The organism is Ascidiaceihabitans sp. (genome assembly GCF_039986515.1).
In the GTDB taxonomy this organism is placed as follows: domain Bacteria; phylum Pseudomonadota; class Alphaproteobacteria; order Rhodobacterales; family Rhodobacteraceae; genus Ascidiaceihabitans.
Map to the genome: position 1 here is coordinate 112,816 of NZ_JBDWQO010000007.1, position 55,974 is coordinate 168,789.

The following is a 55,974-nucleotide window of genomic DNA, read 5'->3' on the forward strand; positions in this document are numbered from 1 at the left end:
GGTACAGGCGACGTGCAACTGACCTTATGTACCAAATCCGAGCTAACAGGTGCTATTGTGGTGTCCACGCCGCAAGACGTGGCGCTGATCGATGCGCGCAAAGCGCTGGATATGTTCGCGACGCTCAAGACCCCTGTCTTGGGACTGATCGAAAACATGTCGATGTTTGTCTGCCCCGATTGCGGGTCCGAACATCAGATCTTCGGGCAGGGCGGTGTTGCGGCCGAGGCCGACAAGATGGGCGTGCCGTTGCTGGGGGCGTTGCCGATTGATCTGGACACACGGCTTGCAGGCGACGGTGGGACACCGATTGCAGCGGGCGAGGGGCCGATGGCGCAGGCCTATGCAAAGATCGCTGAGGGGTTGATCAAAGGCGGGATGGCCTGAGCTACTTTCTGGGTGAAGGCTTTGATGTCTCCATAAGTGTTTCAGATGCAGTTTGTAGCAGGGCTAGAGTGAACAGGAAAACGCCCATTGCGCTCTGGGCGATAACCCATTCTGGCGCACCAAGCGCTGTTGCAATATTCAGTCCTAATATTAGGGCAAAAATGATTGCTGTCGCGAAGACCAAATCGGAGTCATTTGCGGATTTGGATTGCCATATTTGTATGATGTTCAACGGTGTGTGGGTAAACGCCGTTGGCAAACATACCGCACTGCGCACAATTGCAAATATAAGAAGAAAGCCAGCCCAGATTGCGATCAACAGCATAAGCATAGGCAATAATAAAATGAATATCAGCCTGCTGTCTAGGCCGCCGCTTGTAAGCCTCGCAAAAATGGCCAGTCCGCCCCATGCGAAAAATAATATCGCGGTCAGCACAGTGATAGCGCCAACAAAGATTATCCAAAACGTCAGTATGTAAACAATCAATGATCGCAACCCACCCGCCTTGTGGTAGTTGCTTTGTTTACTGAGATACCAAGAAACTGAGGCACAAAATATTATGATGCTCGTGAGAAGTGCAGCGGTTGCGCTGACAGTGCTTAACACGGTCAACGCGTCTTCAAATTTGAATGCCAGTACGCTTCGGGGCAGAAGATGTTTCAGGGTTCGTGCCATGATTGGGCCGCAAAAGTAGAAGATTATTGAAGAGCCCAAGAAGGCATGAATAGGAAGGCGGCTGAGGGCGATAATCGTCTGCATCAGTAATGGCATGCCCAGATCTCCTCATCGGTGTCGCCGCGTTGTGTGATAGATCGCCCAGACTAAGACAAGTGCGCCTGTGTTGGTTTGGCAGGAATATGGAATGGTCCGTTCATGGGAAATCATGGTCCGTAGCGGCAAGAAGGGCGAATCAAGTCGTGAAATTTGTATGATTTTGGTTGAATTTAGTGAGTGAAGGTTGGTTTTGCAGTTCTTGCTTGTGTGAACAAAAAAAGAACACACTGGTGGCGCAGAGGAAATCAGAATTTATTTGGGAATTTATGGGCCGCTTTGTCTTTGGGTGAGCTTACACCATATATAGTGGGCGTTTACCAATAAAAGGCTAATTGGGCCAAATTTCATAAACTTATCCACATGCTTCGGTCACTCGAATGCCCTTGAAGTCATGTGTGCGCTGGGTCATCTCCCAAATAATCCCTTGCCAGCCCATGCTTTCCCATGGCATCCCTAGTGCATCGGATGAGAACGAGACCACGGGGCACCAAACGACCCCACACAAAAACAAAACTCTAGCAGGTTTCATACAGGCACCTCGCTTTCATCAGACCAAGAGATCCGGCGCGCGAGCGAGCAGACATCCCCCCAGGTGGCGCGCGCAGCTGGACTTCCCGCCAAGCGGGACAATGGCGGCGGGTTGATCAGTGGCAGCAGATCAACCCGCCGTTTTTACATCCACCACGGGGACATGAATTCGGTGCGGACGCGCACGCAAACAAGGGACGGAAGCAGGCCAGTGGCACGCAGGTTCAGAGGCGAAAGCGACCATAAGGTCGACACGAAGGGGCGGGTATCCATACCAGCCTCTTTTCGCCGTGTGATCGAAGCCTGTGACCCCGATTGGACCGACGGCCTGCCGCCCCGCATCATCCTTGTTTACGGTGGTGCGACGCGCGACTACCTCGAAGGCTTCACGATAGAAGCCATGGACGAGGTCGACGACAAGATTGCAAAATTCCCCCGTGGGTCCGCCAAGCGAAAAGCGATGGAGCGTTTGTATTCCGCGCAATCCGTTGAGGTGATTGTGGATGATACAGGCCGCATCGTTTTGCCCGCGAAGCTCCGCGACAAAATCGGCCTGAATGGCTTGGCGCGCTTTGTGTCTTCTGGCGATACGTTCGAAATCTGGACCCCCGAAGCCTACGATGACAGCATCGCGGCATTGGATGATGATGGGTTTGATCCTGATCTTGATCCTTCCGTCTATCTGGACGGGGACATGGAATAATGTCGGACCGCGGTCAGGAAACTGGGCCACATATTCCGGTGCTGATCAACGCGATTGTCAAAGCCTGTGACCCTGTTCAGGGGCGTTGGCTGGATGGCACGTTCGGGGCAGGGGGCTATACCAAACATCTTTTAGATGCTGGCGCGGATCATGTCATGGGCGTGGATCGCGATCCTTTGGCGTTTGAAATGGCAGCCCCTTGGGTGGGGGACTACGGCGACCGTATTACACTGACGCAAGGTGTGTTTTCGAAGATGGACGACTATGCGCAGGATCTGGACGGCGTGGTTCTGGACCTTGGCGTCAGCTCTATGCAGCTTGATCTGGCCGAGCGCGGCTTTTCCTTTATGCGCGACGGGCCTTTGGACATGCGCATGTCACAAGATGGGCTGTCTGCCGCCGATATCGTCAATGAAGGCGCAGAAGAACACATCGCGGCCATTCTGTTTCATTACGGTGAAGAACGCGCGTCTCGCCGGATAGCAAAGGCTATTGTACGCGAACGGACGCTTGAACCTATCACGACCACATTGCGCCTTGCAGGCATCATAGAATCTTGTTTGCCGCGTCCCAAACCCAACCAATCCCACCCCGCCACACGCAGTTTTCAGGCGTTGCGCATCGCGGTGAACGACGAATATGGGGAATTGTTTCAGGGGCTTATGGCAGCAGAGCGGGCATTGAAACCGGGCGGAAAATTGGCGGTGGTCACATTCCATTCCGTCGAAGACCGGATGGTCAAACGCTTTTTGACCGCGCGGTCCGGCAATCAGGCCAACGCCAATCGCTTTGCACCCGAAACAGAAAAACTGCCTGCGCAATTTACAGTCAAATCGCGCAAGGCGATTGCCGCGGACGCAGATGAGGTCGAGATGAACCCGCGCGCACGCTCTGCCAAACTACGGGTGGCGACACGCACAGACGCGCCAAGCGGGTTGGTGGACGCAAAAGCGTTGGGCATGCCAACGGTCGAGGGCAAATAATGCGCACTGTATTGTATATATTGACAGTTTTAGGTGTCGTTGGTCTGGCGTTCTGGGCGTACCGTGAAAACTATGCCACGCAACAATCCTTGGCCGAAACCGATCAGCTGCGTAAAGAAATTCGTGCCAGCCATGCGCGGTTGGCCGTTTTGCGGGCGGAATGGGCCTACCTGAACCGCCCCGACCGGTTGCGCGAATTGGCCGACATCAATTTCGACAGCTTGGGGCTGCTGCCCATCACACCTGACCAGTTCGGCATGATCGATCAAGTGTCATATCCAGTGGTGGAAGACGACGAAACGCTGCCCATTACCAATCCCGTCGATGTGTCCAACACCGGAGACCAGCCATGATCCGTATCCCGTTACGCCCTCTGGCCCGTGTCCTTGAAGCACGTGAAAACGGTGTGAACCCGGACGCAATTGAACGCGAAAACAAACGCATTCGTCATGAAGATATGCAAGCGCGGGCACGGTCCCGCGCCGAAGGGCGTCTGCTGGTGCTTGGCATGTTTTTCTTTTGCGCTTTTGCCGTTGTGGGTGGGCGTATGGGGATGCTTGCAACCTCTGATCCGGTTGAACCACGTTCGGCCGCATTAGGGGCGAAAATCTCGGCGCAACGCGCGGATATTGTGGATCGCAATGGCAACTTGCTGGCCACCAACTTTGAAACGCATGCTCTTTACGCCCAACCGCACCAGTTGATTGACCCCGAAGGATCCGCCAAAGCACTGGTTGGTATTTTTCCCGATCTCGATCCTGCTCGGTTGCTAAAGGATTTCACAGGCGAACGTAAGTTTCTGTGGGTGAAGAAGAAAATCAGCCCCGAGCAAATGCAGGCCGTACATGATATTGGCGATCCGGGGCTGTTGTTTGGGCCGCGCGACATGCGCTTGTACCCGAACGGAACTTTGGCCGCACACGTCATGGGCGGCGCGTCTTTTGGCAAGGAAGGCGTGTCAGCCGCCGAAGTCATCGGCGTGGCCGGTGTCGAGAAATATTTTGACGAATATTTGCGTGATCCAGCCAATGGCAATACGCCGTTGGAGCTGTCATTGGATCTGACTGTGCAGGCCGCGGCTGAACGTGTTTTATATGGTGGTATGAAGCTGCTGAACGCCAAGGGTGCGACGTCGGTTTTGATGGATGTGCACACCGGCGAAGTCATTTCGGTTGTATCTTTGCCGGACTTTGATCCCAACAATCGACCACGCCCGATCACGCAAGGCGACAAGGGTGACGATCCGCTGTTCAACCGTTCTGTGCAGGGCGTTTATGAATTGGGGTCGGTGTTCAAGATTTTCACAGCAGCCCAAGCGGTTGACCTTGGGTTGGTCAACCCTTCGACCATGATCAAAACAGATGGTCCGATGCGCGTCGGTGGTTATCCGATTGGCGAATTCCGCAACAAGAACTACGGCACGCTTAGCGTTACCGACATCATCGTGAAATCATCGAACCGGGGTACGGGGCGGATGGTTTTGCAAATCGGATCAAAGCGTCAAAAAGAATTTCTGAAATCCATGGGGTTTTTTGAACCAACAGCTTTCGAAATTGTCGAAGCGTCGGGCGGCAAGCCTCTGTTGCCCAAAAGGTGGACGGATTTATCAGCCGTTACAATATCTTACGGTCATGGATTGTCGTCGTCGCCTATGCATTTGGCCGCCGGATATGCCGCCATTGCAAACGGCGGATTTGCGGTCACTCCGACCATTCTGAAACAAGATGGCACAAAACACGGCCCGCGCGTCATGAGCACCAATGCGGCCTCTGCTGCGCGCACAATGCTGCGCAAGGTTGTGTCCGAAGGCACAGCCAGCTTTGCAGAGGTCGAAGGCTACGCAGTGGGTGGCAAAACCGGCACAGCCGACAAACCGCGCCCGCGTGGCGGATATTACGACGACAAGGTGATTGCGACGTTCGCGTCCATTTTTCCCGCCCATGACCCCAGATACGTGCTGGTTGTGACGTTGGACGAACCGGTCGAGACATCAGGTGACAAACCACGTCGCACCGCGGGTTGGACCGCCGTGCCTGTTGCGGCCGAAATGATCCGCCGCGTGGCCCCGTTGTTGGGGATGCGTCCAACCGTTGAACCGGTGTCCTTGGCTGATATAACGCTGACCAGCAGCAACTGAGCCGAAAAGGCAGCGGGCATGGTCACTCCGATCTCTATCTCTTTGAAATCTTTGGGTCTGATGGCCGTGGGGGACGCGAATCCGGTATTGGGGTCGATGGCCGTGGACAGCCGCGAGGTCCGTCCGGGCTGCCTGTTTTGCGCTATGCCCGGCAGCAATATCCATGGGGCTACGTTTGTAAAAGCGGCGTTAGCCAAGGGGGCTGCGGCCATTTTGACCGACCCCGAAGGTGCTTTGATCGCAGCAGAGGCATTGCGCGACGGTGATGCGGCGTTGGTTGTGTCTGAAACACCGCGCGAAACCATGGCACGCACGGCTGCGTTGTTTTTCGGGGCACAGCCCAAAACGATGATTGCAGTCACCGGCACCAATGGCAAAACATCCGTGTCCACGTTTGTGCGCCAGATCTGGAATGAATTGGACCTTGAGGCCGTCAACCTTGGCACCACAGGGGTGGAAGGGTCGTGGACCGCCCCTTTGAACCACACAACGCCAGAACCGATCACATTGCACCGCACGTTGAAACAGGCCGCTTTTGAAGGCATCACCCATGCGGCGATGGAAGCGTCCTCGCACGGGTTGGACCAACGCCGTTTGGACGGGGTTGTTCTGAAGGCAGCAGGGTTCACCAATTTCACCCAAGACCATCTGGATTATCACAAGACCTTTGAGGCCTATTTCGACGCCAAAGCAGGATTGTTCGCACGGGTACTGCCCGAGGATGGCACCGCAGTCATCAACATGGATGATGCGCACGGCGTTGATATGGTGGCGATTGCAACAGTCCGGAGCCAAGGCCTGATCACTGTTGGACGGACAAGCGCGGACTTGCAATTGGTTGCACAACGGATGGATGCGACGGGGCAGGACCTGCGTTTTTCATATCTGGGAAAAACCTATCAGACGCGTTTGAACCTTTTGGGCGCATTTCAGGCTGACAATGTCATGCTGGCTGCGGCACTTGTGATCGCTTGTGGCGCAGAACCCGCCCATGTCTTTGATACGCTTGAACATCTCACCACTGTGCGAGGCCGGATGCAATTGGCGGCAACCCGCGCCAACGGGGCTGCGGTGTTTGTGGATTACGCCCACACACCCGATGCGGTGTCCACTGCGCTGTCGGCCATGCGTCCGCATGTGATGGGACGTTTGGTGGCGATTGTCGGTGCCGGCGGAGACCGGGATGCGGGCAAGCGGCCTTTGATGGGGCAGGCCGCGGCGGACAATGCGGATGTGGTGTTTGTGACCGATGACAACCCGCGCTCTGAGGATCCCGCCTTGATCCGCGCGGCGGTGATGAAAGGCTGCCCCCAGGCCACGGAAGTGGGCGACCGCGCCGAGGCGATTTTGCGGGCCGTTGACACCCTTGGTCCGGGCGACGCGCTGTTGATTGCGGGCAAAGGTCATGAAAGCGGGCAAATCGTCGGCGATGATGTGTTGCCCTTTGACGATGCAGAACAGGCAAGTGTTGCGGTTGCAGCCCTTGAAGGGAGATTGGCATGAGCCTTTGGACATCGGACGCGGCGGCGCAAGCCACGGGTGGCAAAGTCACTGTTGCGTGGAAGGCGACGGGCGTGTCCATCGATACCCGCACAATAGAACCGGGCGATTTGTTTGTCGCATTGGAAGCGGCCCGTGACGGGCATGACTTCGTCGCCCAAGCCTTAGAGAAAGGCGCCAGCGCCGCGCTGGTCTCGCGCATCCCTGACGGGATGGACGAAAGTGCACCGTTGCTGATTGTCGCAGATGTCTTGTCCGGTCTCGAGGCCTTGGGCGTTGCCGCACGGGCGCGCACGGATGCACGTGTGGTGGCGGTGACAGGGTCCGTTGGCAAAACATCGACCAAGGAAATGCTGCGCGACATGTTGGGCGATCAGGGGCGCACCCATGCCTCTGTCGCGTCTTACAACAACCATTGGGGGGTGCCGTTGACCTTGGCGCGGATGCCCGCGGACACCGAATACGCGGTGATCGAAATCGGCATGAACCACCCTGGCGAAATTGCGCCTTTGGCCAAGATGGCACGCCCGCATGTGGCGATGATCACCACGGTAGCGGCCGCGCATTTGGAAGCCTTTGACGACATTTCAGGGATCGCGGTCGAGAAGGCCAGCATCATGGAAGGGCTGGAATATGGTGGATCGGCCGTCATCAACAACGACATTGAAACGGCGGCAATCTTGCAATCCAAAGCGCATGACATGAAGCGCCGAGACATCGGGTTTGGCGAACACGGCTTTGATTACGTTTTGAAAAATGTGTCCATTCAAGGGGACACAACCGTTGTGCAAGCCGAAGCCTTTGAACAGCCGCTGCTGTTCAAGATCAACACAGCTGGCCGGCACTTTGCGATGAACGGGCTGGGGGCATTGGCCTGTTGCGAGGCATTGGGGGCCGATTTGGCGCTGGCGGCCGCGTCTTTGGGGCGTTGGTCGCCTTACAAAGGACGCGGTGCACGCGAAACGATTGTGCTGGATCCTGTCGAGACGCATCTGACGCTGGAATTGATCGACGACAGCTACAACGCAAACCCCACGTCCATGGCGGCGGCTTTGGAGGTCTTGGCCGCCGCAGAGCCAGTCGATGATGTCGGGCGCGTGGGCAAGGGACGCCGTGTCGCATTTGTCGGTGATATGAAAGAACTTGGGCCGGACGAGGCGCACCTGCATGCGGGTCTTGCGGACCTCGCGTTTGTTCAAGACCTGGACGTGATACACTGCATCGGTCCGTTGATGCGGCATTTCTACGATGCTTTACCCGATCAGAAGCGCGGGCAATGGGCGCAAACTTCGGATCAGATCGAAGTCCGCACAAGCTTGGATGCGGGTGATGTGGTGTTGGCGAAGGGGTCTTTGTCGATGAAACTGGGGCTTATCGTTGACGCCATCCGTAAAATGGGCCATCCCCGTTCCAACGCATAAAAACACTAAATCGTGAGTAGAGGGGGCGGTAATGCTCTATTGGTTGACAGCACTTTCCGATGGGGGGGACTTTTTCAACCTGTTCCGCTACATCACGTTCCGCGCAGGCGGGGCCTTTATGACAGCACTTTTGTTCGGGTTTCTGTTTGGGCAACCCCTGATCAACGTGCTGCGCCGCCGCCAAGGCAAAGGCCAACCCATTCGCGATGACGGCCCCGAAGGGCATTTTGCAAAGGCGGGTACACCGACCATGGGTGGACTGCTGATTGTGGGGGCTTTGACCACATCCACATTGCTGTGGGCGCGTTTGGACAACCCGTTTGTGTGGATCGTTTTGTTTGTGACACTCAGCTTTGCCGCCATCGGGTTCGCCGATGACTACGCGAAGGTGTCCAAGCAGACGACGGCAGGTGTTTCGGGCAAAGTCCGTTTGCTTTTGGGGTTCCTGATCGCAGGGATCGCGGCCTATGTCGCAGCCATCAACCACCCGGATGCTTTGCAAAACCAACTGGCTTTGCCTGTGTTCAAAGACACGCTGATCAACCTTGGCTACCTGTTTATACCGTTTTCGATCATCGTGATCGTTGGGGCTGCGAATGCGGTGAACCTGACGGATGGACTGGATGGTCTGGCGATTATGCCTGTGATGATTGCGGCAGGGACTTTGGGTGTGATTGCCTACGCGGTGGGGCGCGTGGATTTCACGGAATATCTGGATGTGCACTACGTTCCGGGCACAGGCGAAATCCTGATCTTTACAGCGGGTATATTTGGCGGCGGATTGGGGTTCTTGTGGTACAACGCGCCCCCCGCGGCGGTGTTTATGGGCGACACGGGGTCTTTGGCCTTGGGCGGTGCATTGGGCGCGATCGCGGTCAGCACGAAACACGAATTGGTGCTGGCGATTGTCGGCGGATTGTTCGTGGTCGAGGCGATGTCGGTGATCATCCAGGTCCTCTATTTCAAGCGCACAGGTAAACGGGTGTTCCTGATGGCGCCGATCCACCATCACTATGAAAAGAAGGGCTGGGCCGAACCGCAAATCGTGATCCGGTTCTGGATTATCTCGCTGATTTTGGCGATGATTGGACTGGCGACGTTGAAGGTGCGGTAGATAGAAACATACTTTTCACTTTTCATTCCCCTGTTATGTTACCTCAGATTGTAACGAAGGGTTTGGTGTGATGGTTTCTATTTTTGACTATTGGGGTGCGATTGTTGGGTTGATTTCGGTTGTCGGTGTTTTCATCGCTTGGCGGCAATGGCGTGCACCTTCCAACACAACGACAAACACTGCTGATAGCTCAACAAACGTTAAGCAAAAAGGTGGTGCTGGTACGACGCAGAACACAGCGAACAACAGCCGCGACGTGGATCAATCCGGCGCATGATTGGGCGGACTGATAATCAGGTAACTGACTCAACGGGCGTGCAACAGGCGGGGCGTGATATTCACGGTATTCCGCCCGATCAACACGAACGGATTTTGAACGAACGCCTTGCAGAACTGCGTAGTGATTTGCAGGATAAGTTTGACGCGATAAAACGGGCGGACAGCGCCGAGGCCCAAATTGAGATTATGACGCTTCAGCGCAAAGTCCAAGAATACGAACGCCGTGTCGCGAACCCTGAATTCGCATACAAAGAATACCAAGACCGGATCGCAGCCCTCGAAAAGCTGTTGGAAGATGCCACTGTCGATATCGGCGAAAATAGAATTCGTAATGCGCAGGTGGCCCTTGAAGGTGGGGACCATTCCAAAGCAGACGAAATCTTTGATGAGGTGATCGAGGTCGAAACCCGGGCAGCGCAACGCCTTGCGGATGCACATTTTGGCAAGGGTGTGATCGCCGAAGAGGCCGTACGCTGGGCCGACGCCGCCACACATTATGCGCGGGCAGCGAGGTTGGCCGACACTTTGGACACCCTTTATAAAGCAGCGCAATTTGCAAAACTGGCAGGGGACTACAAATCCTCCCTGCGGTTTGCAGAGGATATGGTGGCCAAGGCAAGGGCGGAGGATGACCGCCCGAACCTGTCACGTGGATTGGATCGTCTTGCAACTGCGTACCAAGAGACAGGCCAATATGAGCCGTCAGAGGCGCTTTTTCGTGAGGCATTGCAGATTGATGCGACCGACCAAGGAAAGACGTCGCGGACCTATGCCAGCGGCCTCAACAACCTTGCGGGTGTGGTAAAGGCACAGGGTCGCTATGCCGAAGCGGAGGAGCTGTACCGCGAGGCATTAGAGATTGATCGCGCGACGATTGGGGAGGGGCATCCAGAGTATGCCATTCCCCTCAACAACCTTGCGGGTGTGGTAGAGGCGCAGGGTCGCTATGCAGAAGCGGAGGGGCTGTACCGCGCGGCATTAGAGATTGATCGCGCGACGATTGGGGAGGGGCATCCGAGTTATGCTATTCGCCTCAACAACCTTGCGGGTGTGGTAAAGGCACAGGGTCGCTTTGCCGAAGCGGAGGGGTTGTACCGCGATGCGTTGGAAATTGATCGCGCGACGATTGGGGAGGGGCATCCGGACTATGCAATTGACCTCAACAACCTTGCGGGTGTGGTAGAGGCGCAGGGTCGCTTTGCCGAAGCGGAGGGGCTGTACCGCGCGGCATTGGAGATTACCCGTGCGACGATTGGGGAGGGGCATCCGAGTTATGCTATTCGCCTCGTTAATCTGGGATCCCTTCTGGGTCAGACGGGTAGGGCGACAGAAGGCCGTGAGATGTTGGAACAGGCCTTGGGGATATTTCGGGCCACTCTGCCTGAGGATCACCCAAACATTGCGACAACCCTGCGCCGTATCGCCGACCTGCCCGACACCCCCTAACCCCGCTAGACCCTTGCGCCAACCTGCGCTAGGCATGCCGCGACACATAAATGAGGCGCGCATGATTACGGTACTTGGTCTTTCTGGTAAAAACGTTGCGGTCCTTGGACTTGGGCGCTCCGGTCTGTCTGCGGCTTTGGCGCTGGTGGATGGCGGTGCCACGCCGGTGTGTTGGGATGATAATGAGGCCGCCCGTGTGGCCGCAGAAACGCATGGGTTGATGTGTCGTGACCTTAAAAAGCAAGGTGCGTTTGATGATATAGCGCGTTTGATCGTGTCGCCCGGCATCCCCCATCTGTACCCGGCACCAAACCCCGTTGTGACCAAGGCCTTGGCGGCTGGTGTGCCTGTCGACAATGATATCGGCCTATTTTTCCAAAGCTTTGCCACATCGGACTGGAACAATTTCGACATCACCCCGCAAGTGGTCGCTGTCACGGGATCGAATGGAAAATCGACGACCTCTGCATTGATCCATCACATCTTGGAACATGTGGGCCGCCCGTGTCAGTTGGCGGGCAACATCGGACGGGGCGTTCTGGATATTGATCCGCCCATTGACGGGGAAGTGGTGGTGCTGGAACTGTCGTCGTATCAGACTGAATTGGCGCGCAGCCTCACACCGGACATTGCCGTCTTTACCAACCTGTCCCCCGACCATCTGGACCGGCATCACGGGATGGGCGGGTACTTTGCGGCCAAGCGGCGGTTGTTTGCGGAAGGTGGTCCTGACCGTGCCATTATCGGTGTGGACGAAGACGAAGGGCGCTTTTTGGCAGGGCAACTGTCCGAAGGGCCAACAGATGACCGTGTCATGCGGATTTCGGTCGAGGAAAAGCTGACAGGGCCGGGGTGGCAGGTCTTTGCACGCAAAGGGTTCTTATCGGAGTACCGCAAGGGACGGCAAGCGGCGTCGATTGATTTGCGCGGCGTTGCGGGATTGCCCGGCGCGCACAACCACCAAAACGCCTGCGCGGCCTATGCGGCCTGTCGTGCTTTGGGCTTGGCCCCGAAGGTGATCGAAGCGGCGTTTCATACGTTCGGCGGTTTGCCGCACCGCTCACAAACCATCGCCGAGGCGCAGGGCGTGCGCTATGTCAACGACAGCAAAGCCACCAACGTGGACAGCGCAGCCAAGGCTTTGCAGGCGTTTAAGCGCATTCGCTGGATCTGCGGTGGGCTACAAAAAGAAGGTGGGCTTGAGGGGCTAAACGCAGTGTCTGGCGAGGTGCTGAAAGCCTATGTGATTGGACGCGAAGCTGCACAATTTGCCATGCAACTTGATACTGAGACCCAAGTGTGCACGACAATGGCTGAGGCCGTTGCGTCAGCAATGGCGGATGCTGAGGCAGGGGATGTTGTGTTGTTGGCACCGGCCGCCGCCAGCTTTGACCAATACGATAGCTTTGAGAAGCGCGGCGACGATTTTGCAGCTCAGGTTATGGCGCGGCTGTCCGACTAGGGATGCGTTTTGGTCTTGTCGTGCAGTGGTTCTGCTGTGGCCCGCGACCAACGCAGCATACGTTCCGTCGCATAGAGTGGGCCCAGCAAAATCAGCGCTGCAAACATAATAAACACGGCGAACGCGGCCGCGATGGAAAACACCCTAACAAAACACATCAGCCCGCGTTCTGTGCCATCAAACACCTCTAGCAGCGAACCGTGCACGCCGATGATGTAGACAAAGGCTGGCACGACAGTCAGAAAAATCAGCGTAATGCGTCCGCTGAATGGGTTGCTTGCATCACCGTTCACGGGTGTTTGCTGTCCACGTAACTTGGTCAATGCCACCAAAAGCAACACGATCGGCATAGCCGACGTCAGAAACAAAGGGTTGCCTTGCCCTTGGACAAATTGGTCTTTGATGGCGTGCCAGTAGGCCCAGACCGAAAGCTCCAGGTTGCTGACGGCCCAAACAAGCCAGGTCAATCTGTCGGCAATGATCTGGACAAATCCCGCAAAGATCAGTCCCAAATCAAAAGTTATGCCTTGAAAGATCAACGTCACAGATGCGTCTGCTGCAAGAATAGCCAGCGTTGTTACAAACAAAATGATGGCATCTGCATTTGCCAGCGTGGCGAAAATACCTTTGTCGCGAAAGAAGGACGTGCAAAACAACAACAGGCACATGTCCATAAAGAAAACCACCAGATCACGGCCAGCCACCTGCCACAAACCTGCAAAGTCGTAGACACGCAGCAAGTCCCCCCACAATGTCCCATCCGCCGGTTCCCCGGTTGTTAAAAAGCTGACACCTGTGGGCATGAACAAATTGCATGAAATCACCAGAATAAAGGCCCAGTAGGTTATCATCAGGGCCCATGCGATGGCCTCGCGAAGGCAGGGCCAAAACCGTTGGGTCTTGATCAGGGTCGTGTTGGTTTTAAGGGTGGCAAACAAGGCAATAAAGATCAGCGGTGCCAAGGTGGCCTGCAACATAAAATAGGTGATCACCGCGTCGCCCACAAGCACAGCAAAAATCCCCCAAAGTATTGCGAACCACTTGGTGTAGGTCCACAGGCGGCTTGGCGGCAAGGCCATGTATCCGATGATGTTATCGCTCATAGGCTGCGCGCACAGGCCATGCCCGAGGCCCATGCCCATTGAAAGTTGTACCCCCCAAGCCAGCCTGTCACATCCACCGCTTCGCCGATGAAATACAAGCCCGGCACGGTCTTGCATTCCATGGTTTTCGACGACAGCGTGTTGGTGTCGATCCCGCCCAGCGTCACCTCGGCGGTGCGATACCCTTCGGTGCCGTTGGGGGTCAGCTGCCAGTTCTGCAACGCCTCGCAGATTTGCCGAAGCCGTGCGTCGGATTGATCGGCAAGGTTTCCGTTTAGGGCCAGCTCGTCCGTTAGAAATTCAACCAGCCGCCCCGGCAGTAATGTGGCCAGTTCCGTCGTCAGGTTCTTGCGTCCCGAAGTCTGACGTTTGTCGCGCAGCGCCTGCATCAGTGTGTTGGCGGGGTCGATATTCAACGTGATCACGTCGCCCTCAACCCAATAGCTTGAGGCCTGCAAAACAGCGGGGCCAGACAGACCACGGTGCGTAAACAACATCGCTTCGTCGAATTGTCCCGCCCCCGCAGTTACGCGGGACTGCAAAGCGACGCCAGCCAACGGCGTAAACCGGTTTTCGGGGAAGGTAAAAGGCACAAGGGCAGGGCGGATGTCAGTCACAGGAATATTGAATTGGTGCGCCACATCATAGGCGAACCCGGTGGCCCCCATTTTCGGGATTGATTTGCCGCCTGTTGCGATAACAAGGTTTTTGAAAGAGAGACGCGTTTGCGTGCTGCCAGTCACCAACGTGGCGCTGTACCCGCCGTCATTTTGTTCAATTGCCTTCACGCTGGTTTCAAGCCGGACCTCAGCGTCGTTTTTGGCGCATAGATCCAGCAGCATGGCGACAATGTCTTTGGCAGAGACGTCACAAAAAAGCTGGCCCAACGTCTTTTCGTGCCATTTGATGCCGTAGCTGTCCACCAGTTCGACAAAATCCCATTGCGTGTACCGCGCCAGCGCTGATTTGGCGAAGTGGGGATTTTGCGACAAAAAGGCGTGGGCCTCGCAATACATGTTGGTGAAATTACAGCGGCCCCCGCCAGAAATGCGGATTTTCTCGCCCGGCTTTTTGGCGTGATCCACGATCAGCACGTGTCCGGGGGCATGGGCCGCACACATCAGGCCCGCAGCGCCCGCGCCAATGATTAACGTGTCAATTTTCATGGTTTTGCAGTGCCAGAGCGGCCCAAAGGGGTCAAGCCGTCTTGGCAAATGCCGCGTAGCCTACGACGGTTTGGATAATCAACGAAGGATTTGATCATGCACGCACTTAACACAGGTGAAGTTTTCCCAACGCAAGACGTGGCGGCACTGGGGGGAGGCCGGCTTTCACTGGGCACGCCATCAAAGGGTTTCGACTGGCAATTGTTGATCATTTACCGTGGGTTGCACTGCCCTTTGTGTGTGGAATACTTGGCGGATCTTGAAGCACTTTTACCTGACTTTCATGCCGCAGGCTGTGATGCGGTTGTGGCGTCAGGAGATCCGCAAGACAAAGCCGCAAAAATGCAATCCGAATGCGCACTCAGCATGCCGGTCGGGTATGGATTGACGACAGATCAGATGATTTCGATGGGGCTTTATGTGTCAAATCCGCGCTCTCCCCAAGAGGCAGACGGTCGTGCTTTTGCAGAACCGGGGTTGTTCGTGATTATGCCGGAAGGTGTCTTGCGGATGGTGGATATTTCCAATGCGCCTTTCCTGCGCCCGCCGCTGGCCAATGTGTTGCGCGGAATGAAAGCGAACCAGTCCGACGACTACCCGACACGTGGTACATTTGGCCGGTAACAGCGCGTAACTCCTGCGGGCTGATCCCCAAGACACGCAAGCCGCTGTCCGCAGGTCCAATCCATACAACAGTCGCCGGTTCGGCGCTTTTTCCGTGCCGGTCCTAATCTGGTTGTGGCCTTCTGTGTCAGCGCAATTCGCAGTAGCGCTGCGCACCAAAACACGCTATACTTGGCGCTAGATCCCAAGAATGGGGCAGCTCCTGTTGCAAAACATGCGAGCAAAGAGGCAGTGTAAAGGCAGTACCCATGACTGAAATGGTCTATGGCGCGGTTCCCGTTCAGCGGGGCGAACCGATCCTTCCCAAATGGTGGCGCACAATTGATAAATGGGCGATGTCATGCATTTTGATCCTGTTTGCTGTGGGGCTGTTGCTTGGGCTGGCCTCGTCTCCGCCACTTGCAGCCAAAAACGGATTTGAACCCTTTCACTACGTGCAGCGCCAAGCGTTTTTTGGCTGTGTTGCGCTGTTGGCGATGATTTTAACGTCGATGATGACGCCTTTGGTTGTACGGCGCCTCGCGGTTCTTGGGTTTTTATGCGCTTTTGTTGCTTTGGCGATGTTGCCGTTCTTTGGTACGGATTTTGGCAAAGGGGCGGTGCGTTGGTATTCGCTTGGCTTTGCGTCGGTGCAACCGTCTGAGTTTTTGAAACCTGGTTTTGTCGTTGTGGCGGCTTGGATGTTGGCGGCGGGACATGAATTGAACGGCCCACCGGGGCGCACATGGTCCTTTATCTTATGCGTGACGATCGTTTTTATGCTCGCGATGCAGCCCGACTTTGGTCAGGCGTGTCTGGTGTTGTTTGGCTGGGGCGTGATGTATTTTGTGGCCGGCGCACCCATGCTTTTGTTGGTGGGTATGGCCGGACTGGTTGTTGTTGCAGGGACTGTTGCCTATGCCAATTCGGAACATTTCGCGCGCCGCATTGACGGGTTTTTAAGCGCCGATGTCGATCCCACCACCCAGCTTGGCTATGCCACAAATGCCATTCGCGAAGGTGGTCTGTTTGGTGTGGGGGTGGGCGAAGGTCAGGTGAAGTGGTCGCTGCCGGATGCGCACACAGATTTCATTATCGCAGTGGCTGCCGAAGAATACGGGCTGATTATGGTGATGTGCATCATCACTTTGTACGCGGGGATTGTGGTGCGATCACTGCTGCGTCTGGTGCGTGAACGTGACCCGTTCATTCGTTTGGCAGGCACCGGATTGGCCTGCATGTTTGGCGTTCAGGCGATGATCAATATGGGCGTCGCTGTGCGTCTGCTGCCCGCCAAAGGCATGACTTTGCCGTTTGTCAGCTACGGTGGATCGTCAGTCATTGCGTCGGGGATCGCCTTGGGTATGCTTCTGGCTTTCACACGGTCGCGTCCGCAGGGCGAGATCAGCGAGCTATTGGGCCGGGGACGTATGAAATGAGCCAACCTTTGTTGATGATTGCGGCGGGCGGCACGGGCGGACATATGTTTCCGGCCCAGGCGCTGGCCGAGACGATGTTGGCAAAAGGGTGGCGCGTGAAGCTAAGCACCGATGCCCGTGGCGCACGCTATACTGGCGGATTTCCGCACACCACCGAGATTGAACAGATCAGCAGCGCAACCTTCGCACGCGGGGGGCTGGCGGCCAAAGCGTTGGTGCCGTTTCGTATTGCTGGCGGCGTAATCACGGCCGCTTTCAAAATGATGCGGGACAAACCGGATGTTGTGGTGGGCTTTGGGGGCTATCCGACCATTCCTGCGATGGCGGCGGCGACCCTGTTGCGCAAGCCACGCATGATCCACGAACAAAACGGCATCTTGGGGCGCGTCAATAAGCTGTTTGCGCCGCGTGTCGATGCCGTGGCCTGTGGCACATGGCCGACGGATTTGGCCGAAGGGATCAAGGGCGTGCATGTGGGAAACCCAGTGCGCGGTGCGGTTCTGGAACGGGCAGGGGCAGGGTATATCCAACCCGGTGACTACCCGATGGAATTGCTTGTGATTGGCGGATCCCAAGGGGCGCGGATTCTGTCGGACGTGGTGCCGCCTGCGATTGCCGCCCTGCCGATGACCATGCTGCAAAACATTCGCGTCAGCCATCAGGCGCGCGGCGAAGACGAAGACCGTGTGCGCAGCTTTTACGCCGAAAACGGGATAAACGCCGACGTACAACCCTTTTTCCAAGACGTGCCGCGCCGCATGTCCGAAGCACAGTTGGTCATCAGCCGTTCAGGCGCATCTTCGGTTGCAGACATATCTGTTATCGGGCGTCCTTCCATTCTGGTGCCTTTTGCGGCGGCGACCGGCGATCACCAAACCGCCAATGCGCGTGGTTTGGTTGAGGCAGGCGGTGCTATTTTGATCCCTGAGAACATGCTAACCCCCGAAGCGTTGACCGCCCAAATCGAAACCGTTCTGGGCACGCCCGATGCAGCCCTGATGATGTCACGCGCTGCGTTAAATGCTGGCAAACCGGACGCCACAGAAGCGCTTGTTCATATGGTTGAAACTTTGGCCCAATACAGCCCCCCCAATAAAGGAGCACGCGCATGAACGCTGCCGCCACAAAACTGCCCGGAGACGTGGGCCCCATTCATTTCGTTGGCATTGGTGGCATTGGCATGTCGGGCATTGCCGAGGTGCTTTTGAACCATGGATATGTGGTGCAAGGGTCTGATCTGAAAACCTCGAAGATCACCGACCGTTTGCAGACCCAAGGCGCTTTGATCTTTGAGGGGCAACGCGCCGAGAACATTGATGACGCGGCTGTTGTTGTTATTTCATCGGCCATCAAACCGGGCAATCCTGAACTGGATGCGGCACGGGCGCGCGGCCTTCCTATCGTGCGCCGCGCCGAGATGCTGGCGGAATTGATGCGCCTGAAATCCAACATTGCCATCGCAGGCACGCATGGCAAAACCACAACCACCACCATGATGGCGGAACTGATGGTGGCGGGCAAATTTGATCCCACGGTTGTGAACGGCGGGATCATCCACGCCTATGGTTCGAACGCGCGTGTCGGTCTTGGTGAATGGATGGTGGTTGAAGCGGACGAAAGCGACGGCACGTTCAATCGTTTACCCGCGACCATTGCCATCGTGACCAACATCGACCCCGAACACATGGAACATTGGGGCACCGAAGAGGCGCTTCATCAGGGCTTCTTGGATTTTGTGTCCAACATTCCGTTTTACGGTGTTGCTGTGTGCTGCACCGATGATCCTGACGTGCAAAGCCTTGTGGGCAAGATCACCGACCGCCGCGTTGTCACTTACGGGTTCAATGCACAGGCTGACGTGCGGGCAGTGAACCTGCACTACAAAGGCGGCGTTGCGACGTTTGATATCGCGCTGCAATCTGAGGACATGGTGATTGAGGGCTGTTCTTTGCCCATGCCGGGGGACCACAACGTGTCCAACGCGTTGTCCGCTGTTGCCGTGGCGCGCCATTTGGGCATGAAAGCGGATGAAATTCGTGACGCTTTGGCCAATTTCGGTGGTGTGAACCGAAGATTCACCAAAGTCGGCGAGATTAACGGTGTGACAATTATTGATGATTACGGCCACCACCCGGTTGAGATTGCCGCTGTTTTGAAAGCGGCCCGCCAATCATCTGAGGGCCGTGTGATTGCGGTGCACCAGCCACACCGTTTCACGCGTCTTTCGCACCATTTTGACGAATTTTGTGCGTGTTTCAATGACGCGGATGTGGTCGGGATTGCGGATGTGTTCACCGCTGGCGAAGACCCGATCGAGGGCGCTTCACGCGATGATCTGGTTGCAGGGTTGATCCGCCACGGACATCGCCATGCGCGCAGCGTCAACGACGAGGCCGATCTGGAACGGCTGGTGCGCGAACAAGCCCGCCCCGGTGATATGGTTGTGTGCCTTGGCGCGGGGACGATTTCCACATGGGCAAATGGTTTGCCCGCGCGTCTGATGAAGGGGGCTGCGTGAGCTTTTTGTTCATCCTTTTGCCTGTCGCCGTGCCCTTGCTTGCGGCGCCAGTTACTTTGTTTTTGGGGTTCTTGAAGACGATGGCGGCGGTTTTTGGGATTGCCGTCCTGATGATGCTCTCACCTTTTGTCTATTTCGGGATCAAGGGCCTGTATCAGGGCGTGCCCTTGGCGGATGTCTTCGCGAGTCTGAGCGTGACTGTTCGCCCGATGGCAATCATCGCAGGGTATATGGTCGGCTGGTCCGCAATTTGCGCGGGAGTTGCTGCGGTCGTCGTCTGGTGCTGGCAGCGGTGGAGGACGGCATGATCCGGTGGCCATTAGCACTTTCATTTCTTCTGTTCTTCGCGGTGTCCGCGGCCCAGGCCGGCTTCAACGAAGGCGATTCCATTCCTGTGAACATGTCCGAGATCTTGCCACTGTTCTTTGTCGGGCTGATCATGGCGCCGATTGGGTTTGTGCTGGCGCGTTTGGGATACATGTTTGCGTTCAAAGCAGTGGCAGTGCTGTTCGGCCTGTGCCTTGTTGCAATGGTGATCGGGGCCGCCTTGTTCATGGGTGAATTGATCATGATCTTGGTGGTTTTTGCAGCAATCGTGATTGTGCCTGCCTTTGTGTACTATCTGCTGGGCGCGTGGCTTGGGTGGGCGATGCGCCTGCGCAAGGAAGGGGCAAACCCATGACCCTTTTGTTCGCGTGTATCACTTGGGTTTTTGCATCGGTTGCATGCGCTATGCTGCCGATGCGTCGCCAATATGTGCCGGGGGTGATTTTGCTGATCGCGGCCCCGTTCTTGATTGTTTGGATCGGCGTTCAGGTCCATCCGCTTGCCGCCATCGCTGCTGCCGCTGCTTTTGTGTCGATGTTTCGAAATCCGCTGCGTTATTTGTTTGCGCGGCTTCGGGGGGAAGAACCGGAGTTGCCAAAATGAGCACATCCCTAATTCTGGCCTGTCTTTGGGCTTTGATCGCAAATGTTCTGGCGATGACGCCCAGCAAAGATTTGCATTGGCGCAATGCCTACATTCTGATCGCTATCGGCATCCCGATTGTGGGCTATGTCACATGGGAAAATGGCCCTTGGATTGGGCTTTTGGTGTTGGCGGCGGGGGTGTCAATCTTGCGCTGGCCCGTGATTTATCTGGGCCGCTGGGTGCGCCGGTTGGGCGGAAAGGGCGCGTCATGAGCTTTGTCTTCTTTATCCCCGTTATCCTGATGGGCTGCGTCAGTTTTGTGATCCTGTCGCAGCAACGGTTTTTGCTGTATTTCGGATGGCTTTTGACGGCGATCCTCGCGTTGGCGTTGATTTTCTGGAATGTGCTGGGCATCCCGCCGATGTCTGAAGGCCCCATGCTTGCCATTATCGCGTTTGCGCTGTTCCAAAGCGCGTGTGCCGTTATGGGATGGGTCTGGGGCCGAACCCGCAAAGATCGGGGAACGCTATGATCGAGATTATTCTGGTGGTGCTATTTTTGCCCGTATCATTGCTGATGATGTTTGCGGCGTGGTGCGCTTTGGCGCAAATTCCCGAGGCGGAAGATGACACATGACTGAAATGCCACAGGTGCGCGGCACGGTAACGCCCGACCGGGATCTTTCGGATTTGACGTGGTTGCGCGTGGGCGGGCCTGCGGATTTTCTGTTCCGCCCTGCGGATGTCGAAGACCTAAGCGCTTTTTTGCGTGAATTGCCCGCTGATGTGGCGGTTTTCCCCATGGGTGTGGGCAGCAACCTGATTGTGCGCGACGGCGGCATAAAGGCTGTGGTGATCCGGATGGGGCGCGGGTTCAACGGGATAGAAATTGACGGCACCCGTGTCACAGCCGGCGCTGCGGCGCTGGATGCGCATGTGGCCCGTAAAGCCGCGGATGCCGGATTGGATTTGACGTTTTTGCGTACCATTCCGGGCAGTATCGGCGGCGCTGTGCGCATGAATGCAGGGTGCTACGGCAGCTATACTGCAGATGTTCTGGTATCGGCACAGGCCGTTTTGCGCAACGGTGATATTGTGACGTTGACACCACAAGATCTGAATTTCTCCTATCGCCAAAGTGACTTACCCAAAGGCGCTGTGCTGATTTCAGCGACGTTTGAAGCGCCCGAAGGCCGTCCCGAGGCGCTACATGCGCGGATGACCGATCAAATCGCGAAGCGGGATGCCTCCCAACCCACCAAAGACCGCAGCGCTGGCAGTACCTTTCGCAATCCGGCTGGCTTTTCGTCAACGGGGCAGGCGGACGATGTGCATGATCTCAAGGCGTGGAAGGTCATTGATGATGCTGGGATGCGCGGTGCGCGCAAAGGCGGCGCACAGATGAGCGAGATGCACTCGAATTTTTTGATCAATGCCGACAACGCGACGGCTGCCGATCTGGAAGGATTGGGTGAAGACGTGCGAAAAAAGGTTTACGATTCCAGCGGTATCACGCTAGAATGGGAAATTATGCGGGTCGGTGAGAAATAAGGCGCTCAACTGGGTATAGCCCCGCAGATACAAAGCCAAAATTGGCATAATAATTAAAGGATCCGCAAAAGGGTCCGGGACATTAGAGGCACCACGGTGGGTCAGTCGAGCAGGACACCCCGAAACGTGGCGGTATTGATGGGCGGCCCAAGCGCAGAGCGCGAGGTGTCCCTGTCCACAGGCAAAGCCTGCGCCGCTGCATTGAGGGAAGAAAATATCAACGCGATCGAGGTCGACGCCGGCCCCGATCTTGTTGCGCGTTTACAAGACATTAAACCGGATGCTGTTCTCAATTGCCTGCATGGCCGCTGGGGCGAAGACGGTTGCGTACAGGGTGTGCTTGAATGGTTGGGCATTCCCTATTCCCATTCTGGCGTTTTGGCGTCCGCCCTTGCGATGGACAAACAGCGCAGCAAGGACGTGTTTGCACAGGCTGGATTGCCCATTGTCAAAAGCATCATTGCCAAACGCGATGACGTTCGTGCGGCCCATGTGATGGAACCGCCCTACGTGGTGAAACCCAACAATGAAGGCTCCTCGGTAGGGGTGTATCTGGTTGAGGCCGAAAACAACGGGCCACCGCAGTTGGACGACGACATGCCCGATGAGGTGATGGTCGAAACCTTTGCGCCGGGCCGTGAATTGACCACGACTGTGATGGGCGACCGCGCCTTGACGGTCACTGATATTCTCACCACCGGTTGGTACGACTACGACGCCAAATACAAAGAGGGCGGATCATCCCATGTGGTGCCTGCGGACGTGCCATCCGAGATTTTTGACCTGTGTATGGAGTATGCTAAGCGCGCCCATGATGCTTTGGGCTGTCGCGGTGTGTCGCGCACTGATTTCCGCTGGGACGAGGCGCGTGGCGTAGACGGTTTGATCCTTTTAGAAACCAACACCCAGCCCGGCATGACCGCAACCTCCCTAAGCCCTGAACAGGGCGAGGCCGTAGGCATCACATTCCCCAAACTGTGCCGCTGGATGGTGGAGGACGCATCATGCAACCGCTAAAGCGCCGCACCCCAAAGGCTGATCCGGCCCCGTCGCGTTGGTCATGGCGCTTGCAACGTCTGATGCTGACGCCCGGTTTTCGGTTCGGACTGCGGGTTGGTGTGCCGTTTGTGCTGACGCTGACGCTGGGCACTGCCTATTTTGCCAATCCCGACCGCCAACAAGCCATCCGCGACAGCGTGGCTGATACCCGCGCGGCCATTCAGGAACGCCCCGAATTTATGGTCACTTTGATGGCGATCGATGGTGTTGACACGCAGATGTCTGAAGATATTCGCGCCAATCTGGCCCTCGATTTTCCGATCAGCTCTTTTGATCTGGATCTTGAAGCCATGCGCACAACCATCACGGATTTACCACCTGTCGCCGAGGCGGCTTTGCGGATCAGGCCGGGTGGTGTTTTAGAGGTTGATGTGACGCCACGGGTGCCTGTGGCCGTCTGGCGCAACCACTCTAGCCTATCATTGATTGATGCGACGGGGGCGCATGTGGCGCATATCCCGTTCCGTGTGGACCGGTCTGATTTGCCTTTGATCGCGGGGGACGGGGCCAATGCCTACATCTCTCAGGCGCTTGAGTTGCTGGACGTAGCGGCCCCGTTGGGTGACCGGCTGCGCGGTCTTGTGCGCATGGGGGAACGACGCTGGGATGTGGTTCTGGACCGCGACCAACGCATTTTGTTACCAACTGAAAATCCGGTGCGTGCGCTAGAACGGGTCATTGCACTTGAGGGCGCCCAAGACGTCCTAAGCCGCGATGTCGCGCGTGTGGATATGCGGCTGGGGCAACGTCCCACAGTCCAAATGAACAAGAACGCCACCACCGAGATGTGGCGCATCCGGCAGATAGGGCAGTAAGGTTATGATGGATTTGTACGGCAGCCAACGCAGCATGCGCAACATGCGCAAAGTGGCAATGCAACGCGGTGTGGTGGCCATTCTGGATGTGGGCAGCTCTAAAATTGCATGTCTGGTGCTGCGCTTTGACGGTTCTGCCGATCTGGAAAGTGACGGCGAAATCGGGTCTTTGGCCGGTCAGTCGGGCTTTCGCGTCATTGGGGCTGCGACAACGCGGTCGCGCGGTGTGCGTTTTGGCGAAATCTCTGCCATGGCTGAAACCGAACGCGCCATCCGGACTGCGTTGCAAGCGGCCCAAAAGATGGCCGGTATCCGCGTGGACCATGTGATTGCATGTTATGGCGGTGGCGATCCGCGCAGCTACGGGCTTGACGCGCAAATCGGCTTGGATGGTCAGGTTGTGACCGAAGACGATGTTGCGCGTGTGTTGGCCAGCTGTGATGTGCCGGACTATGGCGCAGGACGCGAAGTGCTACACGCGCAACCGGTCAACTTTGCTTTGGACCACCGATCCGGCCTAAGCGACCCGCGCGGCCAGCTTGGCAACGAGCTTAGCGTTGACATGCACATGCTGACCGTTGACGCAATGTCGGTGCAACATCTGGCGCATTGTATCAAACGCTGTGATCTGGAGTTGGCGGGGATCGCATCCTCTGCTTACGCATCGGGCATTGCGGCTTTGGTGGAAGACGAACAGGAACTGGGCGCGGCCTGCATTGATATGGGGGGCGGGTCCACGGGCGTGTCGATCTTTATCAAAAAGCACATGATCTATGGTGACGCGGTCCGGATGGGCGGCGATCATGTGACGTCAGACATTTCATTGGGTCTTCAAGTGCCCACCGCAAACGCCGAACGCATCAAGACATTCTATGGCGGGGTTCATGCCACGGGCATGGATGATCGTGAGATGATCGAAATCGGCGGTGACACCGGTGACTATGAGCACGACCGCCGCACTGCGTCCCGCGCAGAGTTGATTGGCATTATGCGGCCACGTGTGGAAGAGATTTTGGAAGAAGTCCGTGCGCGGCTTGACGCTGCTGGCTTTGACCATCTGCCAAGCCAGCAAATTGTTTTGACTGGCGGCGGCAGTCAAATTCCCGGTCTTGACGGACTGGCATCCAAAATTCTGGGCCACCAAGTGCGTTTGGGCCGGCCTTTGCGTGTGCATGGCCTACCACAAGCGGCGACGGGTCCGGGGTTTGCCTCTGCAGTTGGGCTGTCTTTGTTTGCAGCGCATCCGCAAGACGAATGGTGGGACTTCGATATTCCCGCAGACCGTTACCCCAAGCGCAGCCTGCGCCGCGCCGTCAAGTGGTTCCGCGACAACTGGTAACCCCTATATCTGGGTCCACACGCGAAATACCGTGAGATTTGGCGGGATTTCGCCCACATTTTGGGGCAAATCTGTGTTTTTTGGGTGACGTTGCAAGCAAAAACGGCTAAGTTAAAAGCGGATTAGGCAAAAAAACCCGCGAATGCGGATTCGATAACAGGCGGACACATACATGACTTTGAACCTTTCGATGCCCGGACAGGACGAACTGAAACCTCGTATCACCGTGTTCGGTGTCGGGGGCGCTGGCGGCAATGCGGTCAATAATATGATCGAAAAGCAGCTGGACGGTGTGGATTTTGTTGTCGCCAACACAGACGCGCAGGCGCTGCAGCAATCCGCGTCCACAACGCGCGTGCAGCTGGGCATCAAGGTCACTGAAGGCTTGGGGGCAGGGGCCCGCGCAAGCGTTGGTGCCGCGGCTGCCGAAGAAAGCATTGAACAGATCGTTGATCATCTGGCGGGCGCACACATGTGCTTTATCACGGCTGGCATGGGGGGCGGCACCGGGACGGGTGCGGCGCCAATCATCGCACAAGCGGCCCGTGAATTGGGTGTCTTGACCGTCGGTGTTGTGACCAAGCCTTTCCAGTTTGAAGGCGCCAAGCGCATGCGTCAGGCCGAAGACGGTGTTGAGGCGTTGCAAAAGGTCGTCGACACGCTGATCATCATTCCCAACCAGAACCTGTTCCGCCTTGCGAACGAAAAAACCACCTTCACCGAAGCGTTTTCCATGGCGGATGACGTTTTGTACCAAGGTGTCAAAGGCGTGACGGACCTGATGGTGCGTCCGGGTCTTATCAACCTCGACTTTGCAGACGTGCGTTCCGTGATGGACGAGATGGGCAAAGCCATGATGGGCACAGGTGAGGCCGACGGCGAGGATCGCGCGATCCAGGCTGCAGAAAAAGCCATTGCGAACCCGCTGCTGGACGAAATCAGCCTGCGCGGTGCAAAAGGCGTGCTGATCAACATCACAGGCGCACACGACCTGACCTTGTTCGAACTGGACGAAGCGGCCAACCGTATCCGCGAAGAAGTCGATCCAGAGGCCAACATCATCGTGGGCTCCACGCTGGATACAGCCATGGAAGGCATGATGCGCGTCAGCGTTGTTGCCACAGGCATCGACGCGTTGGATGTGCAAACGGACATTCCTGTACCACGCCGCAGCATGCACGCGCCTTTGACAGCAACCGTGACAGCCGAAGCGCCTGCCGCACCTGTGTATGAAGAAGCACCGCAAACCCAAGTCGCGGAAGCTGCTGCACCTCAGCCGCAGTTTGATGGTTTGGATGTTGAACAAGCGGCTGCATCTGACATGGCCGAAGACATCTTTGCAGACGAAATGCCAGTGGCCGCGCAGGACGACCTGCCACCACCTGCGTACCAGCCGCGTGTTGAAGCGTTTGAACCGCAGCCAGAGTTGGAAGCGGAGCCGCAAGCCTTTGTCGCACCGCGTGCACCTGCACCTGGCACACCATCGCCTGAGGCTTTGGCGCGTTTGCGTGCCGCGGCCCAAAAAGCAGCCCCTCAGGCCGAGCAACAAGCAGCCCCTCAGGCTGCGCCAAACCAGCCAGCCGCAGAAGAGCGTCCACGCTTCGGGATCAATTCGTTGATCAACCGTATGACGGGCCACGCAGAACAAGGTGCCGAACGCGCGCCGCAACAACCAGCCGTGCGTCAGCAACCGCCTGTGCAGCAACAAGCCGCCGCAGCACCTGCACCTCGTCCAGCCGAAGCTGCCGACCCAGAGCAAGAGCGGATCGAAATCCCCGCGTTTTTGCGCCGTCAAGCGAATTAATCTGATGAAAATATTGAATTGAGCCTGCCTCAATTCGTGACAAGGGGCTGCTTTTGAGCGGCCCTTTTTTTCGTTTTATCAACGGCTTACAAGGGGCGCGGCATCTTTCTGCCGTTTTATGACAGTCATGTTTCAGACCGTTACAAAGATTGAGTTGTGATGTGAGGGGGCGTTGCGTAGGTACATTCCAGCAGCGCCAAGTGCGCGACACTTTGAGGTTCTACGTGCAGACAACGATCAAATCACCCATCAGCTTTTCTGGACGCGGATTGCATTCCGGCGCTCCGGCCACGCTGACGATTCGTCCTGCAGGGGCCGAGCACGGGATTTGGTTTTCACGCGTGGATTTGAACGAAGGGGATCGTTTGATCCCGGCGCGTTGGGATGTTGTGAACCGGTCGCCCTTGTGCACAAAACTTGAAAATGCATCCGGCGTTACGGTGTCCACTGTAGAACATGTAATGGCTGCGATCGCAGGCTGCGGCATCCACAACGCACTGATTGAGATTGACGGACCTGAAGTGCCAATCGTTGATGGATCTGCCGTGCCGTTCGTGCGTGGCATCATGCAGCGCGGTGTGCGGGTGTTGGACGCTCCTGTACGCGCGTTTGAAATCATGCAGACCGTGACGGTTACAGAAGGCGATGCCACAGCGACATTGTCCCCCGCGGACACGCTTTACATTGATTTTGAGATCGATTTTGACGACGCGGCTATCGGCCGTCAGCACAAATCCTTGCGTATGAACAACGGCAGCTTTGCCCGCGAATTGTGCGACAGCCGCACCTTTTGCCGTCAGGCCGATGTTGATGCCATGCAAGCCAACGGATTGGCTTTGGGCGGTGTGTCAGGCCAGAATGCGGTCGTTTTTGATGGCGACGCGGTTCTAAGCCCGGGTGGTTTGCGTCATTCGGATGAACCTGTGCGCCATAAAATGTTGGACGCTTTGGGCGATCTGGCCTTGGCCGGTGCCCCGCTGATCGGACGGTACACGGGCGTGCGGTCCGGCCATTCACTGACCAACACTTTGCTGCGTAAAGCCTTTGCGACGCCGGGCGCTGTGCGCATGGTGGTTTGTGATGCTCAGATAGCCACACGGTTGCCTGGATACGGGCTGGTATGGGATGAAATTCCGCAGGTTGCATAACTGCATCTGGTGGAATGGCCATCACTTTTACACAAATGCTGATTTCAGGTGCAATCATCGTTTTGCATGGTAAATTATTGTGTTAGGACGTACGCAAGAATGCTCTGAACGGGGTGGGTGACTGTGGTGAGGACGACAGACATGGTGAGTGGCAGATACCAAAATATGGGCCAGCACACGGTGACAAAGCGACAATTGGGCAAGCGCACTGTGCGTCTGACCGGAGTTGTGCTTGTGGCGGCTATGCTTGCGGCATGTGGCGGTGGGGATCGCCCGACGCGAGGCAGCGTGTTCAATCAACAGGTCATCCCGCTGGAAGAATTCACCGCCCAACAGATTTTTGAGCGTGGCGAATATGAACTTGAAAATCGCCAACCCTCTGAAGCTGCGTTCTATTTTGGCGAAATTGAACGCCTGTACCCCTATTCCGATTTGGCGCAACGTGCATTGATCATGCAAGCCTTCGCGCACCACCGCGATAAGGACTATCCAAACAGCCGCTCTGCTGCGCAGCGTTTCATTGATTTTTACCCCGATGAAGATGATGCGGCCTACGCGCAGTATCTGTTGGCGTTGTCCTACTATGACCAAATCGACGAAGTGGGCCGCGATCAGGGTTTGACCTTCCAGGCCTTGCAATCTTTGCGTGACGTGATCGAACGCTATCCAGACAGCGAATATGCCAAAACATCCGTTTTGAAATTCGATCTGGCCTTTGACCACCTTGCGGGCAAGGAAATGGAAATTGGCCGCTATTATTTGCGCCGCGATCATTATGCATCCGCCATCAACCGGTTCCGTGTTGTGGTTGAGGATTTCCAAACAACCACGCACACCGCCGAGGCACTGCACCGTCTGGTCGAAGCCTATTTGTCCCTTGGATTGACAGATGAGGCACAAACCGCAGGCGCCATTCTGGGCTACAACTACCGGTCTACGGATTGGTACGAAGACAGCTACAAGCTGTTGACAGGGCGCGGGTTGGAACTGGAAGCGGCAGGCGACAGCTGGTTGCGCCAGATTTATCGTCAGATGCTTAAAGGTCGTTGGTTGTAAAGTGCGGCATCGCACATACGCCACGGAATAACCCACATGCTGCGTGGTCTTGATATTTCAGACATGCTGATCATTGACCGGTTGGAACTTGCGTTTCAACCCGGTCTGAATGTGTTGACGGGTGAAACCGGTGCAGGCAAGTCTATCTTGTTGGATTCGTTGGGTTTTGTGCTTGGATGGCGTGGTCGTGCTGATCTGGTTCGCCAAGGTGCAGACCACGGTGAAGTGACAGCGTGGTTTGATTTGCCCGAAGGACATCCCGCGCACGGCGTGCTGGAAGAAGCCGGATTGCCTGGCGGCGACGAGCTGATCTTGCGGCGGATCAACACAGCTGACGGGCGCAAGACCGCTTGGGTCAACGACCGCCGTTGTTCGGGCGAAGTTTTGCGGGCCTTGTCCGAAACCTTGCTGGAATTGCACGGCCAGCACGATGATCGTGGCTTGCTGAACCCGCGCGGGCACCGGACCATTTTGGATGAATTCGCAGGGCTTGAGACGCAAAAATCCAAAGTGCGCAAAACATGGTCAACCATGGGCAAAGCACGCAAAACGCTGGCTGCCGCCGAAGACGCCATGCAAGCCATCCGCGACGAAGAAGAATTTTTGCGCCACGCCGTCGCCGAACTGGGCGCCTTGGCCCCTTTGCCCGGAGAAGAAGCTGATCTGGACACCAAACGGCGTATGATGCAGGGGGCGGAACGGATCCGCGAAGACATCGTGCGGGCGTATCAGACCTTGGGCCAAGACGGCGCAGAGGCGAGCATGGGCAATGCCATTCGCTGGCTGGACGGTGTGGCAGACAAAGCAGAAGGCCATCTGGAAGCCCCCATAGGCGCGTTGAACCGTGCCATGGTCGAACTGGACGAGGCCATGGAAGGCATTGTCGCGTGCATTGACACATTGTCTTTCAATCCTGCCGATCTTGAAGACACCGAAGAACGTCTGTTTGCGATCCGCGCAATGGCCCGCAAGCATGATGTGCAGGCGGATGACCTTGCCGCATTGACAGACACCTTGACGAAAAAGCTGGCGGCGCTGGATGCCGGTGACGCCGATCTTGCCGATTTACGCATAGCCCTTCAGGATGCAGAAGCCGGTTATGCCCAAGCGGCGGATGCCCTCACGGCGATGCGTCAGAAACAAGGCGCAAAACTTGACAAGGCCGTCACATCGGAACTCGCCCCCCTTAAGATGGAACGCGCCGTTTTCACAACCGAGGTTACGGCTGAAACACCCGGTCCTGACGGTCAGGACGCTGTAGCGTTTTGTGTGGCCACGAACCCCGGTGCGCCGTCTGGTCCTTTGAACAAAATCGCATCGGGTGGTGAACTTAGCCGATTTTTGCTGGCGTTGAAGGTCTGTTTGACGGGCGGTCAGGCCGGCCTCACGATGATTTTCGATGAGATCGACCGCGGCGTCGGTGGGGCAACGGCTGATGCTGTGGGGCGTCGCTTGGCCGCATTGGCAGAGGATGGGCAGGTTCTTGTGGTGACCCATTCGCCGCAGGTTGCAGCCCTTGGGGCACACCACTGGCGGGTAGAGAAATCCGTTGCCAAGGGCATGACCACAAGCCGGGTTGTGCCTTTGGATCAAGATGAACGTGTGGATGAAATTGCACGCATGCTTGCAGGCGACACCATCACTGACGAAGCCCGTGGTGCTGCCAAAGCGCTGTTGGGGTAACACGCTGAAACAACTGCGCTTAGGCTCAGGACCCATTAATCCTGAGGCGCTGGCGTCAAAATCGCTTCATCTCAGCGGCTCAGACCGCTTGTAAATAGAACCACTATTCCTGCGAACCTGCTCCTCGCCAATCAGTAAATCCATCAAACCAACGCTGCAGGATTAATGGGGCCTGAGCCTAAGGGGCGTATGTTTGGGGTCAAATGTACCGCGCACCTCTTTTCGTGGCTTCTGTATTGCCCTAGACAGTTGAAAAGGGCGAACGACGACCAATGCCAAAGGCGCTTACCAATCTACTGCGGGCCACAGGGCAAGAAGCAGCGACAGCGTTTCGGCGCATTTGGACAGCTTTGCGTGCGCAGGGGCCAAGTCAGGTACAGTTTTGGTTTATCGCTTTGGCTGTTGGCATCGCATCAGGTTTTACTGCGCTGTTTTTCCGTAAAGGTATCGAAGCCTTACAAGCGTTTTTATACGGCACCGATGACATTCAGTTCCTTCATTCCTTTGCGCAATCGCTTGCGTGGTATTGGGTCTTGGTCATTCCTATCGTGGGTGGTTTGGTCGTTGGGCTGATCTTGCACAAGTTTACGCCGGACGGGCGTGTGCGCAGCGTGGCGGATGTGATCGAAGGGGCGGCGATGCGCGAAGGTCGCGTCGAAACACGCGCGGGTATTGCGTCAGCGGTGGCGTCTTTCATCACCCTGTCCTCTGGCGGCTCTTCGGGGCGCGAGGGGCCGGTGGTGCATTTGGCTGGGGTCATTGCCACCAAAGTCAGCCGCTATATCAACGCGGATGGCATTACGGGGCGCGATTTGTTGGGCTGTGCTGTGGCCGCCGCAGTGTCCGCCAGTTTTAACGCGCCTATCGCAGGGGCGCTGTTCGCTTTGGAAGTCGTATTGCGCCATTTCGCAGTGCACGCTTTTGCACCCATCGTCATTGCAGCCGTCGCAGGCACAGTGATCAACCGAATTGAATATGGGGGGGTTACAGAGTTTATGTTGCCGGCCCCCGAAGCCTTGCAATTCTATGTCGAACTGCCCGCATTCTTAATGCTTGGATTGGTTAGTGGATTGATCGCAGTTGTTTTGATGCGCTCGGTGTTCTGGGCGGAAGACATCGGCAATCTTGTGCAAGCCAAAACCGGGTTGCCACGTTGGCTGCGCCCTGCCGTGGCGGGGGCCATGCTGGGCGGCATCGCAATCTTCTACCCGCATATCATCGGTGTTGGCTATGAAACCACATCGCTTGCGTTGACGGGGCAGTTGGATCTGTTGGTGGTCATCGGCTTTGTTGCCATCAAGGTGGTCGCGGTCGCCATCACCATGGCTGGCCGCATGGGTGGGGGGGTGTTTTCGCCGTCGCTGATGATTGGTGCGATGTCCGGATTGGCCTTTGGCCTGATCGCAACAGCCGTTTTTCCAGAAGTGTCCGGCACAGTTACACTTTATGCATTGGCTGGAATGGGTGCCGTGGCGGCTGCGGTGCTTGGGGCGCCGATATCCACAACCTTGATTGTGTTCGAATTGACCGGAGACTGGCAGACAGGGCTTGCCGTGATGGTGGCTGTGTCCATGTCGACGGCGTTGGCGTCCCGTATTGTGGATCGCAGTTTCTTTTTGACGCAATTGGAACGGCGCGATGTGCATTTGGCCGCTGGGCCACAGGCTTACCTGTTGTCAATGTTTCGCGTGGCCACAGTGATGCGTGACATGGAGGATCCCCGTGCGGCGGACGAGCAAGCCTGCTGGGAAATGATCGGCGACGGCATATATGTGGACGGGAACGCGACGCTTGAGGTGGCGATGCCTATGTTTGACCTTTCTTCAGTGCCCTTCATTCCTGTCGTTACCCTCAGCGGCGAAAACAGCCCACCTGAGCTGTGGGGCGCGTTGTTTCATGTGGATGCATTAAAGGCCTACAATCGCGCCTTGGCGGCCACAGCCGCAGAAGAACATTCTTAAGCAACCAATCCTGACCATAGCGCAGAACTGTTTCGGATCGCTTTCGGAGCGACCCGAAGATGATGTATTTGATGATGGGGCGGGTCTTGATCATGGATCATCCACACGATCCGGTATGAATTGAAAACCCTTAGAGCTCTTCGACTGTGATGCCGTCGCCAGTGTAAAACGCCAAATGGCCTTCGATACGTGATACGCTTTCAAGCGGTGCCTCGTAACTCCAGACGGCGTTTTCCAGCGTGGTCGATTTTGTCACCACCGAATAGTAAGTGGCGTCGCCTTTATGGGGACAGTGGGTGGATTTGTCGGTTTTGTCCAGAAACGCCATGGCGATGTCTTCACGTGGAAAATAGATGACGGGTGGATAGTCCCCTTCGGTCAGTTCCAGCGCCGCACGGCTCTCGCCCAAAACAGCGCCGCCTGCGCGTACAGTCCATACGCCTGCTGCATTGCGCACTTTGATGTGGTCAGCCATGATGTCTCCTTCCTATACGTCTTTCCCCTGAAAGCGTGAAAAAGCCGTTTATCAGAAGCCGAAGCTTCACGCCAGACTTGTCACAAAGCGCACGTTGCGTCACGCAGCCAAGATGCCGTTTCAGGGGACAAGCGCGGCGAGATTTTCTCAAAAGTTTCAGCATGATAAGCGTTCAGCCAGTCACGCGCCCCTGAATCCAACATTTCCGGCACGATCAGCCTGCGGTCAATGGGGGCAAACGTCAAAGTCCTCCAATTCAACATCGCACGATGTGCATCGCCGCCAGGCAAATCGGTGGCATTTTCCACAACGATCAGGTTTTCAATCCGGATACCAAAAGCGCCCTCGCGGTAATAGCCGGGCTCGTTGGACAGGATCATGCCGGGCTGCAACGGCACTGTGCTGACGCGGCTTAGACGCTGAGGGCCTTCATGAACACTAAGATACGCACCCACGCCATGGCCCAATCCATGGTCAAAATCCTGTCCTGCCATCCAAAGCGGCAAACGCCCGATGGCTTCGATGTCGCGGCCTGCCAAACCTTCGGGCCAGCGCAAACGGCTCATGGCGATCATACCAGCCAGAACACGCGTAAAGGCCTGCCGTGCTTCCAGTGCAGGGGTGCCAATGGCGATGGTGCGGGTGATGTCGGTCGTGCCGTCCAGATATTGACCGCCGCTGTCCAACACAATCAGATGACCGTCTTCAAGCCGGCTGTCGGTGTCTTCGGTCACACGGTAATGCATGATTGCGCCGTTGGGGCCTGTGCCTGCGATGGTCTCGAAGCTGATGTCCTGCAGGGCGTTGTCGCGGCGGCGGTTGGCCTCCAGTTGGCTGACAACTTGCGTTTCGCTCAATGTTCCGGGGGGGTGGGCATCAAGCCACGCCAAAAGTTCAACAACAGCTGCACCATCGCGCAAATGTGCCTCGGCGCTGCCTGCGATCTCGGCTGGGTTCTTGCACGCTTTGGGAAGGGCGCATGGATCATCGCCCCACACAGCCAAGGTGCCGACCACATCGGCAACACAAACCGGAACGGATGTTTTATCAAGACGAACGGCGCCTGTTAATCCGGCCAAGCGATCCAGAAAGTCATTTGGAGCATGAACTGTGACGTTTGGCCCCAGATGATCCATGACATCATTCAGTTTTGCCGCATCCATGAACAAATCGACCCGGGCATCCGCGTGCAGGATTGCAAAGCCCTGTGCGATCGGATTGCGGGGAATATCAGCGCCGCGGATATTAAGCAGCCAACAAATGGAATCCGGCAACGTGATGACAGCGCTGGATTGACCAGCCTGTTGCAGCGTGTCCGCCAAACGCACACATTTGTCGTGATGGGCTTCTCCCGCGAACTCAAGCGGATGGGGTTTGACAGGTTCCATGGCAGGGGCCGGCTGATCTTCCCAGATCGCATCGACCAGATTTTCCACCTGAACCAATGTGATGCCTTTGTCCGACAAAACTGCGCGCGTTTGTTCCACCTGGGCGACGGTGTGCAGCCAGGGATCAAATCCGACTTTGCCGCCGTCTGGCAGCTGTTCAATCAACCATGCGCCCATCGACACTTCGGGCCACGGAACAGGGGTAAAAACATCTGCAACCTGCGCTTTGACTTGGGTGCGGTAACGCCCGTCGATAAAGACGCCAGCCTTGCTTTGCAAAGCCACACAAAACCCGGCTGATCCTGTAAATCCCGTAAGCCACGACAAACGTTCGTCGCGGGCTGAGACATATTCGCCCTGATGGGCGTCGGCGCGTGGGATCAAAAAGCCGTCGATGCCCAATGTTGTTATCAGATCGCGCAACTTCGCCAGTCTGGGGGGGCCTTGCTCGGGCCTTGCTGTCACCTCAAACGATTGAAACATGCTACAGATCCCTTTTCATCTCGCAAAATAAACCTCCCCCGGAGGGGCCCGTTCTATCAGCCTACACGACGCATGCCCATGACACGCGCACGTGCACGAGGATCACTATCGAACAAGGCCGCCAGTTGCTCTGTCATGGCACCAGCCAGCTGGTCCACATCTGTGATCGTCACAGCACGATCGTAATACCGTGTCACGTCATGGCCAATGCCGATCGCCAGCAACTCAACCGCTCGGCGTTTTTCAACCATCGCAATGACGTCACGCAGGTGTTTTTCCAAATAGTTGGCAGGGTTCACGGACAATGTGCTGTCATCCACAGGGGCGCCATCCGAAATCACCATCAGGATTTTACGGGCTTCGGGGCGGGCAGCCATGCGGCGGTGCGCCCATTCAAGTGCTTCACCGTCAATGTTTTCTTTCAGCAGACCTTCTTTCATCATCAATCCAAGGTTTGGACGCGCACGACGCCATGGGGCATCGGCGGATTTGTAGATGATGTGGCGCAGGTCGTTCAATCGGCCCGGCTGTTGGGGGCGACCATCATTCAGCCATGCTTCACGTGCTTGGCCACCTTTCCAGGCGCGTGTCGTAAATCCAAGGATTTCGACCTTGACGTTGCAGCGTTCCAGCGTGCGGGCCAGAACGTCCGCGCAAATGGCCGCGATAGAAATCGGGCGGCCACGCATGGACCCCGAGTTATCAAGCAACAGCGTGACGCAAGTGTCGCGGAATTCGGTGTCTTTTTCGACTTTGAACGACAATGGGGTGGTCGGGTTGGCAACCACACGCGCCAAACGGCCTGCGTCCAATGTGCCTTCCTCAAGGTCAAATTCCCACGACCGGTTCTGTTGCGCCTGAAGCCGGCGTTGCAGCTTGTTCGCAAGACGCGACACAGCGCCTTTCAGTGGCTCAAGCTGCTGGTCCAGATAGGCCCGCAGGCGTTCCAGCTCGACCGGTTCCGCCAGATCTTCGGCGCGAATTTCTTCGTCGTGGTCCGCAAGATAAACAAGATAATCGGGATCAGCATCAGAAAACGGTTGCGGGGCAGGGGGTTCCAAAGGCGCTTCGCCGTCCGGCATTTCTGCCTCTTCGCCAAGCTCCTGATCGGCCATTTCGTCCATGGAGACTTCGGCCTGCGACGCGTCTTGCTGTTCGTCCTGCGACTGCTCGGGCGTGCCTTCGCTTTCTTCGTTGTCCTGATCGTCCTGACCCGTGCTATCGGGTTCTTGTTCCTCTTCGCCGCCATCTTCGGCTTCGTCTTGTTGGTCATCGTCGATCTGGTCGGGGTCATCGCCCAACTGGTCGCCATACCCTAAATCTTTGATGATCTGCCGCGCAAACTTTGAAAAGGATGCCTGATCGTCAAGGATGCCCTCAAGATTGTCCAAGGTGCCGCCTGCTTGCTGTTCGATGAACGGCTGCCACAACTCCATCACGTTTTGCGCACCAGACGGTAAATCGCGGCCCGTTGCCATGTGGCGGATCAGATAGCCAGCCGCCACAGACAGCGGCGCATCTGACGCCTGTTTGACCTGATCGTAGCCCTTGCGCATGGCCTCATGGCCGATTTTGGCATCGATGTTGCCGGCTGTTCCGGGCATGTCGCGTGCACCAACAGCCTCGCAACGGGCGGTTTCCATCGCCTCGTATAATTCCCGTGCCATTTCACCTTGGGGGGCATAACGGGCGTGGGTCTGGCCATTGTGATAGCGGCGGTTCAGGGCCAGCGCATCTGCTGTGCCGCGCGCCAACAAAACCTCGTCACGCGTCATGCGGCGGCTAACCTGCGGCAAACGCATCGCGTCGCCGGACAAACCAGCCGGATCGACCGAATAGCTGACATTCAACTCCGGATCGTTGGCCATGACTTTTGTGGCCTCGGAAAGAGCCTTTTTGAACGCGTCGGCTGGGTTGTCTGATGGATTGCTCATACGGATACGCCTGTTGAATGATCGGCCAAATTGGCCTTGCCGGTTGCGAGATCGACCAGAAGGGATACGTGCACGTCTAATGCGTCGATCACTTTATAGCCTGTGTCGCGCCCGTCAAATGCGAGGTTCAAATCGGTGCCCGCCAACACAACCGCGTCAGCGCCCGCGTCAATCAGACTTTGACCTTGGTCGAAGAATGCGCTGCGCTGTGCGTCGGTGCAAACACTTGAAAGGGCCATATCGAGATACATTTGCCCGCTCGCATCAATGTCGGTGGGCGCGATTGCCTTGGTCTTGGTCAATTGCCCATAAAGTTTCGTTCGCATCACAACTGCAGTTCCCAAAAGACCAACGATTTCAATGCCTTGTTCCGCAAATGCAGCATCAAGTGGGGCGACGCCACTGACCAAAGGCAACGGGGAAGCGGCCACAGTTTCATCAAAGCAAAAATGCCCACCCAAGGACGTGATAACCGCGCAATCGGCACCGGCGGCTTTCAAGCGGTCAATAAGTCCGGCGTAAACCTGAGCTTGTGCCGCGCGATCATCCGCGAGGTTGTTTTTGACCAGCACATTGGCATCCGCATTGACCATTGTCAGTTCAAGCGGAACACCAGCCAACCGCATCGCTGCGGTCAGCTGTTGATAATAGACTACTGTAGATGCCGGACCAATGCCGCCGATCAAGCCGAGGTGCATGATGCCTCCCTTGGCTGTGGTTAACCCAAGCTCACTGATGCCGCGCTTTCGGGCAGCTCTTCATCGAACAAGCGCTGATAGAACTCGGCAACCGTCTGGCGCTCAAGCTCGTCGCATTTGTTCAGGAAGGACAGGCGGAACGCGTAGCCTACATCGTGGAAAATCTGCGCGTTTTCGGCCCATGCGATGACGGTTCGCGGCGACATCACCGTGGACAAATCACCGTTCATAAAGGCTGTGCGTGTCAAGTCGGCTACGGTCACCATCTGCTTGACGATCTTGCGGCCGCTTTCCGTGTTGTAATGTGGCGCTTTGCCCAAAACGATGGCGGTTTCGGCGTCAATTGACAGATAGTTCAGTGTAGACACCAAAGACCAACGGTCCATTTGGCCTTGGTTGATTTGCTGCGTGCCGTGGTAAAGACCCGTGGTGTCACCCAAACCGACAGTGTTTGCCGTCGCAAAGATGCGGAAATAGGGGTGGGGTTCGATCACCTGGTTCTGGTCAAGCAGCGTCAGCTTACCGTCTTTTTCCAAAACCCGCTGGATCACAAACATGACGTCCGCGCGGCCTGCGTCGTATTCGTCAAACACAATCGCAGTTGGATTGCGCAGCGCCCAAGGCAGAATACCTTCTTGGAAATCAGTGACTTGCTTGCCGTCTTTCAGCTTGATGGCGTCTTTACCGATCAGGTCGATCCGGGAAATGTGGCTGTCGAGGTTCACACGTACAGCAGGCCAGTTCAAACGGGACGCCACCTGTTCGATGTGCGTGGATTTGCCTGTGCCGTGATAGCCTTGGATCATCACACGACGATTGTTGTTGAAGCCTGCAAGGATCGCCATCGTTGTGTCGGGATCAAACTTGTAGGTGCTGTCAAATTCCGGCACCCGCTCTGTGCGGTCCGCAAAGCCTTTAACAACCATATCTGTATCAATACCAAAGACGTCGCGAACGGAAATCTCTTGAGTTGGTTTTGCATTGATGTCCATTGCACCATCCGCCATCGCACGTCGTCCTTTTGTTGAATATGTCAGCTGAAAAAACTGTTCAGCACGTCGTGCAACATATCGCGCGAAAGGACAAGGGGAAGGGCCAATATCTGTCTACCGATGACGCCAGTTGATGACGCAGCGTCAATTGCGGGTGCAGGTCAGGGCAACGCCATCATTGCCGTGGGGCAGTGACCCACGTCCTGTGCGGCATAGCTGACCAGTGCTTCGAGATCACGGGTGGGCAGGGGTTTGCGCAGCAACCAGTCAACGCCGGGGGTAAAGACGGAATGTTCGCCGTGAATGAAAACCGGATTGCCCGTTATCATGATGACACGCGAATTGGGACAAAACATCGACACATGATCGCTTAAGCGTTCTGTGGTGCCGTCCGGCATTTGATATTCCATGACAACAAGTTCGTATTTGGCACAGGCCAGTTTGCGCATGGCAGCGGAAATGCTGTACACGCAAACCGCATCATGGCCCATTTCTTCCATTAGCCCGTGTAGAATGTCGCACAGCTGTGGGTCGTCTTCTACAATCAAACATTTCATCGCATGCCTGCCATTTTTTTTGGGTGGCACGGTTTTGCGGTGGGCGACTTAACCCCGGTCAAATCGCCTCGCAACCTAAAGACGTGTGATTCTTCCGTGGCGATGGTGAATTCCAACGCAAGAAAAAGGGGCCCAAAGGCCCCTTGTCACTGCAACATTCAAAGACGTATGGTTTCAATCTTTAAAGCTGCGGCTGCCTTTCAATTGGTCCCATGCCCAAACAACTTCCTGCAGCTGTTCTTCTTGGGACCGGTCGCCGCCGTTCATATCCGGGTGCAACACCTTGATAAGCGCTTTGTATGCTTTGCGGATTTCCTTTTTGGTCGCATTATCATCGACTTCCAGAACCTCGACTGCTCGGCGTTCTGTCGGGGCTAGCTTACGGCCTGTTTTGGCACCACCGCGTCCGGGGTTTTGCGTTGCATTTGCACCCAGAACCTGATGGGGGTCTTCGATACCCAACCGCGCCCAAGCCCGCGCTTCGGGGTCTCCGACCGGTTTTGTGGCCCGTTCCCAGACCTTATCCTTAGACTGTTGGGCGTTGATTTCGGCTTCGGTTGTGCCGTCGAAGAAATTCCATTTCAAATTGTACTCGCGGACGTGCTGCTGACAGAACCAAAAGAAGTCGTCCAACACATCAGGGGCCTTTGGTGCGCGGAACTTTCCGGCCTCATTGCAGCCCTCATGGTCACAGATACGACGAGACGTCTCGGATGCCCCGGACATGCCGCGACGACCACGCGGGTTTTTCTTTTTGGCAGAGGATACGGACATATCGAATCCGAAGGGGTCAGACTTAGACATCAGGAATACCTTTTCGACTCAGGCTGTGCAGTTTAGATGAAGGAGAAACGGTGCCAAGGGGGCAGAGACACAAATGGGCGAAAAAATGCGGGTTGCAGACGAAATGGAAATGCGTCTTAGCGAGGCCTTCGCGCCGCGCGAGCTGCAGGTGGTGGACGACAGCGAAAGCCATCGTGGGCATTCAGGGTTTCAGGAAGGCGGCGAAAGCCATTTCAATGTGCGTATCCGGTCCGCCGCGTTTGAAGGGCAATCCCGGATCGCCCGTCACCGTGCTGTTCACGCGGCTTTGGGCAAAGAACTTGTGGGGCGCATTCATGCCCTGGCCCTTGATCTGGACATTTAGGTCTGCGGCTTAATCGCTTGTTTCTTTGGGTTTTCTTGAAGCTGCAAGGCGTTCAAGCGAATTTGTCATGCCAGCGACGTCGGACAGCTCTTCAACGCCATTGTCCGACAGCATCCGGGTGGCCCCGTCTTGGCCGCCGGGGTGTTCATCTTCGGCTTCATACGCATCTGCGGCGTCTTCAACGAGCTCTTCTGCCGGGGCTTCCATGACATCGTCTTTTGCATCCAAAGCGACGGGTGCAGGGGCGGCCAGCAGTTCAGGTGTGAAGTTTGAAAGATCATCTTCACGAAGCTTGCGAAACACCAGCACATTGCGCCATTCGGTGGTGGTTTTGGTTAGGCCCGCACGCTCGATTGATGGCAAGGTTTCGGCGCGTTGATATTCCCAACCCTCTGCCCCCATCGTGTTCATCAGATCAGCCAACGCATTGGCAAATCGCGCTTCGGGCGTGCGTATTCCCTTGGCTTTAAGACCCTTTTGTGGGGCTGGAACGACGCGATACTGGTAGTTTGGCATGATGCACCTTTGGCGATTGAGGTGGCGGTATAGCAGGGGGCGGAAAGGGGGAAAAGGGGGCTCTTCAAAACGTATGGCGTCGAAATTCCGGCTAAAACGGTCCTGTGGCGCGACTTTCGTAGACTTTCTATGTCTGTTCAAAAACCTGCCGCGCCAGAAAACGTATTAAAAGGCCTTTTGGCCCTTTTTTGCGCTGTCGTCGCAGGGGGATCACCCTTTTCGTTTGATCCCGATGCTGCGTCCTGCCCGTTCTGGTCGAGGCAGCGATTTATGCGCTTCGAACATTTTGCCGACATTGGCAAGAACGTCCGCCGGCATGGGCGCGACTTTGGGGCCGGATTGATCCACGTGCAGTGTCAAAGCCTCGCCCGTGGCTGCCAGCCACCCGTCTTCGTGCCAAAGCTCTTGATACATGTGGAACCGTTTTGCATCAAAATCCAGCATTTGAATGGTGCCGTAGACACGGTCGCCTTCATGCAGTTCGCGCACATAGCAGACGTGGAATTCGGCCACATATGTCGTGCAGCCTGTGTTCTTGAGGTAGTCGGGGCCAAAGCCGAACAGGGGATACGCCTCGTCCGCGGTTTGGTCCATCAGCACCGAATAATAAGCCATGTTGAGGTGGCCGTTGTAGTCGATCCATTCAGGCCGGATGGTGAGCAGGTCGGAGCGGAAGGGAGCATTTTTCATAGGGCGATGTTGTGCGCCAATGGTCGTTGCGTCAACCGCAACGCGGCGTCGCCTAGCCTTTGGAGAGGTGTTCAAGCATGTGACAAGCGGTGTTATTTTCCAACTCACAGGCCCGTGTCAGGTGGTCGACAGCCGTTTGCAACTCGTTCGGATCGTTGGATTTTTTGTAAATGCGCAGGTGCGTGCGGCCGATATTAGTGCAACTTTTCACAGCACCCGCGCGACAAGCGGTGTCTTGCAGGGAGGCTTTGTCGAGTGACTGATTGCTTGGGGAAAGCTTAACCAAAACCTGACAATGAGCAGCGTTTCCGTTGGCACAGGTGCCTTTTAGCGCGGCAATCCACTGGTCGCGAACGGGGACCTCGACCGCTTGGTTGCGTTTGATAAGGGCCAACCGTCCAATTGCGCTGTTTAGGCTAAAACATGCAGATGGTGTGGTTGGCGTGCAGCTCTTGAAAAGCAGTGGGATATGCTCGAAAGCGGATGTTTCAAATTCATCATAGTCAAACAAAAGCCCGCCCAAGGCTGCACAAGCCCCCGCAGTTTGTGCCGCACATGCAACCCTCAGGTTTGCGATCTGGGTGCGGGCCGTTGTTGTCAGTAGGTTTTCATAGAGCGCGGATTGTTCTGACAGGCCGCGTTCGGCTTGCGCGCGCGTTTGTCCTTTGGCCACTTCCAGGGCGATTCCAATGTCTATGAGTTCCGGTTTGTAGAACGGAAACGCGATGGAGCGCCAATAGCACGCCTCTGCCTGCCCGTTGGTGCATCCTTTCTCCGTGTACTCCAAATAGGCTTTCATGCGCCCTAAGTCGCTATAGCGGCCCGTTTCAGGCAGGCCGGGAAACGGGTTCCCCACGTCGCCCAAAAACGTAACACATAGTGTAATTTTCACCGCTGCACCCCGCATGCGCCCCATCAATCTCCATCTTTTTCAATGCGACGGCACGGGTTGGGTCATTTGGAAACGGCGGTGCGTCCCAATTCCCGAGATAGCGGTTCGCCAAGCTGCCGCATTCAAACAGGTCAGAAGGGTCACACGTGTTCGGGTAGCCGTCTTGCGCGATTGCACCCGCACTTAGGAAAGGCAAGAAGGGCGAGGGCAAACCGCATCGCGTTATCCTTGCAGCTTCTGTGCGACCAGTTGGTTCACCGCTTTGGGATTGGCTTTGCCCCCCGTCGCTTTCATCACTTGACCCACGAACCAGCCGGCGAGTTTGGGGTTCTCTTTGGCTTTTTCGACTTGGGCGGGGTTGGCGGCGATGATGTCGTCGAGTGCGGCCTCGATGGGGCCGAGGTCTGTGACCTGTTTCATGCCTTTTTCTTCGACGATTTTCGCGGGGTCGCCGCCGTCGGTGTAGACGATTTCAAAGAGGTCTTTGGCGATTTTGCCGCTGATGGCGTCCGAGGCGATCAGGTCAATGATGCCGCCGAGTTGAGTGGGCGTTACGGGGCTGTTTTCGATGTCTTTGTCGTCTTTTTTCAAGCGCCCAAAGAGTTCGTTGATGACCCAGTTGGCGGAGGCTTTGCCGTCACGGCCCTGTGCGACTTGTTCAAAGTAGTCCGCGGACTCCAATTCTGCTGTCAGAACTGAGGCGTCATAGTCTGTCAGCCCAAAGTCATTGATAAAGCGCGACTTTTTCGCATCGGGCAGCTCGGGCAAATTTGCCTCGATGTCATCTACCCACGCCTGTTCTATTTCCAAAGGCAGCAGGTCGGGGTCGGGGAAATAGCGGTAATCATGCGCCTCTTCTTTGGAGCGCATAGAGCGTGTTTCGCCTTTGTCGGGATCATACAGCCGTGTTTCTTGGTCGACTGTGCCGCCGCCCTCGACGATTTTGATTTGGCGTGCAGCCTCGACCATGATGGCTTGCTGGATGAAGCGCATGGAGTTCATGTTTTTGATTTCGCAACGTGTGCCAAGGTGGCTGAAATCCTGGGTCGCTTGGTATTTTTCGTACTGACCGGGCAAGCAGATCGATACGTTCACGTCCGCGCGCATCGCACCCGATTGCATGTCGCCGTTGCAGGTTCCCAGATAACGTAAAATCTGGCGCAGTTTCGTGAGATAAGCGGCGGCCTCTTCCGGTCCGCGAATGTCAGGTTTGGACACGATTTCCATCAGGCACACGCCTGTGCGGTTCACGTCCACAAAGGACATGTTGGGGTCCATGTCGTGGATGGATTTGCCCGCGTCCTGTTCCATGTGGATGCGTTCGACCCGTACGTTACGTGCGGTGCCGTCGCCCATTTCGACCAAGACTTCGCCTTCACCAACGATGGGGTGATAAAGCTGGCTGATTTGGTAGCCTTGGGGCAGGTCGGGATAGAAGTAGTTTTTGCGGTCAAAGGCAGATTTCAGGTTGATCTCGGCCTTGAGCCCCAATCCTGTGCGCACGGCTTGTTCGATGCAATATTCGTTGATGACGGGCAGCATGCCGGGCATGGCGGCGTCCACAAACGACACGTTTGAATTGGGCTCTGACCCGAATTGAGTGGAGGCCCCCGAAAAGAGTTTCGCGTTCGAGGCGACTTGGGCGTGCACCTCCATGCCGATCACCAATTCCCAATCATGCTGTGCGCCAGCAATCGTTTTGATCTTCGGGCTGTCGTAGGTCAGGTCAAGCATGTGCGGGCCTCTTGGGTGTGCGTTTGCCTTGTCATAAATCACGGTCTGGATGGGGGCAAGCGCGGATGGGGGCCAGCCGCCGACGCTTTACGTCTTCCTAGGGATTTTTTGGGGGAAAGGACTTTATTATGGGGGGTGGGTCCGCAGAGAGCGTTTTAAGTATCGGGAAAGGTGTTGTGCACCCACCGCATGACGTCATGCTTTGATTGTAGGTGATATTTTTGCAGATGTGGTGGTGCCGTTTCGAACCAGTTTTTCAGCGAAGCCCGCCCGCTGTGCCGCGTGCGCCAAATCCAGCGATAAAAAGTTGCGTCTAGGCGTTCCGGGCAGCCTTTAGGTAAATCGGGGCGGTTTGATCCGTAGTGTTTCACCGATCGCCACAATGCGCGACGCAAGCGTAAAGGGGCAGGTAGGTCCAACCAGATCAGGGTGTCGGCCCGCGCCATGCGTTGTGGATAGGTTGTAGAATTTCCACCCTCAAAGACCCACCGGTCTTGGGCAATAGCATCCAGAACAAGCGGAGTTTTTTCGGCTTGTGTGCGTTCTATCCAGCCGGTTTTCCAATGGATCAGGTCGATATGGACCACAGGCAAATTGCCGCGGCGACCGATGTCTCGGGCCAAGGTCGATTTGCCTGATCCAGCTTGACCGATGATCATGATTCTGTTCATCCCGCAATTGATACAAACGGGCAGGGCGTTGGTCTAGGCTAATGCGCCCTGAGCCTACGGCGTGCTGGTCTGCGGCATTGCGGCCTATGGCACATGTGGATGTGCAGACTTAGGGTCACGCTGAAAGGATGTGCCCCATGGACATCAAAGAATGCGACCTGCCTGAAACAGCCCTGCATGCGTACCACCTGTCAGAGCCAATCACCTACACGGATTGCTTTACCTGCGACGTAAAGCGGGACGTTGATTTACAATCTTTTATCTCGGCTTTCTACACCACTGGGATATTCAAATCCGAACGGCTGGTTTTGCGCCTTTTGGCCCGTGCCCCGTCCAATGATGCAGACGTTTTGGCCTTGGCGTCCGGGACTTCTACGACTTTGGCTGTCTGGAAGGTTGAAGCCCGCGCAAAGGATCAGATTGTGCTGGATGCAGGGCGTACCAAATCATGGCTGCACGTGGCCCCGAGCGATACGGGGACGCGACTTTTTTTCGGGTCCGTTGTTGTGCCGGAACCTGCCAAGAACGGCAGGCCACCCCGTATGGGACCGGTGTTTGAGACGCTTTTAACGCCCCACAAGCTTTATTCGCGTCTGTTGCTTGCTGCTGCAGCACGGCGGTTGGCATCGGCTTGACCAACGCCGGAACCGTGCACGCAATCACGCAGGGCGGGTGACAGGCCCGTCTTCTGTGAAAACAACCTTGCGGCCTGCTGCGATGTCCGGTCGAAACAGATTACCGATAATGCGCAATGCATCGGCTTGACCGGCTGCCGCGAAACGATCAGGGCACCGCACGCGCAATGAATTGTCAAAACCGCGTGCCGCATGCGCCCAGATCATCGGATGCAATTCCGTCAGGTGTTCGCGAATGATCCACTTGGCGCAGTCTGCGATTTGGCTGCGCACCTGATCCGCTTCGTCATGCCCGCCACGGGCATTGCCCATAGTGTTGGCGCAATACGCCGCCATCAGGTTCACAATGTACTGGTTGTTGGTACGCTCGAGAATATCACGCAGGCCGTCCACAAAGAACGAAACATCAAGCCGCGCACAGGCCTCGTCGTCAAATGCGATAGCGTCCAGCTGAACCCAGGTGTACGCGCCTGCGCCCCATGTGCTTTGTGTCCGTGATGCGGTACGGCGCGCTTCCAGTTCCAGTTGGTTGTAATCCCCGAACCAGCGTGGAAGCAAATGGTTGCCCATGGCACGCATCGCGCGTGCATTTTCCGGGTCCAGATCAATAAGTTGCTGGTATGCATCGGCAATTTTGAGTTTTCCGTCAGGGCACCCACCACGCAAAGCACATTCAGCGGCGGCCAGAAATGCAGGCTTTGGCGTCAAGGATTGAAAGGGTTCCAGAATGTCACGGGCGCGGTCAAAGTGGGCTTGGAAAGCTTCTTTGTTGCGTTGGCACACCTCAGCGTCCCAGCACGTCCCGCGCCATGCCCAAGCAATGTCCATATGCGCATGGGCCACGATGGCAGCGATGATGTAGTCTTGACCGCACTCAGCCAGCACCTCTTCAAGCGCTTCAATCCCGGCTAGAATGGGCGCACCCTTGGCTGGTTTGCCAGAAAGCAATGCGTGTTCACAGGCCTGTACGACGTCTGCGCGCGCACCATAGCTTATCAGATCCGCGACCGGCATACCGCCTGACGTTTTGCTCAGGGATCTGTCAGCCAATCGTATAGCGCTTGAAATATCATGCCAGTTTTCTTGCCGTGCCAGACGTTGGCCGCGCATCTGGTGAAAGTCCCGTTCGCGGTCCTCGGCCGTGGGGTCGGGGCAGGGGATCACCAATGCGTCTGTATCGTTTTGGGTTGGCGTTTGATTTTGGCGTGCAGCAACGCGTTTTGGACGGACATGGGTGTGCGGAACAACAACGCCGTCCTCGTCAATATGAGGTGTGGCGCGTTTGAAGGCGCCCAAAATAGGGTTAACCGTTTTTGAAATATAAGATGCCAATTGCATAGACAGACCATCCTGGACCATTAAAGAACTGACCCTAATCTGCCCAAGCAATGGGGCCGAAACGTGGCGCGGACGCGAAAGTTTCGCGCTTATGTTTTGGCAAAATGGCTTATTTTGTTAGCAGAAACTTAACATTTGGCCTCAATTCCCGCCTTGGTAGCGGAGGTTGCACTTTATGAGGGAGGGGCTGCATTTTGCGTCGCCCAATTGCGTGCGCAAAGATTTAACGCATAGCGCGAAACAGTCGTCACGGGACCCTGTCATTGTTTCACGCGGGCCTCAATCAGACTGGCCAGACTTGCAATCTGCAGATACATATTTGCATAGTTTGGCATGAAACACGCGACCTCTCTTTTGTTATTCATGGTTCTTATGGCGGCGCCTGTGGCTGCTGTCCCAAACGAACCGTTGCGTCCAGACACTAGCCAAGACGTGGTTCGGGACGCTGACGGAAATTCAGTTAAAGACCTGCGTCCCAAGGCCAGATCAGGCCATATGCCACGCACCCGTTGGACCCATCAGCCGGGCCATTTGTTGTGGAACAGGGCAGCCTTGACCGCTTTGAAGACCCATGGGAAGCCCCTGACGGACATGGTGCCGGGTGATATTCAAAACTGGTGCCCCCGATATCCGGATGCAAATGACGCCGACCGGCGTGCGTTTTGGCTTGGCTTTATGTCCGCACTGGCGAAATTCGAAAGCACCTACAAGCCCCGCGCCGTTGGCGGAGGCGGGCGTTGGTACGGTCTGTTGCAAATCTTGCCTGCGACGGCGCGTGGCTACAAATGCAATGTCGGCACTGGTGAGGCACTGCGCAACGGTGCGGCCAACCTAAGCTGTGCGGTGCGCATTATGGCCTTTACCGTGCCGCGGGACGGGCTTGTGCATGGCAAGGATCGCAAGTGGCGTGGCGTCAGTGCCGATTGGGGGCCAATGCGCTCAACCGCCAAGCGGGCCGACATGGCAGGGTGGTTAAAACGGCAACCTTATTGCGCTTTGCCCGATGCGATACGGCCCAAAGCGCGGCCATAACGCGCAAGACTGACCGGTCCAGCTACATAAAGCCGAAGTGATGTCTTTCGGTCTTGATGTCTCTGTTTTTCAGGTCCGCCTCGATGGCGTCTGCGGGTGGTGTGGCTTCAAAAGGAACTTTCACCCGCCGCCCGTTGTGCAAGACCAATGCCATACGGACAGACAGGTCCAATCGGGTGTCAAAGCGTACGTGGTCCACACGGTTCCATGCCACTTTACCTGTTTTGGCCCCAGCAAACCAGGTGATGTCTGTGGCGGCAATCTTCATACCGGCTTGGCGCGCCGTGAGCAGATCATATAGCGCAGGTAGGGTCGCAACACATAGGATCGCAGCGATCCATAGGGCCATATCGATCCAAAGCACCAATGCAGTGACACAGGCCCACACCGCCAGAACCGTCAGCAGTGTTGCGCGGTTTCGTCCCGATCGCGTGTAATCGAAGTCCGTCATGACAGATGGAATGCGCGTTTGATATCCACCAAAGCCTCTGATTGGCGCGTGGACAACGGATGTCCGGTGCTGTGTATCGTGCCCTGAATGACGGCCATCAACACACCAAAGCTTTGACCTTTGTCCAGCGCGTACAGCCGTTTTGACAGGCGTTTCACAGCCGCATCTGCCCCGCCGCAAGTTTCCACAAACCATTGTCCAAGGACTGCAATTTCCTGTGCCTGCTGGCTGTCCAACTCTAGGTGGTTGCGCAGTTGTGCATCCAACGCGGTGCGCCCGTCTTGGGTCGGAAGATCATCCAACGCCATAAAGGCCGCGGACAATCCGCCTAAGGCCAGTTTCGGGTCGTCGATGCTGTCGACGGGATGGATGTTTTGCTTGCGTCGAAACCCAAAGCGACGGGCGGCTGCACGAACATCAGACGCGACATCCATCAGTTCAGACGCCATTTCCGCGCCACGTCTTGCACGAATGACCATGAAATAGGCGGCTGTGGCCAATCCGATAAGTCCCAGAATGAACGGCATGTGATCCTCTTACTCTTTAATGCATGTTATTGAAGAGACATCTTATACAGTTACCGGCCACCCGTCACATCCAAAGCAGAGCCCGTGATGTAGCTTGCGTCCTGCGACATCAACCACAACACGGAGCGGGCAATTTCCATGGCAGATCCGGTGCGCTGCATGGGCACCATATGGGCCAGACGTTCTGCGCGGTCGGGTTCTCCGCCTTTGGCATGGATGTCGGTTTCGATCAGACCGGGGCGCACGGCCATGACGCGAACGCCTTGCGGGGCCAGCTCATCGGACAAACCTTTGGTAAATGTATCGATCGCCCCTTTGGAAGCGGCATAGTCTACATACTGGTTCCCCGATCCCAAACGTGCAGCCGCAGAGGAAATATTGATGATGCTGCCACCGGATCGCAATCGTTGCGCTGCCCCTTTGGCCATCATCACGGCCCCCAGTAGATTGACCTCGAACATACGCGCAATGCGGGCGTAATCCATGTCGACCAATTGGGCCTTTTGCCCGACAATGCCTGCGTTGTTGATCAATGCATGCATCACACCAAATTCGGCATCAAGGGTGTCATAGATACGGTCCACATCCTGCGGCTTGGATACGTCGCCCTGCACAAGGATGACACGGGCGCCGTGGGCCTCGGCAGACACACGGGCTGCTTCAGCGCCATTCAGGTCCGAATTGTAGTTCAGTAGAATATCGTAGCCCTTTTGGGCGGCCAATTCGACACAAGCAGCACCGATACCTGCGGAGCCTCCGGTGACCAAAACAACAGGTCTGGACATGGTATGTTCCTTTTTCTTTAGGTCTTTTCTTTAAAACACCACGGAAGGGGCAGCAGGATGGGCGCTGGCCCCCTTCAAGCTTCGCGGATACGTCCAATCATCTCGGCGGTGTCGCGACTTAGGCCGGGCGTATTGGCGATGCGTTCCAATTGCGCTTTTATCAAGGTCTGACGAATGGCATCGTAGCGGCGCCAAGTTTGAAAGGCGGAACACATGCGCGCGGTGGTTTGTGGATTAACTGGGTCCAGTTTGATCAACCAGTCCGCCAGCAATGCATACCCTGATCCATCTTTTGCGTGAAAGCCTGCATGATGCATGGCCAAAGCGCCCAAAGTGGCGCGAAAGCGGTTGGGATTTTTCCAGTTGAAATCATGGTGCCGTGTAAGGGCCGTGGCCGTATCGGCAGCATCATCGGGCTTGGCCTTCATCACTTGCAGACCGAACCACTTGTCCATCACCAGCCGGTCATCTTTCCATTGGGCTTCAAATGCACCAAGGGCTGCGTCGCCTTGCTCGGCTCCGATCAAAAAGCCCAGGGCTGCAAGCTGTTGTGTCATGTTGGTGGCAGCGTCGTATTGGGCCTGGGCCACCGCACCGCCATCGCGGCGGGTGATCAGTGCCAGCATGGCATTGCCAAGGGCGCGTTTGCCCGATTGGGCCGCGTCCGGGGCATAGTCTTGGGTCACCTGATGGGCATCATACAAGGGATGCAGCATATCTTGCAGGGCTTCGGCCTGCGCCTCGCGCATCGCATCGACAGCAAGATGAATCGCATCGGGATCAGGCACGTCACCTTCTGCATGCAGGCTGGCTGCCAATTCGGATTGTGCGGGCAAACCAATCATCAAGGCGCGGTAGGCCGGATCAAGACGATCGTCGGCCACGACCTTCGTCAGACCTCCAAGGTATGCGCTGTCCGGGGCTTTGCCCTGACGGATTGTCGCCATCAATGATCCCTTTGCCAATGCGCGCGCACTTTCCCAGCGATTAAAGGGATCGGTGTCATGGGCCAGCAAAAACGCATGATCTGCGGAATGATCCAACACCACAGGCGCCGAAAAGCCGCGTAGGATAGAGGGGACAGGCCGCGCGGGTTGTCCGGGAAACGAAAAGCTTTGGGTCTCTTTGGTGATTTCCAGCACTTGGGTGCCCATCGCTTCTGATCCGTCGGCGGCCAACAGACCCATGGCAACGGGGATCACTTGGGGCTTGGGGTCCGGTGTGGTCGCGCTGGGCGGTGTGTGTTGGGTGAACGTCAGCGTGTATGTGTCGCCTTCATAGCTTTCGGTGACTTTCAAATGTGGCGTGCCCGCTTGGCTGTACCAGCGTTTGAACTGTCCCAGATCGCGGCCGGTGCTGTCTTCGAATACTTGTATCCAGTCCTCGATGGTGCAGGCTTGCCCGTCGTGGCGGTCAAAGTACAGATCCACCGCCTTGGAATAGGCATCCGCACCGACAAGCGTACGCAACATCCCGATCACTTCTGCGCCTTTTTCATAGACGGTGGCGGTGTAGAAATTGTTGATCTCCTGAAAGCTTTCGGGGCGCACAGGATGGGCGAGGGGGCCTTGATCTTCGGTGAACTGGCGACCACGCAAATCAATCACGTCCGAAATCCGCTTCACCGGCGCAGAACGCATGTCAGATGTGAACTGACTGTCGCGGTAGACGGTCAGCCCCTCTTTCAGACAAAGCTGGAACCAGTCGCGGCAGGTGATGCGGTTGCCTGTCCAGTTGTGGAAATACTCATGGGCGATGATGGCTTCAATCCGCTCAAAATTCTGGTCGGTCGAGGTTTCGGGACTGGCCAGAACCGCGGAAGAGTTGAAGACATTCAGGCCCTTGTTTTCCATAGCGCCCATGTTGAAGTCATCGACGGCCACGATGTTGAAGATATCCAAGTCATATTCGCGCCCATAGACTTTCTCGTCCCAGACCATGGAATCCTTCAACGCTTGCATCCCGAAGGCGCATTTATGTTCGTCTCCGGGGCGCACATAGAGGTTCAGTTCGACCTTGCGACCGTTCATGGTAATAAACTTGCCGGGGTGTGCGATCAATTCGCCTGCCACAAGTGCAAAAAGATAGGCGGGCTTGGGCCACGGGTCATGCCATTCGGCCCAACCTTTGCCCGACGCCACAGGGTTGCCGTTGGACAACAAAACGGGTTCGGGCCCATTGATCCGCACAGTGAAGGTGGACATGACGTCGGGACGGTCAGGGTAGTAGGTGATCTTGCGAAAGCCTTCGGCCTCACATTGCGTGCAATACATGCCGGATGATCTGTACAGCCCTTCCAAAGCGGTGTTGCCTGCGGGATCGATCTGTACCTCGGATTCCCAAACAAACGGAATGTTCGGCACGTCACATGTCAGCCCTTCGGCTGTGATGGATGGCTCTACGGTTTCGCCATCAATTTTGGCCCACCGCAGCGTCAGCTCTTCGCCGTGCAGAAAAAACGTCTTGTCTGTCGCGTCCGGATTGGGTGCGAATTTGATGCGTGAGGTGACGCGGGTGGCGGACGGTGCCAAATCAAACGTCAGATGGACCTCTTCGACAGTGAACCCGAAGGGCGTGTAGTCTTTCAAATAGATTGTTTGGGGGGCCGCATCACGCATCGCACATCTCCTGTTTAACGATGGGAACGCTAGGCCGATCACGCAGCGGCCACAAGGCGCGTTGCCCTTTTTTGCGCAACGCGGGGAACCTTTTGTGCCCGGAACGGTTTGTTTCGTGAAGCACGACCGCGCCTCTGCGCGACTGTGCAAAATGAAAGGACGCAAACATGTCAGCACCTGACACGAATATTGAAAAGCAATCCAACCGCCACCGCCCTTCCTTGCTGGGCATTGGCGCGGCTTTGGGATTTGTCGCTTGACGGGTAAATAGAGGGTTAAGGGGTACTGAGTGAAGAAGAGGCGCGCATTTTGTGCACCTGTTTTTTGTGGCCACGGTTTCTTTGTGAAAGCGTTGATCTAGGTCATGCATTATGACGCGCCCAATTGTTTTATGGCTGAAAAGAGACTTGCGCACCGCTGATCATGCGGCGTTGGCGCAGGCTATGGCTATGGGGCCTGTTTTGCCGTTGTACGTTTGGGAACCGGACCTGTGGGCACAGGACGATGCGTCACACCGGCAGTGGGCTTTTGTACGCGAAAGTGTGGCCGAACTGCGCTTGGCCCTGGATGCGCTGGGCTTGCATCTGGTGGAACGCGTGGGAACGGCCACAGGCGTTTTGGCTGATGTTCATAAGCAAGTTCCGTTTGATCACATGATCAGCCATGAGGAAACCGGCAACGGGTGGAGCTATAAACGCGATCTTGCGGTGGCCGCATGGGCGCGGGGCACGGGTGTTTGGTGGCAGGAGATTGCGGGGTGTGGTGTCGTGCGCCGCCTGAATGGGCGCAACGGATGGGCCAAGCGGCGCGACAGTCACGTCAATTCGGGCATCATCGCGCCACCGTCACCTGTTACCGCCTTGGAAAAGCTGCGGCTTGCGTCTGACCCAGCACCCGATTTTGGGCTTCAGGACATGTGCCCCGACCGTCAAGCCGGCGGACGTGAGGCGGGCTTGGTGGTATTGCGCAGTTTTTTGGACACGCGTGGGCGGTCTTATCGTCGGGACATGTCGTCGCCATTGCAGGGGGCTGTGACCTGTTCGCGGGTGTCTGCGCATTTGGCGTTTGGCACCTTATCGGTGAGGGAAACGGCGCAGATGGCCGTGAGGCCACGCGATGCTGAGTGGGCCAAATCCCTCAAATCGTTCCAATCGCGTTTGGCGTGGCGGGATCATTTCATGCAAAAACTAGAAGATGAACCCGCACTTGAACACCGCTGCTTGCATTCCGCTTACGAAGGCATGCGCCCGCAGCACGCAGACCCCGTGCGGTTGCCGGCTTGGGCCCAGGGCGAAACGGGTTTACCGTTTGTGGATGCATGCATGCGGTCATTGCAGGCGACGGGATGGCTCAATTTCCGGATGCGGGCGATGGTTGTGGCTGTGGCATCCTATCATTTGTGGCTGGATTGGCGCAGTACCGGTCCTGTTCTTGCGCGGTTGTTTACCGATTATGAGCCGGGCATCCACTGGTCGCAGATGCAGATGCAATCTGGGGTCACAGGCATGAACACGGTGCGCATCTACAACCCCATTAAGCAAGGCCACGATCAGGACCCTTCGGGGGTGTTCACCCGGACTTGGGTGCCTGAATTGGCACATGTCCCCGACGCATACCTACAACAGCCATGGCTGTGGGATGGCGCGTCGCGCTTGGCGTATCCTGCCCCGATTGTCGATGTGGTTTCTGCGGCTCGATTTGCCCGCGAAACTGTACATGCGGTGCGAAAAGGCGGCGCGTTTCATTCAGAGGCTGCCCGCGTGGTGCACAAACATGCCAGCCGCAAAGACAGTCAAAGACGGTTCCAACGCGACCCCGTAGGCCGCAAGTTGCCCAAAGCGAAACAAGCAGATTCAAGACAGTTGGGGTTCGAATTCTAGCATGGCAAAAATGCGCAAAAAAGCAGATTTGCCTGCCAAGATCTGCGCCACCTGCGCCAAGCCGTTTGTGTGGCGCAAGAAGTGGGCCAAAGTCTGGGACGAGGTGCGTTATTGCTCGGACAGATGCCGCCGGACCAAACGCTAGGTCCGGGTGTTGCGTGATAAATTGTAGATTTTTTCGAAGGCAGCGCGACATCGTCCCATTTCATCTTCAACGCAAAGCCCCTATGCATCCCCTTGAGTGTTTTCATCTGTTGATTGGCCGTTTGCCTGTTGAAAAAGAAATGGTGGGCTGAACCCCACCTTACGAGCCCCACCTTACGAGAAGGAAAAGAACCATGATCTCATTGAGAAAAGCCCGCACCATCGTCCGCAAAGCCATGGAAAAAGGAACCGAGGACGGCATGAAGCCATTGTCTGTTGTCGTGTTGGACGCGGGCGGCCATGTGCAAGCCTTTGAACGCGCCGATGGTGCTGCCCCCGGCCGCTTTGCGATTGCGCATGGCAAGGCCTATGGTTCCGTTATGTTGGGCATGGCCGGCACAGCCCAGATGGCGCGCGCCGAGGCGCAAGCATATTTCATGAATGCCGCCAATGGCGTGTTCGGAGGGCAGGTTATTCCGGTGCCGGGCGGTGTTTTGCTGCGTGGCAAAAAGGGCGAAGTGATTGGCGCGGTTGGCGTGACCGGTGACACCTCTGACAACGACGCGATTGCGGCGATGGCTGGCATTGAAGCGGCTGGCTTGACGGGCGAGATCTAGAACCGCCTAAATTTGGCGCATCTTGCGTTATGCGGATATGCGCACAGTCGGTTGCGCGAAAGGGTGGGCTTTTCATAGTCTGCCCTTTCTTTATATATTCAGATCAAAGTGAGGCACGAGGGACAGAATGGCACGACCTATTATCGGCATTATTTCAAACACACATTTGATCAACGACGAATACGAGGTCCACGCAGGTGGGAAAATGAACGTCGATGCTGTGTCTCAGGTCTGTGATGCTTTGCCGGTTTTGATCCCTGCAGATCCCTCCCATGTCGACATCGAAGATCTGATGGCCCGTTGCGCGGGATTTGTGTTTACCGGTGGTCGCCCCAATGTGCATCCCGAAGAATACGGCGAAGACCCAACCCCCGCACATGGCGATTTCGACCGCGACCGCGATGGCTTGGCATTGCCTTTGATCCGCGCTTGCGTCGAACGGGGATTGCCTATTTTGGGCATCTGCCGTGGGTTTCAGGAAGTCAACGTGGCGATGGGGGGCTCTCTTTATCCTGAAATCCGCGATTTGCCCGGACGGGACAATCACCGCATGCCTCCCGATGGCACCATCGAAGAAAAGTTTGCATTGCGTCACGCTGTGTCTTTTTCCGCCGGTGGTGTTTTTCACCGGGTCATGGGGGCGTCCGAGGTCATGACCAACACGCTGCATGGTCAAGGCATCAAGACGCCGGGGGGGCGCGTGATCGTTGACGGAACGGCGCCCGATGGCACCCCCGAAGCCATTTACATCGACGGCGCCCCCGGCTTTACCCTGTCCGTGCAGTGGCACCCGGAGTATCAAGCGGCTATGGATCCGGTATCGCGCCCCTTGTTTGCGGCCTTTGGTGAAGCGGCGCATGCTTGGGACGCTGGCGAAAT

Annotated in this window: 56 protein-coding genes (2 of these 56 cut by a window edge); 36 read left to right on the plus strand and 20 right to left on the minus strand. The window is 56.4% G+C overall.

Annotation, left to right across the window (positions count from 1 at the left end; translation table 11 throughout):
* Window positions 1-387, plus strand: the 3' end of a protein-coding gene (locus ABJL60_RS03180) for an Mrp/NBP35 family ATP-binding protein (RefSeq protein WP_348374739.1). It extends 684 nt beyond the left edge of the window; only the last 387 of its 1,071 coding nucleotides appear in the window; the start codon falls outside the window, past its left edge; its stop codon occupies window positions 385-387.
* A 1-nt stretch (window position 388) separates the two neighbouring features.
* On the opposite strand, the gene ABJL60_RS03185 is transcribed toward ABJL60_RS03180, so the two are convergent.
* Entirely contained in the window at window positions 389-1,159 is a 771-nt protein-coding gene (locus ABJL60_RS03185; protein WP_348285225.1) for a hypothetical protein, read from the minus strand.
* A 742-nt stretch (window positions 1,160-1,901) separates the two neighbouring features.
* Here ABJL60_RS03185 and mraZ point away from each other — a divergent pair.
* The 10 genes from mraZ to murD all read left to right on the plus strand — a co-directional run bounded on the left by mraZ (window position 1,902) and on the right by murD (window position 12,735).
* Window positions 1,902-2,393 (plus strand): division/cell wall cluster transcriptional repressor MraZ, encoded by a 492-nt coding sequence (mraZ, locus tag ABJL60_RS03190; RefSeq protein WP_348374741.1) that lies wholly within the window; start codon window positions 1,902-1,904, stop codon window positions 2,391-2,393.
* Window positions 2,393-3,376, plus strand: a complete 984-nt coding sequence (gene rsmH, locus ABJL60_RS03195; protein WP_348374743.1) for a 16S rRNA (cytosine(1402)-N(4))-methyltransferase RsmH — start codon at window positions 2,393-2,395, stop codon at window positions 3,374-3,376. The genes mraZ and rsmH overlap by 1 nt, the downstream gene beginning before the upstream one ends.
* The gene (locus ABJL60_RS03200; RefSeq protein ID WP_108828873.1) at window positions 3,376-3,729 is read left to right on the plus strand and encodes a cell division protein FtsL; all 354 of its coding nucleotides are present in this window, start codon (window positions 3,376-3,378) and stop codon (window positions 3,727-3,729) included. Before rsmH ends, ABJL60_RS03200 begins: the two co-directional genes overlap by 1 nt.
* Entirely contained in the window at window positions 3,726-5,513 is a 1,788-nt protein-coding gene (locus ABJL60_RS03205; RefSeq protein ID WP_348287243.1) for a penicillin-binding protein 2, read from the plus strand. The genes ABJL60_RS03200 and ABJL60_RS03205 overlap by 4 nt, the downstream gene beginning before the upstream one ends.
* A gap of 18 nt (window positions 5,514-5,531) precedes the next feature.
* Complete coding sequence (locus tag ABJL60_RS03210; RefSeq protein WP_348374745.1) at window positions 5,532-7,016, plus strand: UDP-N-acetylmuramoyl-L-alanyl-D-glutamate--2,6-diaminopimelate ligase; 1,485 nt, start codon at window positions 5,532-5,534, stop codon at window positions 7,014-7,016.
* Entirely contained in the window at window positions 7,013-8,434 is a 1,422-nt protein-coding gene (gene murF, locus ABJL60_RS03215) for a UDP-N-acetylmuramoyl-tripeptide--D-alanyl-D-alanine ligase (protein ID WP_348374747.1), read from the plus strand. Before ABJL60_RS03210 ends, murF begins: the two co-directional genes overlap by 4 nt.
* Window positions 8,435-8,465: 31 nt before the next feature.
* A complete protein-coding gene (gene mraY / locus ABJL60_RS03220) occupies window positions 8,466-9,548 on the plus strand; it encodes a phospho-N-acetylmuramoyl-pentapeptide-transferase (RefSeq protein ID WP_348287239.1) in 1,083 nt (360 codons plus the stop codon).
* Window positions 9,549-9,618: 70 nt separating this feature from the next.
* On the plus strand, window positions 9,619-9,825 hold the full coding sequence (locus ABJL60_RS03225; RefSeq protein ID WP_348374749.1) for a hypothetical protein: 207 nt from the start codon (window positions 9,619-9,621) through the stop codon (window positions 9,823-9,825).
* Window positions 9,822-11,273 (plus strand): tetratricopeptide repeat protein, encoded by a 1,452-nt coding sequence (locus tag ABJL60_RS03230; RefSeq protein WP_348374751.1) that lies wholly within the window; start codon window positions 9,822-9,824, stop codon window positions 11,271-11,273. The genes ABJL60_RS03225 and ABJL60_RS03230 overlap by 4 nt, the downstream gene beginning before the upstream one ends.
* A 61-nt stretch (window positions 11,274-11,334) precedes the next feature.
* Window positions 11,335-12,735 (plus strand): UDP-N-acetylmuramoyl-L-alanine--D-glutamate ligase, encoded by a 1,401-nt coding sequence (gene murD, locus ABJL60_RS03235; protein ID WP_348374753.1) that lies wholly within the window; start codon window positions 11,335-11,337, stop codon window positions 12,733-12,735.
* On the opposite strand, the gene ABJL60_RS03240 is transcribed toward murD, so the two are convergent.
* Together ABJL60_RS03240 and ABJL60_RS03245 are read right to left on the minus strand one after the other, a co-directional pair.
* Window positions 12,732-13,838 (minus strand): hypothetical protein, encoded by a 1,107-nt coding sequence (locus ABJL60_RS03240; protein WP_348374755.1) that lies wholly within the window; start codon window positions 13,836-13,838, stop codon window positions 12,732-12,734. The two genes, murD and ABJL60_RS03240, sit on opposite strands and share 4 nt — an antisense overlap.
* Window positions 13,835-15,004 carry an NAD(P)/FAD-dependent oxidoreductase gene (locus ABJL60_RS03245; protein WP_348374757.1) on the minus strand — a complete coding sequence of 390 codons (1,170 nt, stop codon included), beginning with the start codon at window positions 15,002-15,004 and terminating at the stop codon, window positions 13,835-13,837. Before ABJL60_RS03245 ends, ABJL60_RS03240 begins: the two co-directional genes overlap by 4 nt.
* A 96-nt stretch (window positions 15,005-15,100) precedes the next feature.
* Here ABJL60_RS03245 and ABJL60_RS03250 point away from each other — a divergent pair, with 96 nt between their 5' ends.
* The 18 genes from ABJL60_RS03250 to ABJL60_RS03335 all read left to right on the plus strand — a co-directional run bounded on the left by ABJL60_RS03250 (window position 15,101) and on the right by ABJL60_RS03335 (window position 32,891).
* Window positions 15,101-15,628, plus strand: a complete 528-nt coding sequence (locus ABJL60_RS03250) for a redoxin domain-containing protein (RefSeq protein WP_348287228.1) — start codon at window positions 15,101-15,103, stop codon at window positions 15,626-15,628.
* A gap of 248 nt (window positions 15,629-15,876) precedes the next feature.
* Window positions 15,877-17,046, plus strand: a complete 1,170-nt coding sequence (ftsW, locus tag ABJL60_RS03255) for a putative lipid II flippase FtsW (RefSeq protein ID WP_348287226.1) — start codon at window positions 15,877-15,879, stop codon at window positions 17,044-17,046.
* On the plus strand, window positions 17,043-18,158 hold the full coding sequence (locus tag ABJL60_RS03260; RefSeq protein ID WP_348374759.1) for a UDP-N-acetylglucosamine--N-acetylmuramyl-(pentapeptide) pyrophosphoryl-undecaprenol N-acetylglucosamine transferase: 1,116 nt from the start codon (window positions 17,043-17,045) through the stop codon (window positions 18,156-18,158). The genes ftsW and ABJL60_RS03260 overlap by 4 nt, the downstream gene beginning before the upstream one ends.
* Window positions 18,155-19,564, plus strand: coding sequence for a UDP-N-acetylmuramate--L-alanine ligase (gene murC / locus ABJL60_RS03265; protein WP_348374761.1), 1,410 nt, complete (start codon window positions 18,155-18,157; stop codon window positions 19,562-19,564). Before ABJL60_RS03260 ends, murC begins: the two co-directional genes overlap by 4 nt.
* Window positions 19,561-19,872 carry a hypothetical protein gene (locus ABJL60_RS03270; RefSeq protein ID WP_348374763.1) on the plus strand — a complete coding sequence of 104 codons (312 nt, stop codon included), beginning with the start codon at window positions 19,561-19,563 and terminating at the stop codon, window positions 19,870-19,872. Before murC ends, ABJL60_RS03270 begins: the two co-directional genes overlap by 4 nt.
* A complete protein-coding gene (locus ABJL60_RS03275; RefSeq protein ID WP_348287217.1) occupies window positions 19,869-20,246 on the plus strand; it encodes a hypothetical protein in 378 nt (125 codons plus the stop codon). Before ABJL60_RS03270 ends, ABJL60_RS03275 begins: the two co-directional genes overlap by 4 nt.
* Window positions 20,243-20,494: a DUF2484 family protein gene (locus ABJL60_RS03280; protein WP_348287215.1), complete on the plus strand. Its 252-nt coding sequence runs from the start codon at window positions 20,243-20,245 to the stop codon at window positions 20,492-20,494. The genes ABJL60_RS03275 and ABJL60_RS03280 overlap by 4 nt, the downstream gene beginning before the upstream one ends.
* Window positions 20,491-20,748 (plus strand): DUF2484 family protein, encoded by a 258-nt coding sequence (locus ABJL60_RS03285; RefSeq protein WP_348287213.1) that lies wholly within the window; start codon window positions 20,491-20,493, stop codon window positions 20,746-20,748. Before ABJL60_RS03280 ends, ABJL60_RS03285 begins: the two co-directional genes overlap by 4 nt.
* Window positions 20,745-21,008 (plus strand): hypothetical protein, encoded by a 264-nt coding sequence (locus ABJL60_RS03290; RefSeq protein WP_108828858.1) that lies wholly within the window; start codon window positions 20,745-20,747, stop codon window positions 21,006-21,008. Before ABJL60_RS03285 ends, ABJL60_RS03290 begins: the two co-directional genes overlap by 4 nt.
* Before the next feature lie 100 nt (window positions 21,009-21,108).
* The gene (murB, locus tag ABJL60_RS03295) at window positions 21,109-22,026 is read left to right on the plus strand and encodes a UDP-N-acetylmuramate dehydrogenase (protein ID WP_348374765.1); all 918 of its coding nucleotides are present in this window, start codon (window positions 21,109-21,111) and stop codon (window positions 22,024-22,026) included.
* Window positions 22,027-22,164: 138 nt separating this feature from the next.
* Window positions 22,165-23,043 (plus strand): D-alanine--D-alanine ligase, encoded by an 879-nt coding sequence (locus tag ABJL60_RS03300; protein ID WP_348287253.1) that lies wholly within the window; start codon window positions 22,165-22,167, stop codon window positions 23,041-23,043.
* On the plus strand, window positions 23,031-23,900 hold the full coding sequence (locus ABJL60_RS03305; protein WP_348287209.1) for a cell division protein FtsQ/DivIB: 870 nt from the start codon (window positions 23,031-23,033) through the stop codon (window positions 23,898-23,900). The genes ABJL60_RS03300 and ABJL60_RS03305 overlap by 13 nt, the downstream gene beginning before the upstream one ends.
* Window positions 23,901-23,904: 4 nt before the next feature.
* Window positions 23,905-25,239: a cell division protein FtsA gene (gene ftsA, locus ABJL60_RS03310; protein WP_108828854.1), complete on the plus strand. Its 1,335-nt coding sequence runs from the start codon at window positions 23,905-23,907 to the stop codon at window positions 25,237-25,239.
* A 172-nt stretch (window positions 25,240-25,411) separates the two neighbouring features.
* A complete protein-coding gene (gene ftsZ / locus ABJL60_RS03315; protein WP_348374767.1) occupies window positions 25,412-27,043 on the plus strand; it encodes a cell division protein FtsZ in 1,632 nt (543 codons plus the stop codon).
* Window positions 27,044-27,267: 224 nt separating this feature from the next.
* A complete protein-coding gene (gene lpxC, locus ABJL60_RS03320) occupies window positions 27,268-28,191 on the plus strand; it encodes a UDP-3-O-acyl-N-acetylglucosamine deacetylase (RefSeq protein ID WP_348287251.1) in 924 nt (307 codons plus the stop codon).
* A 165-nt stretch (window positions 28,192-28,356) separates the two neighbouring features.
* Window positions 28,357-29,247 carry an outer membrane protein assembly factor BamD gene (locus tag ABJL60_RS03325; RefSeq protein ID WP_348287249.1) on the plus strand — a complete coding sequence of 297 codons (891 nt, stop codon included), beginning with the start codon at window positions 28,357-28,359 and terminating at the stop codon, window positions 29,245-29,247.
* Between the two features lie 36 nt (window positions 29,248-29,283).
* Window positions 29,284-30,930 carry a DNA repair protein RecN gene (gene recN / locus ABJL60_RS03330; protein WP_348374768.1) on the plus strand — a complete coding sequence of 549 codons (1,647 nt, stop codon included), beginning with the start codon at window positions 29,284-29,286 and terminating at the stop codon, window positions 30,928-30,930.
* A gap of 272 nt (window positions 30,931-31,202) precedes the next feature.
* Window positions 31,203-32,891 carry a chloride channel protein gene (locus ABJL60_RS03335; RefSeq protein ID WP_348287202.1) on the plus strand — a complete coding sequence of 563 codons (1,689 nt, stop codon included), beginning with the start codon at window positions 31,203-31,205 and terminating at the stop codon, window positions 32,889-32,891.
* Between the two features lie 130 nt (window positions 32,892-33,021).
* On the opposite strand, the gene ABJL60_RS03340 is transcribed toward ABJL60_RS03335, so the two are convergent.
* From ABJL60_RS03340 to ABJL60_RS03370, 7 genes are all read right to left on the minus strand, one after another.
* On the minus strand, window positions 33,022-33,366 hold the full coding sequence (locus tag ABJL60_RS03340) for a DUF427 domain-containing protein (RefSeq protein ID WP_348374770.1): 345 nt from the start codon (window positions 33,364-33,366) through the stop codon (window positions 33,022-33,024).
* Window positions 33,367-33,446: 80 nt separating this feature from the next.
* On the minus strand, window positions 33,447-35,237 hold the full coding sequence (locus ABJL60_RS03345; RefSeq protein ID WP_348374772.1) for an aminopeptidase P family protein: 1,791 nt from the start codon (window positions 35,235-35,237) through the stop codon (window positions 33,447-33,449).
* 56 nt (window positions 35,238-35,293) lie between these two features.
* On the minus strand, window positions 35,294-37,171 hold the full coding sequence (gene cobT / locus ABJL60_RS03350; protein ID WP_348374774.1) for a cobaltochelatase subunit CobT: 1,878 nt from the start codon (window positions 37,169-37,171) through the stop codon (window positions 35,294-35,296).
* Window positions 37,168-37,869 carry an aspartate/glutamate racemase family protein gene (locus ABJL60_RS03355; protein ID WP_348374775.1) on the minus strand — a complete coding sequence of 234 codons (702 nt, stop codon included), beginning with the start codon at window positions 37,867-37,869 and terminating at the stop codon, window positions 37,168-37,170. The genes cobT and ABJL60_RS03355 overlap by 4 nt, the downstream gene beginning before the upstream one ends.
* 20 nt (window positions 37,870-37,889) lie before the next feature.
* Complete coding sequence (gene cobS / locus ABJL60_RS03360) at window positions 37,890-38,876, minus strand: cobaltochelatase subunit CobS (RefSeq protein WP_108828847.1); 987 nt, start codon at window positions 38,874-38,876, stop codon at window positions 37,890-37,892.
* A 146-nt stretch (window positions 38,877-39,022) separates the two neighbouring features.
* Window positions 39,023-39,418, minus strand: coding sequence for a response regulator (locus ABJL60_RS03365; RefSeq protein ID WP_348374777.1), 396 nt, complete (start codon window positions 39,416-39,418; stop codon window positions 39,023-39,025).
* Between the two features lie 174 nt (window positions 39,419-39,592).
* Entirely contained in the window at window positions 39,593-40,222 is a 630-nt protein-coding gene (locus tag ABJL60_RS03370) for a J domain-containing protein (protein ID WP_108828845.1), read from the minus strand.
* Between the two features lie 85 nt (window positions 40,223-40,307).
* Here ABJL60_RS03370 and ABJL60_RS03375 point away from each other — a divergent pair, with 85 nt between their 5' ends.
* Window positions 40,308-40,565: a BolA family protein gene (locus ABJL60_RS03375; RefSeq protein WP_348375357.1), complete on the plus strand. Its 258-nt coding sequence runs from the start codon at window positions 40,308-40,310 to the stop codon at window positions 40,563-40,565.
* 9 nt (window positions 40,566-40,574) lie between these two features.
* Here the strand turns inward: ABJL60_RS03375 and ABJL60_RS03380 are convergent, their stop codons facing one another.
* From ABJL60_RS03380 to ABJL60_RS03400, 5 genes are all read right to left on the minus strand, one after another.
* Complete coding sequence (locus ABJL60_RS03380; protein ID WP_348374779.1) at window positions 40,575-41,081, minus strand: DUF4177 domain-containing protein; 507 nt, start codon at window positions 41,079-41,081, stop codon at window positions 40,575-40,577.
* A 210-nt stretch (window positions 41,082-41,291) separates the two neighbouring features.
* Window positions 41,292-41,771, minus strand: coding sequence for a thioesterase family protein (locus tag ABJL60_RS03385; protein ID WP_348374781.1), 480 nt, complete (start codon window positions 41,769-41,771; stop codon window positions 41,292-41,294).
* Window positions 41,772-41,823: 52 nt separating this feature from the next.
* Window positions 41,824-42,663 carry a hypothetical protein gene (locus ABJL60_RS03390; RefSeq protein ID WP_348374783.1) on the minus strand — a complete coding sequence of 280 codons (840 nt, stop codon included), beginning with the start codon at window positions 42,661-42,663 and terminating at the stop codon, window positions 41,824-41,826.
* A gap of 222 nt (window positions 42,664-42,885) precedes the next feature.
* Window positions 42,886-44,397: an Asp-tRNA(Asn)/Glu-tRNA(Gln) amidotransferase subunit GatB gene (gene gatB, locus ABJL60_RS03395; protein WP_348374785.1), complete on the minus strand. Its 1,512-nt coding sequence runs from the start codon at window positions 44,395-44,397 to the stop codon at window positions 42,886-42,888.
* A gap of 155 nt (window positions 44,398-44,552) precedes the next feature.
* Complete coding sequence (locus tag ABJL60_RS03400; protein WP_348374787.1) at window positions 44,553-45,056, minus strand: AAA family ATPase; 504 nt, start codon at window positions 45,054-45,056, stop codon at window positions 44,553-44,555.
* Window positions 45,057-45,205: 149 nt separating this feature from the next.
* Between ABJL60_RS03400 and ABJL60_RS03405 the strand changes: the two genes are divergently transcribed.
* Window positions 45,206-45,703 (plus strand): hypothetical protein, encoded by a 498-nt coding sequence (locus ABJL60_RS03405; protein ID WP_348374789.1) that lies wholly within the window; start codon window positions 45,206-45,208, stop codon window positions 45,701-45,703.
* 24 nt (window positions 45,704-45,727) lie between these two features.
* Here the strand turns inward: ABJL60_RS03405 and ABJL60_RS03410 are convergent, their stop codons facing one another.
* Window positions 45,728-47,041, minus strand: a complete 1,314-nt coding sequence (locus tag ABJL60_RS03410) for a hypothetical protein (RefSeq protein ID WP_348287172.1) — start codon at window positions 47,039-47,041, stop codon at window positions 45,728-45,730.
* A 333-nt stretch (window positions 47,042-47,374) separates the two neighbouring features.
* On the opposite strand from ABJL60_RS03410, the gene ABJL60_RS03415 reads away from it, so the two are divergent.
* Window positions 47,375-48,073, plus strand: coding sequence for a transglycosylase SLT domain-containing protein (locus ABJL60_RS03415; protein WP_348318607.1), 699 nt, complete (start codon window positions 47,375-47,377; stop codon window positions 48,071-48,073).
* A gap of 22 nt (window positions 48,074-48,095) precedes the next feature.
* On the opposite strand, the gene ABJL60_RS03420 is transcribed toward ABJL60_RS03415, so the two are convergent.
* The 4 genes from ABJL60_RS03420 to pepN all read right to left on the minus strand — a co-directional run bounded on the left by ABJL60_RS03420 (window position 48,096) and on the right by pepN (window position 52,454).
* Complete coding sequence (locus ABJL60_RS03420) at window positions 48,096-48,524, minus strand: hypothetical protein (RefSeq protein WP_348288050.1); 429 nt, start codon at window positions 48,522-48,524, stop codon at window positions 48,096-48,098.
* On the minus strand, window positions 48,521-49,051 hold the full coding sequence (locus tag ABJL60_RS03425) for a hypothetical protein (RefSeq protein WP_348374790.1): 531 nt from the start codon (window positions 49,049-49,051) through the stop codon (window positions 48,521-48,523). Before ABJL60_RS03425 ends, ABJL60_RS03420 begins: the two co-directional genes overlap by 4 nt.
* Window positions 49,052-49,101: 50 nt before the next feature.
* On the minus strand, window positions 49,102-49,836 hold the full coding sequence (locus tag ABJL60_RS03430) for an SDR family oxidoreductase (protein ID WP_348374792.1): 735 nt from the start codon (window positions 49,834-49,836) through the stop codon (window positions 49,102-49,104).
* A gap of 74 nt (window positions 49,837-49,910) precedes the next feature.
* Window positions 49,911-52,454, minus strand: coding sequence for an aminopeptidase N (gene pepN / locus ABJL60_RS03435; protein WP_348374794.1), 2,544 nt, complete (start codon window positions 52,452-52,454; stop codon window positions 49,911-49,913).
* A 371-nt stretch (window positions 52,455-52,825) separates the two neighbouring features.
* Here pepN and ABJL60_RS03440 point away from each other — a divergent pair, with 371 nt between their 5' ends.
* The 4 genes from ABJL60_RS03440 to ABJL60_RS03455 form a co-directional block, all read left to right on the plus strand.
* Window positions 52,826-54,334 (plus strand): FAD-binding domain-containing protein, encoded by a 1,509-nt coding sequence (locus ABJL60_RS03440; RefSeq protein WP_348374796.1) that lies wholly within the window; start codon window positions 52,826-52,828, stop codon window positions 54,332-54,334.
* A 1-nt stretch (window position 54,335) separates the two neighbouring features.
* The gene (locus ABJL60_RS03445) at window positions 54,336-54,479 is read left to right on the plus strand and encodes a DUF2256 domain-containing protein (protein ID WP_108828831.1); all 144 of its coding nucleotides are present in this window, start codon (window positions 54,336-54,338) and stop codon (window positions 54,477-54,479) included.
* Window positions 54,480-54,672: 193 nt separating this feature from the next.
* On the plus strand, window positions 54,673-55,095 hold the full coding sequence (locus ABJL60_RS03450) for a heme-binding protein (RefSeq protein WP_108828830.1): 423 nt from the start codon (window positions 54,673-54,675) through the stop codon (window positions 55,093-55,095).
* Between the two features lie 127 nt (window positions 55,096-55,222).
* Window positions 55,223-55,974 carry the 5' portion of a gamma-glutamyl-gamma-aminobutyrate hydrolase family protein gene (locus ABJL60_RS03455; protein WP_348288040.1) on the plus strand. Its footprint extends 25 nt past the window's final position, so the window shows 752 of its 777 coding nt (coding positions 1-752); its start codon is at window positions 55,223-55,225; its stop codon lies off the right edge, out of view.

Coding starts and splice junctions, on each gene's coding strand:
- ABJL60_RS03185 (WP_348285225.1), bottom strand. CDS start 1,159: ATGCCATTACTGATGCAGACGATTATCGCCCTCAGCCGCCTTCCTATT.
- rsmH (WP_348374743.1), top strand. CDS start 2,393: ATGTCGGACCGCGGTCAGGAAACTGGGCCACATATTCCGGTGCTGATC.
- ABJL60_RS03200 (WP_108828873.1), top strand. CDS start 3,376: ATGCGCACTGTATTGTATATATTGACAGTTTTAGGTGTCGTTGGTCTG.
- ABJL60_RS03205 (WP_348287243.1), top strand. CDS start 3,726: ATGATCCGTATCCCGTTACGCCCTCTGGCCCGTGTCCTTGAAGCACGT.
- ABJL60_RS03210 (WP_348374745.1), top strand. CDS start 5,532: ATGGTCACTCCGATCTCTATCTCTTTGAAATCTTTGGGTCTGATGGCC.
- murF (WP_348374747.1), top strand. CDS start 7,013: ATGAGCCTTTGGACATCGGACGCGGCGGCGCAAGCCACGGGTGGCAAA.
- mraY (WP_348287239.1), top strand. CDS start 8,466: ATGCTCTATTGGTTGACAGCACTTTCCGATGGGGGGGACTTTTTCAAC.
- ABJL60_RS03225 (WP_348374749.1), top strand. CDS start 9,619: ATGGTTTCTATTTTTGACTATTGGGGTGCGATTGTTGGGTTGATTTCG.
- ABJL60_RS03230 (WP_348374751.1), top strand. CDS start 9,822: ATGATTGGGCGGACTGATAATCAGGTAACTGACTCAACGGGCGTGCAA.
- murD (WP_348374753.1), top strand. CDS start 11,335: ATGATTACGGTACTTGGTCTTTCTGGTAAAAACGTTGCGGTCCTTGGA.
- ABJL60_RS03240 (WP_348374755.1), bottom strand. CDS start 13,838: ATGAGCGATAACATCATCGGATACATGGCCTTGCCGCCAAGCCGCCTG.
- ABJL60_RS03245 (WP_348374757.1), bottom strand. CDS start 15,004: ATGAAAATTGACACGTTAATCATTGGCGCGGGCGCTGCGGGCCTGATG.
- ABJL60_RS03250 (WP_348287228.1), top strand. CDS start 15,101: ATGCACGCACTTAACACAGGTGAAGTTTTCCCAACGCAAGACGTGGCG.
- ftsW (WP_348287226.1), top strand. CDS start 15,877: ATGACTGAAATGGTCTATGGCGCGGTTCCCGTTCAGCGGGGCGAACCG.
- ABJL60_RS03260 (WP_348374759.1), top strand. CDS start 17,043: ATGAGCCAACCTTTGTTGATGATTGCGGCGGGCGGCACGGGCGGACAT.
- murC (WP_348374761.1), top strand. CDS start 18,155: ATGAACGCTGCCGCCACAAAACTGCCCGGAGACGTGGGCCCCATTCAT.
- ABJL60_RS03275 (WP_348287217.1), top strand. CDS start 19,869: ATGATCCGGTGGCCATTAGCACTTTCATTTCTTCTGTTCTTCGCGGTG.
- ABJL60_RS03280 (WP_348287215.1), top strand. CDS start 20,243: ATGACCCTTTTGTTCGCGTGTATCACTTGGGTTTTTGCATCGGTTGCA.
- ABJL60_RS03285 (WP_348287213.1), top strand. CDS start 20,491: ATGAGCACATCCCTAATTCTGGCCTGTCTTTGGGCTTTGATCGCAAAT.
- ABJL60_RS03290 (WP_108828858.1), top strand. CDS start 20,745: ATGAGCTTTGTCTTCTTTATCCCCGTTATCCTGATGGGCTGCGTCAGT.
- murB (WP_348374765.1), top strand. CDS start 21,109: ATGACTGAAATGCCACAGGTGCGCGGCACGGTAACGCCCGACCGGGAT.
- ABJL60_RS03300 (WP_348287253.1), top strand. CDS start 22,165: ATGGGCGGCCCAAGCGCAGAGCGCGAGGTGTCCCTGTCCACAGGCAAA.
- ABJL60_RS03305 (WP_348287209.1), top strand. CDS start 23,031: ATGCAACCGCTAAAGCGCCGCACCCCAAAGGCTGATCCGGCCCCGTCG.
- ftsA (WP_108828854.1), top strand. CDS start 23,905: ATGATGGATTTGTACGGCAGCCAACGCAGCATGCGCAACATGCGCAAA.
- ftsZ (WP_348374767.1), top strand. CDS start 25,412: ATGACTTTGAACCTTTCGATGCCCGGACAGGACGAACTGAAACCTCGT.
- ABJL60_RS03325 (WP_348287249.1), top strand. CDS start 28,357: ATGGGCCAGCACACGGTGACAAAGCGACAATTGGGCAAGCGCACTGTG.
- recN (WP_348374768.1), top strand. CDS start 29,284: ATGCTGCGTGGTCTTGATATTTCAGACATGCTGATCATTGACCGGTTG.
- ABJL60_RS03335 (WP_348287202.1), top strand. CDS start 31,203: ATGCCAAAGGCGCTTACCAATCTACTGCGGGCCACAGGGCAAGAAGCA.
- ABJL60_RS03340 (WP_348374770.1), bottom strand. CDS start 33,366: ATGGCTGACCACATCAAAGTGCGCAATGCAGCAGGCGTATGGACTGTA.
- ABJL60_RS03345 (WP_348374772.1), bottom strand. CDS start 35,237: ATGTTTCAATCGTTTGAGGTGACAGCAAGGCCCGAGCAAGGCCCCCCC.
- cobT (WP_348374774.1), bottom strand. CDS start 37,171: ATGAGCAATCCATCAGACAACCCAGCCGACGCGTTCAAAAAGGCTCTT.
- ABJL60_RS03355 (WP_348374775.1), bottom strand. CDS start 37,869: ATGCACCTCGGCTTGATCGGCGGCATTGGTCCGGCATCTACAGTAGTC.
- cobS (WP_108828847.1), bottom strand. CDS start 38,876: ATGGCGGATGGTGCAATGGACATCAATGCAAAACCAACTCAAGAGATT.
- ABJL60_RS03365 (WP_348374777.1), bottom strand. CDS start 39,418: ATGAAATGTTTGATTGTAGAAGACGACCCACAGCTGTGCGACATTCTA.
- ABJL60_RS03370 (WP_108828845.1), bottom strand. CDS start 40,222: ATGTCTAAGTCTGACCCCTTCGGATTCGATATGTCCGTATCCTCTGCC.
- ABJL60_RS03375 (WP_348375357.1), top strand. CDS start 40,308: ATGCGGGTTGCAGACGAAATGGAAATGCGTCTTAGCGAGGCCTTCGCG.
- ABJL60_RS03380 (WP_348374779.1), bottom strand. CDS start 41,081: ATGCCAAACTACCAGTATCGCGTCGTTCCAGCCCCACAAAAGGGTCTT.
- ABJL60_RS03385 (WP_348374781.1), bottom strand. CDS start 41,771: ATGAAAAATGCTCCCTTCCGCTCCGACCTGCTCACCATCCGGCCTGAA.
- gatB (WP_348374785.1), bottom strand. CDS start 44,397: ATGCTTGACCTGACCTACGACAGCCCGAAGATCAAAACGATTGCTGGC.
- ABJL60_RS03400 (WP_348374787.1), bottom strand. CDS start 45,056: ATGATCATCGGTCAAGCTGGATCAGGCAAATCGACCTTGGCCCGAGAC.
- ABJL60_RS03405 (WP_348374789.1), top strand. CDS start 45,206: ATGGACATCAAAGAATGCGACCTGCCTGAAACAGCCCTGCATGCGTAC.
- ABJL60_RS03410 (WP_348287172.1), bottom strand. CDS start 47,041: ATGCAATTGGCATCTTATATTTCAAAAACGGTTAACCCTATTTTGGGC.
- ABJL60_RS03415 (WP_348318607.1), top strand. CDS start 47,375: ATGAAACACGCGACCTCTCTTTTGTTATTCATGGTTCTTATGGCGGCG.
- ABJL60_RS03420 (WP_348288050.1), bottom strand. CDS start 48,524: ATGACGGACTTCGATTACACGCGATCGGGACGAAACCGCGCAACACTG.
- ABJL60_RS03425 (WP_348374790.1), bottom strand. CDS start 49,051: ATGCCGTTCATTCTGGGACTTATCGGATTGGCCACAGCCGCCTATTTC.
- ABJL60_RS03430 (WP_348374792.1), bottom strand. CDS start 49,836: ATGTCCAGACCTGTTGTTTTGGTCACCGGAGGCTCCGCAGGTATCGGT.
- pepN (WP_348374794.1), bottom strand. CDS start 52,454: ATGCGTGATGCGGCCCCCCAAACAATCTATTTGAAAGACTACACGCCC.
- ABJL60_RS03440 (WP_348374796.1), top strand. CDS start 52,826: ATGACGCGCCCAATTGTTTTATGGCTGAAAAGAGACTTGCGCACCGCT.
- ABJL60_RS03445 (WP_108828831.1), top strand. CDS start 54,336: ATGGCAAAAATGCGCAAAAAAGCAGATTTGCCTGCCAAGATCTGCGCC.
- ABJL60_RS03450 (WP_108828830.1), top strand. CDS start 54,673: ATGATCTCATTGAGAAAAGCCCGCACCATCGTCCGCAAAGCCATGGAA.